This is a genomic window from Paraglaciecola sp., from assembly GCF_051252315.1.
GTDB lineage: Bacteria > Pseudomonadota > Gammaproteobacteria > Enterobacterales > Alteromonadaceae > Paraglaciecola.
Genome location: NZ_JBPOFP010000018.1, coordinates 1 through 53,888, shown reverse-complemented (window position 1 = coordinate 53,888; position 53,888 = coordinate 1). Strand labels below are relative to the sequence as shown.

The window sequence follows — 53,888 nt, the reverse complement described above, 5'->3', positions numbered from 1 at the left end:
ATTTTTTACCATTCGCTCTTTCTGGATTCTGGGTTCTGGGCTCTGGGCTCTTGGCTCTTGATAACTCAATTGACTAAGATGTAAAACAAAGCGTACCAAAACACTATTTATGTTCTATTTTATCATATCAATTTTTGTGTTTAGACCACGTAAAACTTATGTAAATATTGATTTTGTCGTAATGTGAAAAAGGCTAGAACAAGTTTAATTTAAAAACGGTTATCCGAAATTATTTAGACATACCAGCTACTTATGCCAACAATGCCTTAGCTTGGAGCGCTATTTGAGTCAGGGAGGGGACGCTATTTTATTCCTACAGATAGAATGAAAATTTTCCGAATTACCTGGAATCACTCATGTGTTCTTAGTAACGAGATCAACCTACTCCTTTAAGTGTTCTCAAACAATTTTTTAGCAATATGATTAAAAAAACGTTACATTCTTGCAATGAAAAAAAGTCAGGCCAGAAAATTGTAAATGGGTATCTTAGCTAACATCTCGTTCAGGCATTTGTTTAGAACCTTTCCATTCCTGATCCTAGTAATGCTAACCCTATGTCTTTCCCCCCCCGTTTTTGCCAATCTAAAAATAACCTCTCAAAAAAAACAAATTAAGTTATCTCAAGTTCGTAAAGTAGGTAAGAATGATTGTGCCTTTAAAACTTTAACCAAAGCTTATGAATCTATTGGTTATCAACTTAAATTCGCCATATTGCCTGCTAAACGCGCTTTGATTGAATCAAATAACGGCAGAACAGATGGAGAAACCGCGCGAGTTCAGTTTTTAGAGCAAAAATACCCTAACCTAATACGTATTCCCGTGGCCATCTGTCATATGCACCAAAACCTTTACGGGCTAAAAAGCAATAAAAAATTGGCTAACGCAAAGCTCAAAGATTTAAAACTAGGCATTATTAATGGCGGCGTATTTGTTGAAAAAGAATTTACTCAGTTTGGTCCAACCAAAGCAATCAATAACTCCCAATTATTTAACCTATTAATCAAAGGCAGAGTTGACCTTGTATCTATGTCTGAAAAAACCATAGTGCAACTCGCTACTGAGCCCCAAACAAAGTTAATCACTAAGTTTGATAATTACACTCCCACAGTGCCCCTTTTTCATTATTTGCACAAAAAAAATAAGTCGTTAATCCCTAAAATCACTGCCGCCTTACGACAACTAGAAGATTCCGGATTTATTGCACAAGCAATTCAAGAACATCACCCTTAACTTAACCCATTAATCCAACTTAAATTATGTGTAATTATATTTTTATGATACCTTAGCATACAAGTCGTATCACTAACTGGATTAAAGTATGCAAAGTAGAGATTTAGCGGACTACCATCAGCCCATTTCTGACATTTTTAGTAAAGTCACAAGTTCAAAAGACTATCAACCGTTTACGTTAAGCAACGAACAAATAGAACATTTTCATGAGTTTGGTTATCTAACGAACGTAAAGATTTTTGAAGATGAACAAGTGGATATTTTACGAGCTGAACTAGCTGAAATTGCCAACCCAGATCACCCTAAGCATGATTTGTTTTATGAATTTCACAATAATCAGTCTACTGATCCAGAGACGGTTTTATTTCACTCTTTAGGCCATTGGCGCATTACTCCGGGATTTCATGATGCACTTTGGAATCCAGCTTTTACTAAGCCAGCTAGCCAATTATTAGGTGATCAATCTATTCGCTTTTGGCACGACCAACTATTTTGTAAGCCGGCTGGACATGGTGGCGTTGTAGCCTGGCATCAAGATTATTCATATTGGATCCGCACTGTTCCCATGCAGCACCTTACCTGCTGGATTGGTTTAGATGATGCCACCACAGAAAACGGCTGCTTAAATTATATTCCTGGAAGTCATAAGTGGGGACTATTAGAAAGGCTAGAACTTGGTGGTGAAATGGAAGCCATTTTCGAGCAACTTAGCGAAGAACAAAAAGCACAAATTAAACCTGTTCCAATGGAGCTTAAAAAAGGTCACGCCTGTTTTCATCACCCACTTATGTTACATGGATCTTTTGCCAACAAGTCACAGCTTAGCCGCAGAGCATTGGTACTTAACGTTTTTGCTGATGGAACTAAAAGTGAAACTAATGAAGTCATGTTAAGAGGCACGGATATCAAAGTACCCAAAGGTAATAAAATGGATGGCAAATACTTTCCATTACTTTACAAAACCAATGAAACATAATCAATTTATATGACAATTAGATATAGGTACAAATAAATTACAATTTAAAAACATATGCGAAACATTGATTTTACATGTGAATTTTGTTTTGCTATGTAGGTTAAAAATGACTCAGGTGCAGTGTTGGCTTATATGAACTTTTCGCGCATTATCTTATTAAGTATTTTTACGTTCTTAGGTTGCGCTCCCGTACCTGAGCCTTTAGACGGCGCCCCCTCATATCCAATTCAAGACACCGTTTTACATACAACCGTAGAAAAATATTGTGTTGATTGTCATAACCCAGATAAAAGAGAAGGCAACCTAGATTTAGCCAGTGTGGTGGACGGCACATTAAATGACGCCCCATATTTATGGCAAGACGTAGCTTGGGTTATACAAAATCAAGAAATGCCCCCCAAAGATGCAAAAGATGCTCCTCGCCCTAACCAAGAAACCTACCTTGCCACCAGTGATTGGCTTAACCAAAGATTAGCTAGCGAAGACCAAAGTCATAAAATATTTGACGCATTTTCACCTGAACAAGCCATGTTAGATGTGTACTGTATGAACTGCCACAATGATCAAACCCAGAAAGGTGACGTCAATCTGGCCAAATTGCAGGGCAGCAATTTTGCAGACCATCCAGAAATGTGGGAAGAAGTTTTACGTAAGGTCAATGCTAGGCAGATGCCCCCTAAAGACCGTAAACGGCCAAATGAAAAGGCCTATGAGTATTTAATCACAGAAATGAGCGAGCAATTAGATTCCCACCATTTTGAAGACGCGGATTTGGGCAAAATTGAAACATTCAGACGTTTAACCCGAGCAGAATACAAAAATTCAATACGCGATTTATTGGCTCTAAATATAGATGTGAGCAAGCTATTACCTTCAGATCAGGAAAGTTTTGGTTTTGACAACACCACCATGAGTAATTTAAGTGCAACGTTATTAGAGCGTTATATAACAGCAGCACAAAAAATATCTCAACAAGTCATAGGCTTAGACACTATGCAACCGGACGGCAGTAACTACCGAAATCGTCCTGACCAATCCCAAGAAAGTCATGTTCAGGGTTTACCCATTGGCACTGTAGGCGGCATGCTGGTTGAACATCATTTTCCGGTGACGGGCAATTATAGAGTAGATGTGCGCTTATCTCGTGATCGAGATGAAAAAGTGGAAGGGCTTCATCAAAAGCATCAAATGGAAATTTTAGTCAACGACGCCTTAAAAAAATCCATCGAAATTGCACCAGCTAAAAACTATAAAAATTACCATTTTGACGAAAGTAATCTATTCGCTGAGTTAAATATACCAGCCGGTACCCATAAAGTAGGTGTGACTTTCCCTAGTTTGTCTAACTCACTACCTATCACTAAACGTAAACCTTTTAACGTGGCTTTTAACTTACATCGTCACCCAAGACAAACACCAGGGATTTACGAGGTTTCGATTACTGGCCCGTATCATTCTGATGATATAAGTGCCGAAATCCCCAAGCCTCAAAACAAACAAGAAAATGAACAGTACCAATGTTCAGGAAATGATACGCAGGGTCATTATTCCTGTGCTGAAGAAACCTTGTCAAAAATTGCTAGACGGGCTTATAGACGGCCCCTTAACGAGCAAGATATTTCAAATTTTATGAACTTTTATCAACAAGGCTATCAGACCTCATCGCAACAAGATAAATACCAAACCGGATTACAGAAAGGTTTAGCCGCTATTTTAGTTAACCCTAACTTTTTGTTTAAAATTGAAACGCCACCAGCCAATTTAAATAAAGACGTCTACGCATTAAATGATCACGAACTAGCTGCTCGTTTATCCTTTTTCTTGTGGAATAGCATTCCAGATACCGAACTGATTGAGCTAGCCGAACAACAAACTCTGCATAAGCCAGAAGTTTTAAAACAACAAGTTGTGCGCATGTTGCAAGATAAAAAAAGCCAAACCATGTTACATAACTTTGTAGAACAGTGGTTACACTTGCGAAACATAGACAGCTTCACACCAGACACACGAGCTTACCCAGATTTTGATCACAATCTACGTGAAGCAATGAAACAAGAAACGCTGCTGTTCGTAAACAGTATACTATTGTCAGAACAAAGCGTGATGGACTTGTTAAGTGCTGATTATTCGTACTTAAATGAACGCCTCGCTAAACACTACGATATCCCTCATGTGTATGGTAGTCGATTTAGAAAAGTCAATTTACCTCAAACCAGCAATCGTGGTGGGTTATTAAGACAAAGTAGTATTTTGGCCGTAACCTCATATGCAAACCGCACTTCACCGGTACTTAGAGGTAACTGGATACTTGAAAATATTATCGGCACCCCGACACCACCTCCACCTGCCGATGTGCCATCTTTAGAAAACAGTCCCATATCAGAAAGTCTTCCGGTTCGTATACGTTTAGCTAAACATCGTGAAGACCCAGCTTGTGCTGGTTGTCATAACCTAATGGATCCACCTGGATTTGCCTTCGAAAACTATGATGCGGTAGGCCAGTGGCGAGATACAGAATTAGGACACCCAGTGGATGCCACCGCAGGTTTACCAGATGGCAAAGAGTTTGTTGGCGCTCAAGGCTTGATTGACGGTTTATTAACGCGTCCCGAATTATTTGTTCAAACTCTATCCGAAAAACTCATGACCTTTGCATTAGGAAGGGGTTTAACTCACAGTGATGCGCCACAAATTCGAGCTATAATTAAACAAGCAAAAGCGAATAACTATCAGTTTTCGAGTATTGTTTCAGAGTTAGTATTAAGTCCACAATTTAAATATAAGCAGATAAAGCCAGAATCAATTGCTTTGGCAAATACTGTACAAGAAAATAGGATCCATTAATGTTTATCACTAAAAAATCCGTTTCTCGGCGTACCCTTCTTAAAGGAATGGGTGCCAGTGTTGCCTTGCCATTATTAGATGCAATGATCCCAGCAGCTACTGCCTTAGAGCTGACACCTGCCGCCCCTGCCCTCAACACACGTCTAGGATATATTTTTGTCGCTATGGGGGCTGACATGAGTCGTTTTACCCCCAAAAGTAAAACCAATTTAGATTCCATGTCGCCTATTTTAGAGTCATTGGCGCCTTTTAAAGATCATTTAAATGTGATCACTAATACCTTTCTCGAAAACGCTTATCCAGGCTCTCACGCCACATCTAATTCGAGCTTTTTGAGTTGTGCACGAGCTAAACTCACAGAAAGTACTGATTTTTATTTAGGCACCACAGCAGATCAATTAGCTGCTCAACAAATTGGCCAACAAACCCAGTTACCCTCTATTGAAATGGGTATGGATTTACTAGAAACCGTTGGCCAATGTGACAACGGATATGCCTGTGTTTATCAAAACAATTTATCTTGGTCTTCGCCTACAACCCCTCTTCCCTCAGAAGCACATCCTCGTTTAGTCTTTGAAAGATTATTTGGTGCCGGTGGTGATGTGGCCACCAGACAAAAAGCATTAAATTCGAAAAGCAGTTTGCTTGATTCAGTCATGAGCAGTATTAACTCACTGAATAACCAAGTAGGTTCACAAGACAAGTTACGTATAGATGAATACTTAACCAGTGTGCGCGAAGTAGAAAGACGTATTCAACTGGCATATCAAGGAGTAGAAAAAAATAATCTACCGACTTTAAACCGCCCTATGGGTGTACCTAAATCTTATTCAGATCATGCAAAGTTAATGTTGGACTTGCAAGTATTGGCCATGCAAGCAGATATCACTCGCGTGTCGTCATTGCAGTTAGTTAGAGAAGCCAGTACTCGTACTTACCCTGAAATAGGCGTGGCTGATTCTCACCACCCGCTTTCTCATCATGGTAACGATCAGACCAAATTGAAAAGAATGGCCAAGGTCAACGCTTATCATGCTTCTTTGTTTGCTTATTTAGTAGATAAACTGGCTAACACGCCAGATGGCGAAGGCAATTTAATTGATAACACTATGTACCTTTACGGTAGTGGTATGGGCGATCCTAATCTACACGATCATCACGACTTACCCATCATAGTAGCCGGTGGTCAAAAACTGGGCTTCAAAGGCAATAATCATGTGGTATTTAATGAAGCAACGCCGCTGGCCAATGTGCACTTAACCATGTTAAGGAAAGCAGGAGTAGACATAGATAAATTTGCTGATAGTACAGGCTTAGTTAGCGAGATGCTGGTGTAAAAATGGGCTTAATTCAAGTTAGAAAATTGGCCTTTTTGGCCTATACAATACTGCTTTGCGCAACATGGCAATCCGTTGCTAATGAGCCCAACGACGTTAACTTTCAATATAGCGATGGTTCAACCAAGCTATTAAGAGCCTCAGTAGCCAACGACATTGAACTAGTAAAACAATTGCTTCTACAAGGTGCTAATACCAATATTAGTAACCGTTATGCAATTAGCCCACTCTATGGTGCCGCGTTAAATGGCAATGCTGAAATCGCTCAACTGCTCATTACAGCAGGCGCAAATGTCGACCATAAAATAACGGGTAACGAAACTATCTTAATGCGCGCTGCCCGCACCGGGTATGCCGATCTAGTAAAACTACTAATCGAAAATGAAGTTGATATTCATCTTGTCGATTCTCGAAGACAAAACGCCTTAATGTGGGCAGCAGCAGAAGGTCATATTGGGGTAGTCAACATACTGATTAAGGCCGGAGCGAATATCAATGCTAAAGCCCAAGGAGAGTTTAATGCCCTAGCATTTGCCGCTCGCCAAGGTCACCTAGCTGTTGTCAAAGCCATATTAAACGCAGGATTTGATGTCAATACAGCTATGTATCATGACAAAAGAGGCCGTCGATTTGCTAAAAATGGCTCAACGGCGCTAATTTTAGCCATAGAAAATGGACATTTTGACCTTGCAGAATATTTGTTATCTAAAGGCGCTGACGCCAGTGATTTACGTTCGGGATTTTCACCCTTACATACTATGGTACAAGTGAGAAAACCGGACATTGGGGATAGTAGTGACTTTCCACCCAAAGGCTCTGGCAAACTTACTAGCTTAGAGTTTATTGAAGTACTCATAAAATACGGTGCCAAGGTAAACTTACAACTTACCAAAAAATTCAAAGCAAACGGCGCCTTAGTGAATTTGCAAAGTGCAACTCCCCTATTTATGGCCTCCAAAACCGCAGATATTCCATTTATTAAGATTTTACTGAAGCATGGGGCTGATCCTTTACTCACAAATATTAATAATGTTACACCACTTATGATGGCCGCCGGCTTAGGGACAGCTGCTGCAGATGAAGAAGCAGGTACTGAACAAGAAGCCATTGAGTTAATCGATTTATTAGTTTCTTTGGGGGCAGATATAAACGCTGTAAGTAGCACAGGTGAAACCGCCATGCATGGCGCGGCTTACAAAAATTTCCCTTTAGTCATTAAACATTTAGATCAACTAGGTGCCAACATAGACCTTTGGAATCAAAAGAACAAAAAAGGTTGGACCGCTATGTTAATCGCCCAAGGCTTTCGACCGGGTAATTACAAACCTAGCGAAAAAACAGAACAAGCCTTTAAAGAGGTAATGTTAGCCAAAGGTTTAACCCCTCCCAAAGCACCATCCCGCACTAAAAAGAAAGTGTACTTGTAACCCGTTTTATTTGAGAAGTTTATGCAGTTAAATTCATTAAATTCAAAGTATCAAGATAACCAAACCAGTTATGGTTATATTTCTGTTATCAATCATTGGCTAATCGCTGCGTTAGTTATCCTAATGTTGATATTGGGTTTAAGCCTTGAGTTTGCTGATTTAGGCAGTTTAAAAAGAAACGTACTTTCTTTACATAAATCGTTAGGCGCACTGGTACTTATCTTTGGTGCTTGGCGTGTTTTATGGCGTTTATTTAATGGCTTCCCAAGCCACAATTTCGCCATTAAACCGTGGCAAAAAGGTGCAGCTAAATTTACCCATATATTACTGCTGTTAAGCATTATTATCATGCCATTTTCCGGCTATATTATGACTGAAGCCGCCGGTCGACCGGTCAATGTGTTTATGCTTTTTTCATTGCCACCTATCCCAGACTCAAGAAGTTTAAAAGAAGCTGCCCAGTTAGTTCATACCCTATGCGCTTATACTTTATGTGGTTTATTATTAGCCCATGTGATGGGAGCTCTTGTACATCAATTTAAAGACAAGTTACCTATGTTACAAAGAATGTTGGGGAAAACTAATTAATACCAATACTTGGCCTTATCGGTTACTCTTTTCGCTCTTAACTTAGGAGCCGAGTCATCCAATATTTTTCAACCACAGCTTTATCAAAACGTCTAAAAATAGAGACGAAATTACTTTTCTCCAAATTAGTTGAAGTGAATTTTATTGTTCGCGATGCTGATAAATGGACTTTAACTGCGAAAGGTAAGTTGGCTGGAGGTAGGATCAAAACCTCAGTTAAGTTGGGAGATTATATAGAATGGCCGGAAGACTTTAACTTAGACAAGCTTCCCGAGCATCAAACACCAGATACGCCCATTGAGATGGTCACGTCTACTCAATTATCGAAAGATTTTGGTATATCAGCAGTCAAATTAAATCATGTTTTTTCGGAGCTGGGCTGGGTAAATAAAAGTCTTAAAGGCTGGGTGGTAACTGAACAAGGCCTAAAGCAAGGTGCAGAGCAAAGTGAAGACACTCGCTCTGGCGCTCCTTACGTTAAATGGCCAATGACAATCACTCAGTCAAAGATTTTGTTGTCATCTACTAAAGCCCTTACTGGGGCTTTAAATACCACTGAGATCAATGGTAAAACCAAACATATAGCTATAGATGGACACTGCCTCGCTTCAAATGCAGAAATGATTATTGATAATTGGTTGTATATGGCTGAAATCGTCCATGCCTATCACCGCAAGCTGCCTATTGAAGAAGATATATATAGCGATTTTTACATTCCAGCTGGCAAGGTATACGTCGAATATTGGGGTTACAACAATGACCCCATGTATCTTGCCCGTAAAGAGAAGAAACTTGCCATATATCAAAAGTACGACTTTCACCTTATCGAACTCACAGACAAAGATGTACAAAACCTTGACGAAACTTTACCTAAGCGATTACTTAAATTTGGTATACAAGCCTATTAATTCAACCAAATCGTTCTTTTATATCAACTCTTTAGTCCAAATAAAAATCGTAGTGCACTAAAACGAGATACTAGTTCGTAACCTAACCAACACCCTAAACACGTTAATAACACAAGAATGGGGGCTTCTAACCAAGCTGGCCAATGCAATACCGCTAAGCTAGCTGCTATCATCAAGATCAGTGTTTGGTGCAGTATGTACCATGGCAATACGGCTTTATTAGCATATTGTAAAACACGATTAGAAAACTGCAGATAGCGGCCTGCATAAGCAATACATACCAAAATCCAAGCCCAATAATTTAGACTACGCAATAAGCCATGAACTAGCTGTACCCAGACTTGTTGATTTAACCCTTGGTCAAGCTCTAACAGCCCATTAAAATCAAGCAGTAACCAAACATACCCAGCTAAAGCGACTAATAACATAACTCTGCGGCAGCCAATTAACCTATCCCATAAATAGGGCAATTTAGGGATCATATAACCAACGATAAACACCCAGAAATACCTAGCGTGATTATACCAATCCCCCACTAAAGCATGAGTGGTAGGATATCTATGACTGAGACTCCACCATATGTAAGTACTCATTAACACTAAGCTTATAAATACCAGCCATGCCTTTATTTTTAGTCGCTCTAAACAATGGGAAATCCATTTTATCAACGGACTAATTGCCAAAAACACTAAGCTGTAACACAACAAATACGGTAAATACCAGAGGTGATTCCAGGTCAATAAACCAATAGGAGTATGCTGTACGGTCAATAAATCTGTATTTGGATTAACGTATTCCAGCCAAAAGTGCCAGTAATCGAGTTGTAATGCATGTTTACTCACCCCTTCTAAATACACCTGAGGCGCAACCACTACAAACATGCCAAATAATAGAGGAATGAGTATTCGTTTAACTCGAATTTTAGCAAGTTGCCCTCGACTAAATTTATCATCCACCATAGCCGTAGCCATACCTGAGATCACAAACAACAAAGACATACGCCAAGGATTGGTTAATAACATCAAATTTTGTAACCAAATGGATTGATTCTCACTTTTTAAATGCCAGCCCCAATCAGCCACGTAGTACATACCTACGTGATAAAGAATGAGTACCAAAAATGCCAAATTACGCAGCCAGTCGATATCATAACGTCGTTGATCTAATACTTGAGTCATAGTGTTCCTTGCGGTTAAATAGTCTTTACAGCATGTAAACAACTCTAACTAAACACCATACCTAAGTACCTATTAGGTGGGACTTAGTGACTAACGGTGGATACCAGGGATAAAAGAAGTGACTTTGTTCGAACGTTTTGAGCGACATAAAAATTTGTATCTATTTTTACTAGTTGTAGGCTATTTGTTGATTAACAATAGTATCAATGCAACATCAGAATGGATGGAAGCTCTGCGACACGGCACGCCTGAAATATTACTTATTGAGCCCTTTGTTTGGGAATATTCAAGTGCTATAGGTGTGTTGGTTTTATTACCCCTTTTATCAAAGTTATGGACACACTTTCCAGTAAAGCTTACCCGAATCAAACATCAAATTATTATTCACTTAGTGGCATCCTTGGTGTTTTCCATTTTGCATATCAGCATTATGGTTGCACTTAGGGAATTAGCTTACTGGACCTATAATAGTGACTATCACTTCGGGCCGATTTTTCGAGAATTTTTATATGAGTATCGCAAAGACTTATGGGGGTATTTATTTTTTCTAGGATTGTTTCAGCTATATCAATTCATCTATAGCCGGTTAAAAGGAGAAGCTAACTTAATTAGCCAAGAGTCAGAAAAAGTTGTTGAAACTGTACCTGAACATTTCTTAGTTAAAAAATTAGATCGGGAGTTTTTGATTAAGGTAAACGACATTGAATGGATGGAGTCAGCCGGAAACTACGTTAACCTTTATTCAAAAGGCAGAGTGTATCCGCTTCGTTCGACTTTATCGCAAATTAGCCAGCGACTTTTAACTAAAGGCTTTTGCAGAACACATAGATCTTATGCTGTAAACAGCCAGTTTATTGATCACATTAATTACCAAGCGAGTGGCGATGGTGATATCCACTTAACAGATGGCCAAATAGTCTCAATTTCACGCAGGTACAAAGAAGAATTTAAAAAAGTTCTGTCCTAACTCCCTGTGCACACACTGTATATACACACTTCAACAACAAAACAAAAATTAAAACACTATAAATTACAACGAGTTAAGAAAACCCCCTCTTTCAAAGCTTAAAAATCACACAAATAATTTGCCAACTGTGCATATCCGTATATACTGTGCATATAGTGTATATACAGCGATGTTTTTTTAATGACGATTAAATTGTTTCTTTCGCAAACTGACAGCCGGCCCATGTATCTGCAGATCATGGTCCAAATTAAACAAAAGATCTCAGTGGGAGATTGGCAAGCAGGGTTTCATTTGCCATCCATTCGAGAAATGGCTGCCGCTACTGGCGTTAGTGTCATCACCATAAAACGTTCTTACTCTGAACTAGAGCGAGAGGGGGTAATTTACACCCAACAGGGTAGAGGGTCTTTTGTTGCTGAAAGTTCGGACATGCGCAATGAGTTACTGCTGGCCGAGCTAGACGAAAAATTAAAACAGGCGGTTAAGCATGCTAAAGAACTTGGTTTAAGTGATGCTGAAATAACCGAAAGAATTCAACAAGTGTTATTGAACACATCTGTCTAAACACAGATAAATTAGGTGAATGTAATGCAAGATTTAGCAATTCAATTAAAAAATGTGAGTAAGCATTTTAGCTATTTCGATCTAAAAAATGTCGATTTAGCTCTACCTAAAGGCCAAATTATGGGTTTTGTGGGTGCCAACGGTGCTGGGAAATCTACTACTATTCGCCTGATTATGGGCCTAATGCGAGCTGATAGTGGTGACATATCGGTATTGGGCCATGCCATGCCCAATATGCAATCTCAGTTAAAACAAGATGTGGGCTATAGCTCAGAAGAGATGAAGTTATACGGAGCGCAGAACTTAGCTTGGCACATCAATTTTATTAAGTCTGTATATCCCAGTTGGGATGACAATTACGCAAAAGAGCTTTTACACAGATTTGACCTGAATTTAGAACAAAAAATCAAACAGTTTTCTAAAGGGCAACACATCAAAGCGCAATTGTTATTAGTTTTAGCGCGCCAACCTAAACTCTTAGTTTTAGATGAACCCACCACTGGCTTAGATCCTGTGGCTCGTCAGGAAGTAAACAACGAATTGGCTTTAATTCTTAAAGATGAAGAACGTACAGTATTGTTCTCATCTCACAATACTGCTGATGTAGAAAAAATTTCAGACCAGATTACCTTTATTGATCGTGGCAGCATTATTGATAGCCAAGACAAAGAAAGTTATTTAGACAATTGGCGCCGCATTCAATTAGAAGTTCCTTCTAACCTGCCGTTACAACCCACTGGCAGTATTATTCAGGTAGAGCAAGAAGGACGCATCGCGTCGGTTGTCAGTAACAATTTTGATCCGTTAATTTTAGAAGCTTATCAACAGCAAAATATCAAAATTCATGCCGTTGAAAACATGAGTTTGGAAGAAATATTTTTAGCTAATGTTAATCATTCTCGTAATACAAGCGCCAAAGGGGGGCAATTATGAACACCTTGATGATCGGAAAATTAATCAACAAAGATTGGCAGTTATTCAAAGTTTACGTACTGATTTATATTGTCTTAGGCATACTCGCTAGCATCTTAATGACAATGCCTTCATATACGGTATTTTACATTGGTATTGTATGGTTAATTACTGTACTGATTGGCGCCAGCGCCCATATTATCTTTAGCTCGACCATCAACGAAGTTAAAGACTCCCAGTTTTCATTTTTAATCGGTTTACCCATTAAACCCATTGATTACACCAGCTCCAAATTGTTCGGCTGTATTGGGATTTACCTAGTTTGTTGGTTGCCAATTGTGCTCACTTTACTTGGCCTCATCCTGGTCAGTGCCTTACCAAATGGCATGCTACCAATTGCGCTAATTTTATGCTTAGAAATACTAGTGGCTGCTACTGTACTTCTTGCGGTAAGTATTCTGTCAGGTTCATTACCAGTTAGTATTGTGGTGATGGTAATACTCAACGTTTTCTTTAATTTATTTATGTTCTATGTATCACAGTTAGAAGACATTGGCCCCTATATCAATCAAGAACAAATAACAATTAACCCCACCGTACTGAGTATCATAGCGATAGAAGTAGGCATGATCCTACTCATCCTAACGGTTACTTGGTACATAAAATCTAAAAAGACCTGTTTTTTAGAATAACTTCAACCTACCACTTGGCCTTTGTAGAGACAATTAACTAATACAAAGGCTTACACATTCATTATATTTTTAAAAAGGTGCTTATTATGAGTAGAGATAGTCGCGTCCATTATATGGACAATTTAAGAGCTTTTGCCATGTTACTGGGCATATTCTTTCACGCTGCATTGGCTTACAGTCCAATGATGAATCAACTTTGGCCTGCATCGGATCCGCAAAATTCAGCCGTTGTAGATGTGCTAGCGTTCTTTAGTCATAGCTTTAGAATGCCACTATTTTTTGTTATTGCCGGTTTTTTTGCAGCCTTGTTAGTTAAAAAGCGTGGGCTAGGTGCAATGCTAAAAAACAGATTACAAAGAGTCACTTTGCCACTGGTTATATTTTTACCGCTAGTAATGATAAGTATGGTAGTCATGTTTGGCTGGGCGGTTGAAGCAATTGAGAACAAATCTCCCATGTTAGGCATGGTTGCCATGATGTCGCAAATGCCCGACGCACCGACACCACCACCTAGTACCATGCATTTGTGGTTTTTATACAACCTAACTTTCTTCTATTTGTTAACGGTACTAGTGGTTAAATACTGTAAATTTGATTGGATGCGTAGGATTGTAAATATGCCCAAAACATTCTTATTAATCGCGCCTTTATTACTTGTTCCGGCAGTCGTGTCTCAACATGCGCCTTTACCTGCACCCGAGCAACTCACACCTCAATTATGGGCGTTCGGTTATCATGGGTTATTCTATTTATTTGGTTATGGCCTTTACAAAAACGAAGAATTTTTAGATGCACTTAAGCCGTACTTAGTTATCATGTTGGTGGCTTCCATAGCAGGCTACGGTATTTTTCACAGTACCTTGGGTGGAGAAGTGAGTATGCAACAAGTCATGGAGCAAGCAGGAAAAGGCCCTGAATTGTCATTACATCAAGTAGGCATTTCAGCCTTACAAGCCTATGTCGGCGTCTTTATGAGCCTATTTTTACTGATTGTTAGCAAAACTGTTTTTAATAAACAAAATGCATTTATGCGAGGCGTGGCTAATTCTTCTTATTGGATATACATAGTTCACTTGCCAGTATTATGGGTCATTCAATTCTTACTACTAGACTTGCATTTGCCACTGCTATTGGAGTTTTTGATAAGCTCTTTTGGAACCCTTGCCATAGGCTATATTAGTTACCTAATATTTGTTAAACACACGCCAATTGGTTGGTTATTAAATGGTAGGAGAAAAGCCTCAGATACCAATGTAAACAATGAGCTAATAAAAAGTTAGAATATTTGCAGCTGTAGAAAAATGGGCAACCTTCCAGTTGCCCATTTTCAGTGTCCTCAAACAAATAAATTAATTGCATCTGAGAGGTAAATTTTTTAAACAAACCAATTGTATCGCCTTTGACGAATCGGTATTGTTGGATTAGGTTTAAGCCTAATAGGTTTTAAAAACATGTCGATAATTAAGTATCACAATACACTAATGGGTGAGTCGTCTTATCTTTAAGTTCCATCACATGGCAAAACTCAGATTATTAGTAGCCAGTTTAATGCTTGCATATAATCCTACTGTCACATCTGCCACAAGCGATACACTTGAAATCATTGAAGTCACCTCGCAAAAACGAATTCAACCTGTTCAAGAAATCCCAATATCCATTACCGCCCTTTCTGCAGATACGTTAGAGACTGCCAATATAACTCAAGCAAGTGAAATCGCCAGTTTAATACCAAATGTTAATACAACTCGGTCAATCAGTGGGATAAGCAATTATTATATTAGAGGTGTGGGTATGGATGGTTTTAACTTAACCGCTATACCTGCCGTGGGCCTATACGTTGACGATGTGGCTATTATTAATCCAATGTTAGCTAATTTTGCCCTTTATGATATTAATCGGGTCGAAGTATTAAAAGGCCCGCAAAATACGCTATATGGCAAAAACACAACTGCAGGTGCAATTAATTTCATCTCAAATAATACCAATGATGATGAATTGAATGGTTATGGCCAGATAACATTAGGCAGCCACGAGCAGAAGTTTTTGAATGCAGCCGTTGCTTCAAAATTAACTGAAAAGTTAAACATCAGGCTTGCAGCCTTTTCACATAATCGAGATGGCCTAATAAGCTCTGAAATAAAAGGTAATGACACAAAGTTTAATAACATTAACCAAGATGGCATTCGCTTGAAACTGGCCTATTTATTCACTGAAAACATCGAAATTCAAGCAAGTTTATACGGGGGAAAACAAAATCAAATTGCAGAAGTAAAGTCTGCAATTAGCCCATTAAATAATATGGATATCATTAACTTAAATAATCATGACTTGTCTAAAAACTACTCTTCCATGGTCAATCCAATTAATGACATTGATGCACTAGGTGGCTATTTCAAAGTAAAGGTATCCCAAGAAAATTATTTAATAAACGTAATTAGCTCCTTTGAAAAGGTAAAAACTGCTCGTACCGACGATTGGGGAAGCCAACACCTGCCCTCATCGGTGTTCCAAACAACCACTTATAACTCAACAGACACCAAGTCGTTTTCGCAAGAAGTGCAATTACAATCCGTCGTTAGCAAACAAATCCAATGGATTGTGGGCCTGCTATACAGTCATGAAGATGGTGATTTATTGCAAACAGCGTTGATTGATCCTGCGGGACCGGGTCGTCCAGATGACGAGATAGAAGACGCAGGCATTGGTCCAATGTTTGACCGAGGTGCTTGGGTTGAACATAAAAACAAAACGACATCTCTGTATGCCCAACTTTCAACGCCATTATTGGAAAACCTTAACTTTTCAGCGGGATTGAGATGGACGAACCAAAACCTTACCCCCACAGTTAACTCAGCTGGAATGATGATGGATTTAGTAGGCCAAGAATTCCCTTTAGGCAGTCTAGGTTGGTACAGTTTAGGTAATAACAATTTTAATCGTTTGTCTGATCACATGGGGTTTGAGGGTGTAAACCGGTTTTTGAAGGTTAGCAGTGGATTTCCTGCATCAGCGAAAATTGACGATTCCTTTAATCAATGGGGAGGTAAACTTTCCTTAGATTACAAATTGACACCACAAACTATGGTTTACGCAAATTTATCCCGTGGCTTTAAAATGGGCTCAGTTAATTCAAACCCAACATCCACAGCATATCAAAGCCTGCTTAGTAAAATAGTAGAGCCAGAAACTTTGGTTACCAGTGAACTGGGTGTTAAAAGTACAGTTTTTAATAAAAAAGTGCGAATCAACGCTTCAGTCTTTAATAACCAATGGGAAAACTATCAATTTTTTTTGGTTCATAACCCTGGCAATCCTGCAGATTTATTTGCCTCGTTAGTTAATTTACCAGAGGCAAAGTCAACTGGTGCAGAATTCGACTTGGCTTGGCAACTTTCGTCATCTCTGCGCTTTAATGTTGGTGTAGCCTGGTTAGATAGTAAAGTGACAAATGCTAATTTGGACACTCAAGGCATTCCAGAACAAAATAAGGCAAGTTTCCTAGAACAAGTCCAAGTCGGTAATAAACTGACTAACGCACCTGAGTGGAGTTATCATTTGTCCGCCCACAAAACTTATGAACTAGATACTGGAGACCTTGATTTTAACCTTCATTATTCTTATTTAGGTGAACATATTCATCAGTTGGCTGGTAAACACTCTCAGACATGGATTAAAAACTTCTCTGAAAAGGCAATCGGATTATTATCTGTAAATCTCTTATATTCATTCGGTGATAATAAAGAATATCAAGCATCTCTGTGGGCCAAAAATGTGACAGATAAACAATATTGTTCAGAAAGAGCGATTGCGCCTGGCGCTTCTCCAGATAACATTCGTTTATGCTCTCAAGGGGATCCAAAATCGCTAGGAATTACAGTGAAAGTAATGTTTTAATTAAACTATGAAACAAGAACTAAAACACTTTTTATTCAAAAATTCAAAATACTACTCATTAATAGCGTTGGTATTCGGTTTTTTTTGTTCTGGTTATATATATTATCTAGCGCTAAACCAAGAAAAGACCAACCTTTTAACCCACTATCAACAACGAGCTGAAATCAATGCGAAAGATATAGAAGCTGAATTAAAGCGTTCGTTTTTTCAAGTTTCATCGATAGCCAATCTTTTTTCATCTTCAAGTTATGTGAGTTACGCCGAATTTGAAGAGTTTATAACCCGTGTATTTCCAAACTTCCCTGAGGGTCGGAAGATAAGTGCTATTCGAAGGTTTTCAGCTGACGACAAACATTCGGTATTAGAACAAGTTCGCCAAAATCGAGAGCCTAAGTTTTCTAATTTTGATATTTTTGACTTTGCCCCGCCTAACAATATTTCAGCGGCAACCTTAGTTGATGGTCACTACTCAGTTTTAGCTTACACTTACCCTGATTTAAACGAACAATTTCTTATTGGCAGAAACGTGACACCCGATTCTCCAATTGGCCCGTTAATTTTTCCGGTTATAGAGAGCAAATCACCTTTAATCTCAAACTTCTCTAGTCCCATTAAAGGCATACGTGATGAAGCCTTTATTTTGTACATTATGCCTGTTTTAAGCAAAGTAACCGAAGAAAATCCAAAAGCTGAAGTGATAGGATTAGTTTTATCTAGCCAATTTATTTCCAGCTTTTTTGACAGCAATCTAGAACAGAATGAGTTTTCCTATGCATTAGTTGACCAAAATAATAATCAATACCATTACCCCGCGAAACAGCTTGTTAAACAAAATAAAATTAAGCGAGCTAACGTCAGTTTTAGTTTTCCTATTCAGTTAGTCAATAATCAATTTACACTCGTTATTACTCCAACTAATCAAAACTTAGAACAACCTAATAGCCTACTGTTTATTCTTTTTATTGCTGGAATAGTATTGTCAGCATGTGTTGCTATCGTCATCCATGCTTTGTTATCGATTCAAGGTAACCTAACAAAGGAAGTGACTCGCCAAACATCTGAATTAGTTAAACAAAAAAACGAGCTGAAAAAGAACAATGAACAGTTAGCAAAGGCAGTAAAAAAAGCCAAAGTATCAGAAAATGCAAAATCAGAATTTTTGGCGAATATGAGCCATGAAATCCGCACCCCGTTAAATGGTGTCATTGGGTTAACCGGTTTATTAAAACAGACTAAGTTAGACAAACTACAGCTAGGTTACGTGGATAAGTTAAGTTTCTCCGGCCAACATTTATTAACCGTAATTAACGATATTTTAGATTATTCAAAAATAGAATCAGGGAAAGTCGAGTTAGAAACTAAAGCTTTTTCTATTAACAGTGTCATTGATAATCTAAAGGTATCATTCGATGAAGCTTGTAAGGCAAAAGGTCTAAGCTTTAACGTCAACATTGAAGGAGAGTTTTTCCCAGATTTAATGGGTGATGTATTTAGAATCAATCAAGTGTTAATAAATATTTGCGGGAATGCAATTAAGTTTACCGACACTGGAAAAATCAACGTTGATATATCTATGCAGCCATTAGGTGCGGCTGACGGTCAATTTATAATCTATTTTAAAGTGACTGATACAGGGATAGGCATGTTAGATAGTGAACTTGCTGGATTATTTAATAAGTTCAACCAAGCAGACACCTCTACTACACGAAAATATGGCGGCACTGGCCTAGGATTATCCATTAGCAAAAAGTTGTGTGAAGCCATGAATGGAAACATTGAGGTGACCAGTAAACAAAATGGTGGAAGCTGTTTTACTGCTAGCATGATGATAGAGCTTAACAAAGACGTTATCATCGATGATGACTCTCAATATTTATTTGAGGACAAATTTGAAGTGCTTATTGTCGATGACAATCCTATTGCATTGAGCATAGTTGGAGAATTTTTGACAGGTGCAGGTTTACAGGTAATTAAAGCTCTGTCAGCCAAAGAAGGCTTATCCAAACTTCAAAATAGTGAGCATGATATCAAACTTATTATTTCGGACTGGACAATGCATGAAATGGACGGAGAAAATTTTATCAAACAAGTCAGGCAGTTAGACCTAACAAACATGCCTAAAATTATTATTCTTTCCGCCTATGAAACAGCGAGTATTGAATTAAATATAGCTCAGCTTCCCATACAACACGTATTAAGCAAACCTTGTTCAACAGAACTTTTATTTTCCACTATTAAAGAATGTATGAATGAATCACAAAACCTTTCCAACACTGAAACATTGGAAAACAGACTACTTGATGTCAGCATTTTAGTGGTAGAAGACAATGAAATTAACCAAGTTGTAATCAACCATTTGTTAAGTGATGAAGGGGCGAAGGTGACAACAGCGAACGACGGTAAAGAAGCTATTGATTTAATCAATCAAACCAATAATTTTCAACTCGTTTTAATGGACATTCAAATGCCAGTGATGGATGGAATTCAAGCTACGCTCGCGATTAGAGCCAGTACCGATCCTAAAGTGGCTAATATTCCTATTGTTGCCTTGTCAGCCAATGTACTCGAAGATGAAGTAGCGAGTTACCTTGCAGCAGGAATGAACGCCCATAGTGCAAAGCCAGTTGATATGGAAAAGTTAATAAATATAATCCTACCTCTCATAAAACATTAATTGCACATTCTGCTTGGATTGCGAAAACATATGCCCTTTTGATAAAAACCCAAAGGACATATGCCAAAATTACTTATTAACCTGAATTATGAATAAGAAGTCTCGTTTTAATTAAGTTTATATTTAAAACTCAACTAGTTACCATTCAGACTTGTTATTAAGAGCGATTAACTTACCTTATCTAAGGCTTGACTCACATCTGCAATGATATCGTCAATATTTTCTATGCCGACAGAAATTCGAACCAAGTCGGTACTCACTCCGGCTTTTGCCAACTCTTCTTCACTCAACTGCCTATGGGTGGTTGACGCAGGATGACAGGCCAAAGACTTTGCGTCGCCAATGTTGACTAATCGTAATATCATTTGTAGTGCATCAATAAATTGCGAGCCCCCTTCAAGTCCCCCTTTAACACCAAAACTCAAAATACCGGAAGCTTTACCTTGCGTTGTTTTTTGACACACCTCATTAAAAGGACTATCCGCTAACGCTGCATAGTTGACCCAATTTACTTTAGGGTGATTTTGTAAAAACGCAGCTAACTTTTCAGCATTTTCGCAATGGCGTTCCATTCTTAAGCCCAATGTTTCTAAGCCTTGTAGAATTAAAAATGCGCTATGGGGCGCTAAAGCTGCACCTGTATTTCGTAAAGGCACCACACGGCAACGGCCAATAAAGGCAGCTTCACCTAAAGCTTCGGTATAAACAACACCGTGGTATGAAGGATCCGGTTCGTTCATCATAGGAAAACGCGTTTTATTCCCAACCCAATCAAACTTACCAGAGTCAACTATCATGCCACCAATACTGGTACCATGACCGCCGATATACTTAGTTAATGAATGCACAACTATGTGCGCACCTAACTCAAATGGTCGGCATAAAAATGGTGTGGCAACGGTGTTATCAACAATCAATGGTACACCGTGTTTATTGGCTATTTTTGCCAGAGCCGCAATATCCACAATATTACCGGCGGGATTACCAATAGATTCGCAAAAAATAGCCCGGGTATTCTCATCAATCGCCGCTTCAAATCCAGCAAAATCATCCGCTGAGACCATTCTTGCTTCTATACCTTGCTTTGGTAAGGTATGAGCCAACAAGTTATAGGTTCCTCCGTAAAGTTGGCTAGTACTAACAACGTTAGAACCAACATCACAAATACATTGTAAAGCATAAGTAATTGCAGCCATTCCGGAAGCAACAGCTAGTGCCGCCAATCCACCTTCCATGGCAGCCACTCTTTGCTCAAGTACGTCAGTCGTTGGATTCATAATTCGGGTGTAAATGTTACCCGGAACTTTTAGATCAAATAAATCGGCACCGTGCTGCGTATCATCAAAGGTAAATGAAGTTGTTTGATAAATAGGCACAGCAGCTGCTTTTGTGGTGTCTTCAGAGGTATAACCATGGTGTAACGCAAGAGATTCTAATTTCATACTTCATCCTTAATATAATGTGATTATTTTACATACAATTAACCATTCACTTTACTAGGGAAAAAACAATTTGGCTATGCTAAATGTTCATCCGCAAATAGGGTTTCTTTCGCCCCTATAGCTTGAAAAGAAGCAGGTTTATCGATTTGTTGAGCAATTAAATTGTGAGGTAATTGTGGTGTCATTAAATCGTTAAATACAGTGACATCAGACAAAGTAGAGTCTAACCACATGTCCATAGTGTCATCATCTTGCCTTAACATGAGTGGAGAAGATTTCTGATGGTAATCGCGTAACTTTGCATGTGGCGCAAGGGTAATAATTGAACAAGACAATGCTGACTCTCCCGTGTCTTTATGTCGCCATTCTCGGCACAACCCACCCAAAGCTATGGCACCAAATTCAGCACTAAAATCGGTATACCTAGCTTGCGCTCCTTTTCCTTGAGTTTCACCAAACCCTTTAACGGGTATAATACAACGAGATTGCCTAAAAGCTTTATACCCTGCACTACCTGGGACATTCAACTTGTCATATCGTGTATTAAAACTGGTCCATTTTGATGCCTTAAAACTGGTTTCTGTGGGCTCTAACAACAACCACCAAATGGCCTTATCTAATCTTCGTTGACCGGATACTTCGCGAATAATCGACACTTGATTAGCCACTCGGGTGAATCGATTAAATAACATCTCTTGTTGAATGTCAGATGATGGATCTTGAGGGTATAGTTTTATTCCTAAAGCCTCGCAGAGTTCGCGAACAGCTGGATCATCTATTACATTTAGTCGTCCGCACATATTTGTTTACCCTATAACTTGTTGCTCTTTGCTGAATGTTTTTGCACACACTGCATGACCCAAGTTTTTAGCTGGGCCTCTGATAAACCACCTGACACCCTATCTAACTCTTTTCCCTTGTGGAAAAAGATTAACGTAGGAATACTGCGAATTCCAGCATCTGCCGATATTTGCTGCGCGTGTTCGGTATTTAATTTAGCGAACAATAAACCAGCTGATTGTTTAGCAACGTTTTCGAATACCGGCGCCATCGCTTGGCAAGGGCCACACCAACTCGCCCAAAAATCTACAATGATTGGCATGTCATTACGCTCTATAAAAGCATAAAAATTATTACTACCTAAAACCACTGGCTTTCCTGAATAAACTGTTTTTTGACATTTCCCGCATTTAGCTTCGGCTACCTGCTTATCTTCAGGTAATCGATTGGTAGCAAAACAATGAGAACACACTATATGCATATATATTTCCTAAAACATGACACTTTACATGATACTAATAGACTGTTATTTTGCCTCTAGATTACTCGTTTTAACACTTAAAAAGGAGATATTTGATGATTGTTGCCTCTACCCAACGGGTAGCTGTTTCTTAAAGTAATAGGATTATTTCCTCACTTTTCTCTACCCGTTGTCTTTTGGGTCTGCCCAAGTTGAATTGGTATTAAACCAAATTAATAATTTATGACAACAGGATTTATCATGTCTGAAAAACAGTATTCGCTTAGCCAACTAGGTTGGAAAGCATTTTTTAATCAACAACTTAGCTTAGAAGAGCTAGAACAGTCAAACCCCTACCGGATAACACAAGTATTTCGGAATCGCCTACAAATATGGGGTGAAAGCGGCGAGCTAGACGTATCATTAGCACAGTTTCCCAATTTACAAACCAGTACCATTGGTGACTGGTTATTAATGCCCAATGAGCCATCATTTGCACCACGTTTATTGGAACCTTTAAGTTGTTTTCAACGCAAGTCACCTGGCAGTAACACCAACCAATTGATTGCTTCAAATGTAGACACTGCGTTTATTGTGAGTTCATTTAATCATGACTTTAATCTATCTCGCATTGAAAGGTACTTGGCTTTAACCAAAGAAGCGCAAGTCGACGCTGTGTTAGTCCTGACTAAAGCCGATTTAGTTGACCAAGAAGTACAACAAACTTATCTAGATCAACTGCATGATTTACAATCTCAACTAGTAGTTCTGTGTATCAATGCTAATCAAAGCGAAGATTGTAAGCAGCTAGAAGGTTGGTGTGGAGTGGGTCAAACCTGCGTATTGTTGGGTTCGTCTGGCGTTGGTAAAACCACAATTACCAATTCACTTTGTACTACATCTGAGAAAACAGCGACCATACGCGAAGACGATAGTAAAGGTAGGCATACCACTACAGGTCGTTCACTATTTTTCACTCAAGCTGGAGGCTTATTGTTAGATTGTCCAGGGATGCGAGAGTTACAGCTAACAGATTGTGAAGAAGGTGTAAAAGCGGTATTTGATGATATTCAACAACTTGCAACTAAATGCAAATTTGCTGACTGCGAACATCAATCAGAGCCTCAATGTGCTGTTCAAAAAGCCATTCAATCAGGAGAGCTAGAACAAAGACGACTAATAAACTTTCAAAAAATGTTACGGGAACAGGCTAGAAACTCCATGACAATCGCCCAATCTCATCAAAAAGATCGTGAGTTTGGTCAATTAATCAAGTCCAGCCTCGATGCAAAACGTAATATGCGAAATAGCTGATCCAACATAGGGGCACCTATTCTTCCTTTTAGCTTGAATAGGTGCCATAACTTAGGTCTAAATCAATAAGCGTCATGCAAATTATCTAAAAGCATAACTTTAAAAATAAAATCAATGTTTTACCTTATTAGAAATTAACGATATGTTAACAAATACATGTCAAATAAATGCTCGGTTTTATATGCGAAGTTCCATCTTAATCCTATTTACCTTATTATTTTTATGCTCTGCCTGTGGTGGAGGTGGATCTGACACGGCACCGAATCCTGCACCTCCTCCAGCGCCTGAGCCCACACCGGACCCAGAACCCACTCCAGAGCCTGAACCTGAACCAGAGCCTGAACCAGAACCTGAGCCTGAGCCTGAGCCGACTCCCGATCCCGTCTCAAATAAAGTATTAGTATTTTCTAAAACAGCTGGGTTTAGACATGACTCAATTACAGCAGGTCAAAACATGTTACAAAACTTAGCCGACAAACATAGTTGGCAAGTTACGGTCACAGAAAATGCAGATCGATTTAATGATACCAACTTAGCTCAATATGCAGCGGTAGTCTGGTTAAATACCACGGGAGATGTATTAAACACAGAACAACAGACTGCTTTTGAAACTTACATTGAAGGCGGCGGTGGTTATGTCGGTATTCATGCCGCCAGTGATACTGAGTACAGTTGGCCATGGTACGGCGATTTAGTTGGAGCATATTTCCAATCACATCCGCATATTCAACAAGCTGAATTACAAGTAGAAGACAATGAGCACCTCGCTTCTTTCCATTTAGGCGACACTTGGGAACGTAACGACGAATGGTATAACTTTCAAGAAAACCCTCGCACCCAGGTCAATGTGTTATTAACCTTAGACGAAGACAGTTATAACGCTGGCAACGACGCTATGGGCGATCATCCAATCGCTTGGTATAACACAATCGGTAAAGGCAGATCATTTTACAGTGGTTTAGGCCACACCATTTCTTCATATTCTGAAGAAGCATTCATACAACATATTGAAGGGGCCATCGCCTGGGCCGGAAGGTTAAAATTAGCGGTTCCTCAATGGAGTGGGCCTGCTCCATCTGATGCTCAATTCTCGACAAAGGTATTAGGTAGTTCTATTAATCAGCCTCAAGAATTAGACATTTCGATTGATGGTGAAATCTATGTGATTGGTCGCTTAGGAGCGTTTTATGCAATGCAAGACAACACCTTAATAGAAACGTCTTCCATACAGGTAAATGCGATACATGAAGGTGGCTTAATTGGTTTTGCCCTAGATCCTAATTTCAAACAAAACCGATATGCCTACTTCCATTATACCCATCCTAGCTTGGCTCAGCATAATGTTAGTCGTATTCCGATTAACACTGATCAGTCATTAGATTTAGATCAAGAAGTAATTATTTTGAGCTATCCTGTGCAGTTATCTCAATGTTGTCACACTGCTGGTTCACTGGTTTTCGACACAGAACAAAATTTGTATATTGCGACCGGTGACAATACTAATCCATTTGCGTCTGAAGGTTATGCCCCCATTGACGAACAAACTGGAAGAAGTGCCTGGGATGCACAAAAATCCTCATCTAACACTAATGATTTACGCGGAAAAATACTCAGGATCCGTCCAACAGAGGATGGAAGTTACCAAATACCAGCAGGTAACTTATTTGCAGAAGATTCTGAACACAGGGCTGAAATTTACGTTATGGGCAATAGAAATCCCTACCGCATTACCATTGACTCTGCCGATAACGCCCTTATTTGGGCTGATATAGGACCAGACGCAGGTAGTTCAAACCCTAATAGAGGGCCATCTGGTGTTGATGAAATTAACAAAACATTATCGGCGGGTAATTTTGGCTGGCCTTATTTTACAGGTAACAATGCCCCATATAATGATTACAACTTTGCAACGAGAACATCAGCCAATAAATTTGATCCAAGCAATGTACAAAATGATTCCCCGAACAATACGGGTGCTACAGAGTTACCAGATACACAAGCTTCATGGGTAACACTCAGTCATAGAGCCCTAATGGTTGCTGACGTATACCGTTATAATTCCAATATCGTAGATGCACATAAGTTACCGAGTTATTTTGATGGCAAATTGTTGTATTGGAATTTTAACAATGACCGAATGTTTGAAGCCGACGTAGAACAAACCACTCCTACTTTACGTCAATGGTTAAATACATCGGTTTTAGCCGGTATTATTGACGGAAAAATTTCGCCACACAATAATCGTTTATACCTGATTTCATATGGCGGTAATTGCTGTGGAAAACCAAATGATGCAGGACTTCTAGTAGAGGTAAACTACACACATGATGGTGTAGGCGGCAACCTACCTAATAACCCGTCTATTACCAGTTATGCTATTAATGCTGGAGGTGATGCTTATACAGCGCTAGACGGTACTGAATATCAAGCGGATAACTATTTTTCTGGGGGCAGTCAAGCGGGAGGAACAAACTCTATTCAATCCACAGAAGATGATACGATTTATCAGTCCCATCATTGGCAAAATGGGAATATGGCTTACGCCTTACCGATCCGCAATGGCGAGTACAATGTCACCCTACAATTTGCTGAAACCTTTCACACACAAGTAGGTACACGCTCTTTTCATGTCGATGTAGAGAATCAAAGAAAAATTACTAACTTAGATCTCATTGCCAGTGCGGGAATTAATACAGCCTACGACCAGACATTTTCTGTGGAAGTCACCGATGGGTTACTTAACTTAGATTTTTTCCCTGTTGTTGAAAACCCTATGATTAGTGGCATTAAAGTGACGCCAAAACCCATGTTTACTGATAATGAACAGATACTAATCATTGCGTCTCAAAATGGCCAATACTTAGGTACGAACTCTGACACGTCTGGATTAAGCGCAATATTTGAAATTGCTTTAGAAGCACAGACTTTTATCATTGAAGAAGACGAAAATGGTTATGTTCGACTAAGGTCTCTGGCAGATAACCAATACATCATTGTAGAAGAGGATGGTAAATTAAACTTTACGCCATCAGCGACAACTGATAATTCACTATTTTTAATTATACAAAATGAAGATGGTTCTTTTGCTCTGCAGGCTAAATCCAGTGGTATGTATTTACAATTTAATTCAAACGATAATAGTTTACGTGCAACAGCAGAAGAACTTAGTCCCTTGACCCAGTTAACAATTTCAAGTGCGGAAATTTGTGAACCAGGTAACGGATATGCGATTGAATGCCGCCCCAATGCTAAACCATATTTAGACATGCCTGTTATCGCTAATGGCGACTTTAGTAATGTACCGACGTTATTGTCGCAAACCGGTGCATTTACTGACACTGCCAATATGACTCCCTCAAATAGCCTTATTCCCTATGAGCCAATCGCCACCTTGTGGTCTGATAGAGCCGAAAAATTACGTTGGGTATCAATTCCCTCAGGTAAAAAAGTAATCTGGGATGAAGAGGGTAAATGGCAATGGCCAGCAGGAACTGTGTTTGTAAAACACTTTGCCCTACCCACAGATGTCAATGAACCAGAACAACTAAAACGCCTTGAAACTAGGTTAGTTGTAGTGCGAGAAAACGGCTTATTGTATGGCGTTACATATAAATGGCGAGATGATAATTCAGACGCTGAGTTACTCACCACAGCTGTTGAGGAAGAGATAAGTGTTGTATTAGATGATGGAAACCAAATACAAACTTGGACCTACCCAAGCCCAGAAGATTGCTTAAATTGTCACAATGAAGAAGCCAAAGGTATTCTAGGCGTAAAAACAGCTTCGCTAAATAGTCCCTACCTTTTTCGTTCGAATATTCTCGACAATCAACTTAAAACTTGGAATCAATTACACATCTTTTCCAACCCTTTCAGTTCTGAACAAATCGCAGATTTTCCTGCACATGCCAATATAAGTGACACAACAAAAACATTGGAACATAGAATGCGTTCATACTGGGATATTAATTGTGCATCCTGCCATGGACCTCAGGGTATTGCTTCAAAGTGGGATGCAAGATATGAAACGCCTATGGATGAGCAAGGAGTGATCAATGGGGAGTTAGCCGATCAACGAGACTACTTAGTTGATTATGGCTTGGCCAATCCCTATGTAGTTTCACCTAAAAACCCAGAGAATTCTATTTTGTACATTCGGGACAAAAGTGCAGATCCTGAAGACAGAATGCCCCCATTGGGTAGAAACTTAGTAGACCAAGAATATATTGATTTACTTAAACAATGGATTGATAGTTTACCAGACTAGCAAGAAGTCCCAATTAATAGTAAAAATAGTGCTAAGGCTGCCGAACTTATAGTTCTGCGCTCTAGCACTAATTTTAAATAGCCTGAACTCGACGTTTGGACTCCACCACCTCGCTTTAGCTAAAGTGGTGTCGACCAAAACCAAAGGATTCCATACATCGAGCTAAGGTTAAATAAAGTAATTACGCCTGATTTGGAATTACCCTCAACTCTACGCGCCTATTTTGTTTTCTCCCCTCTACTGAAGAGTTATCCCCAATTGCTTGAGTTTCACCAAATCCAAGGGTTTGTAAACGACTTTGCTCGACTTGAGTTGAAATTAAATAATTTGCCACACTATTCGCTCGTTGAATTGACAGAGTCTGATTATATTGAGCGTCACCTTGTGAGTCTGTATGTCCCTCAATGCTTAACTTGGTTTTTTCATAGCGGTTTAATACCTTAGCCACGTCTTCTAAAACAGGGTAAAAGTCAGTGACAATATCTGCTTGTCCTATCGCAAAGGTAATATTACCTGGAATAGACAATCTAATACTGTCGCCCTCTCTATACACTTCAACACCGCTATCAGCTAATTCGTCACGAAAGGCTTGTTCTTGTTTATCCATATACGCGCCTATAGCACTCCCCGCCAATGCACCTAAAGCGGCTCCCCAAACATAACGTTTTTTGTCATGGTCACCAGTTCCTTTACCAGCAATAGCCCCTATCACAGCACCAATTGCTGCACCGGATTGTGTGTTGTTCATGGTCGATTGGCACCCAGAAAAAAGCACAGTGGCTACAACAGTAGTAATTAAAGGTTTATTGAATGGTCGAGTTAAAATCATGTATTTTCCTATTTCATTATTATTGTTGAGAGGATACAGCAGAAACAGCTCCACAACGAACATGCTTTAACATCAGGTATCGATAAATAATCCCCTTACGACTAATAGCACAATTAAGTAAACCTATGGGTAGGTCACGCCGAGTTTCCGATTGAGTTTTTTAAAAAATGAATTGATAGCTTAAATTAGGTATTAACACAGTGCCTGCTAAACAAAGTAGCGACGGTATGACTTTTAATTAACCAAGTCTTGCCTTAAACTAATCAACATTTACCTTAGGAATAATGTCTAATAAATCAGTCACACCAATATCAATCCCTATTTGATTAAACAAGGTAGATACCTGACCTCTATGGTGAGTTTGATGATTAAATAAATGCTGAACCAAAAATCCGAAATTTTTGGAAAAACTTTCTCCTTTAACGTTGTTAAACGCTAACGGAGAATTAATTAACTTCTCCGTAAGTTGGTGGGTAAAACCTTGAATATCTTGGTCAACCTTAAACCTAGATTTAGCCAGTAACACTAGGTCATCAAAAATAACGGCATCTAGAGAAGCAGGCCTTTCCATGGCTACAATATCATCTAATGATGTTAGCTCATGACTGGCTTTAGCAAACCGTTGTAACCAAATAATATCGCCCACTAAAATGTGATTAAGTGTGCCTAAAATAGATCCAAAAAAAGCTCCTCTATCTGCAGTCAACTCTGGTTGTTTGAGTTTAAAAGAAGCAGCATAAATCTGCTTATTCATGTGCAGATTATATTCAGCCATCAGTTTAAAGTTTGCTATCAAAGACATCTAGATTATCTAATTAGAAGTGACAAAATGTAAGGTCATCTAGATTAAGTAAAAATGCCTTAGGAGTAAATACGGCCACATAAAAATTAAGAGAATAAATTTAACCATATTAAATCAATCAGTATGTGTATAATTATTAATCAACACCAAGCTATTATATGGATTTAGTTATGCCGATTACCTTAACATTATTCAACTTGGACAGAATAAACCTCAAGTTTGATTGGATACGCCATATCCTTTCTATATATTCTGATTTAATTGCAGTCATATTATTAGTGACTGTTTACTTATCTTATAATCATTATCAACATCAAAGCAGAATGGAGCTCATTCACCAACCTAAGGTAAATGATTTTTATTTTATTGATTATCATGCTGTAAATAAGTCTTCCAATGTGAAATATCGGTATGTGCCTATAAAAATATTGTCGATAAACCAAGACACAATAGAATTTAAATTAGGCAATATTGCTCACACAACGCCCATTAGTGGAAACGACCACGTAAAATTCGACGCACCTATGCGACGTAATTATTACCGCAAAGATAACCTTATTGTTCCGCGTCAAACCATACTAGAATGGGTTGATACAGGTATTCTGTATGATATTGCCAGACCTAGGAATGTCTATATCAATGGTTCAATTGTGATGCCATTAAGAGATCTAATCCCAGAAGATTAAAATTTAAACACATAGTCCATAACTCATAACCCAAGGGTTAATGTTGCTGGTATAGACAACATAAATAAACCCAATTTAATACAGAACAAAACCCGTGACCATTCTATGGAAACGGGCTAATTTAAGTTTTAAATTAATAGGCTAATTAAAAACGAATTGACACTCCTAACCCAGGAAACATTTCATCAGGAAACTCATAGTCAGGTGTAAAGTCGGTGTAATCCGCATTCCACTCTTCTTCTTGTAAACGTTGGGTACCTAATAAGTTTAGAATGTCTAAATAAGCGTTAACTGGAACTCCAAACAAGCTAGTATAATAATCCACTCTCACATCAATTCTATGCCCAGCAGACCGCCTTAGTGCGTTAAATTCACCATAAGAGGGTTCATAAAACAAAGGCTCATCCGACACATTAGACGGATTATCAGCATTAGAATAAACTGGAGTAGCCCCAAGTAACTCAGTGTAACGTCGGCCGCTTCTATAGGTCCATTTAATACCAAAATGCCAATTGTCATTCCATTGATATTTAGCCACTAAATTGGCAATAACCGGAATATCAAACTCATAATTGATAGTTTTATCTGTTAATCCATTTTTTCTCTCGGTTTTGGTATAGGCCAACGAAAACCAACCATACCAATCATCCACTAAGGCTTTATTCACTAACAACTCAGCACCTACTGCAGTACCTTCACCTGCATCACTGTAGGCATGGGTATTTTCAGTAGAGGCGCCAGTGTTTGGAATGGGTAAATTCTTAAGTTGTTTATAATAGGTATCGAGTTTCCAATCCCAGCCATTTTTTAAGGATTGTTCATAGGTCAGTCCAACCATAGTCGCTTCACTTAAAGATAAACTAGGGTTGCCAAATACAGGGCTTAACAGATTTGTATCACGAAACCACTGGTGGTAACGGCCAGCAGAAATATGCATTTTCTGGTTTTGGCTAAGTTTGTAACTTGCGGAAGCTCTTGGCTCAATCTTAGTTTCATCGGTAAAATCGTCACGACTTGCTGCCAAGGTAAACTCAGCATCCCACTTAGGACTTAAAGGAACAAGCCAATCTGTATACAAGGACATAGAATTCACATCAATGTCGACGAGATCTTCAACAATAGGAAACAAAGAGCTCGATTGGCAGGTAGAGAACTCTGCAACACAGGTCTGCAAACGGCTTTTATTTGAATGTGTTAATGCTTGTTTACGATATTGTCCTCCCCAGTTAAGGGTACCAACAGAAATATTACTGATGGTTTTCCATTTGAATAAGGTTTCTTTGGTTTCTGAAACGCTTTGCTCCACTAACCCTTCACCGATATCAATTTTAGTGTCTAGTATATTTAATGCTAATCGCGTATCGCCCAAAGCAGACTGATTGTCCCATAATAGGCCAACATTATCGTATTTAGAGGTAAACCCTTCGCCAATGGCTAAATCTGGGTTTCGCAGTACTTCGTTAGCGTTAGGCTTAAAATCTGTACGTACAATATCCTCCGCGCCAGTAGCCACTAATCGAATGGTATTGTTAGCATTAACGTCCCAAACCAACTTACTTTGATAATCATGATTTCTAGGTGGTGTTGAGAACACAAAATCTTCATCTTCAACAATATCGTCAATAAAATTATGTATTAAGGATTCTCGGTAGGAGGCATAAAATGCCAAGTTATTAGCGATAGGTGTCTCAAATAAAATCCCAGAACGAATCTGACTTATATCGAGCACTAAATTAGTTTCTTCAAAAGAAGGATCACGCAAACCAGTTTCAATCACGCCTCCAATAGAATCGTTGTATTGCCCTGACCAACTTGACGTTTGTAAATCAAAGGTATCTACCAATTCAGGGTTGAATACACTCATTCCTTCTCGGTGAAATACATATCCAACCGGCAAAAAATCACTTTGATATTGATTGTCTCCTGGCGAACTTCCTCTAATCGCCGGTTGGGCGATGGGTCCACCACTAGCAGGTAAAGCCAACACCACGCCAGGCAAAGCATCTAAGGCTTTAAGCGGGTCGCCTAATCCTCCTGGCATGGTGGTAATTTGTTCTGAAGAAATATGGATACCTTGAGGCCTTGATGAAATAACTTCAATTTTTTCCACTTGGGTTTGTTCAGAAGTTTGACTGCTTTCTTGTGCAGCCACTTCTGTTAAACCTACACATAAGATAACGCTTACCCATTTACTGTTTTTCATATTCAAACCCTTAGTTAATTCCTAGGGCAAGAATGCCAGCGTGTGCGTCAAGTAAGTGGTAATAAGCTGTGAAGCAAATGTGAAATAATCAAAATAGTTGAATTAAAACTTAATGGTGACATTTACATTTTCGTCGAGAACACAAAATTCAAACTGCCAACCCACCCGTTTACAGATTTGTTTAACGATATCCAGCCCCAGCCCAAAGTGTTTGCTATTCATAGGTTGAATGGTTTTATCTTGGGTATTACTGATTGAAAGGTATGTCTGAGTTAACTTCAGAACTAAACTTTTTTCTTGGCCATGCTCCAACGCATTACGAATCAAATTATTTAATAAAATCCTAAACAAAATATCTGGGCAATGTAATTTAACGTCTAGCTGAATATCACTAACAATGGCATTGCCTTGTAAACTTGGGTGGGAAGAAAGCTCCTCTATTACTCTTTGGGTTTCTTCCCCTCCTTGAATTGCCGATTCTTTGGGCCAACTCTCTCGTCCTAACCATAAAATGGCATGAATGATAGATTCTAATTCACCACAGGCACGTTTTAATTTACTAATATGGTAGTCAAAGTTTTGTGCATCTTGAGTGTTTTCAACTTTTTTATTACGCAATAACATCATATCTAGAGTACTGCGTATGACGGTAATTGGTGTACGTAACTCATGACTAATATTACGAGTCACTTTTTGCTCTCGTTTAACGTATTTAGCTAAACGCAGACTCAACTCATCCAAGGACTCAGCCAAAACTTGTAAATCACTCTGCTCACAATGTTTTGCAAATTGACTTGGTCCTCGGTCAAAATCCCACAGGTCTACTTGATTAACTAGATCCTGAACCGGCTGAAGTAAATGTCGTCTTAACAACCAAAAAATCATTAATCCCAAAGCACTGCTAAGCAATAGATAGCTGAGCAGAAAAATTAAGGTTTTATCTAACAATAAAAAGAAATCATCGGGTTCGGACACACGTGATACAAAATAAATTCGACGCCCATCTAATGCCATTATCAAGACTTGAAATTCAAGTTCAAACTGAGAACCCTTGCCATCCTCGATAATATGTAAACCTAATGGTAAACCACTAATACTAGCTGACAATTTTTCAGGAATAAGTTGGGGGTCAATATACACACTAAAAGACTGGGTATTGTTATGTACAACAGTAGAATCTCTTTGATAGTCCACAATAAATTCGTTCGCTAGCTGAGTGAGCATCGCCGATTGCAATACCTCTTGGCCTGCTAAAAAACTCTTCACAACAAACCCTAATCCCACTAAAAATTGTAAACTTAAAAAAACAATTAACAACCGGGTAATTACGCGCTTAATGGAAGATTGAGGTTTTACTTTCATTATTCAACAACCAACCTAAACCCTAATCCATGCACCGTTTCAATCCATTCTCCGCTAACTACCTCTTTAATAGATTTTCGTAATGCAAACATATGACTACGTAGTGCATCACTGACAGGAGGTAACTCCCCCCATAAAGCCCGCTCAAGATCGTGCCGACTAACTAGATCAGGATAGTTTTGTGCCAACACCTTAAATACCTTAAATCCTGTTTGAGTAGTTTTTAAAGGACGGTCTTGATAAAAAATCTGCATTCTAGTGGACTCCACACGCCACTCTCCCACCAACAATTTATTAGTCACATTTCCATAAGCACGTCTTGCTAAGGCTGTGATACGAAGTTCCACCTCTTGTAAGTCAAAAGGTTTAGTTAAATAGTCGTCTCCACCAAAACCAAACCCCTCCACTTTATCTTCTAAGGTGTCCCTAGCGGTTAAAAATAAAATCGGTATTGATAAATTCAGTGTTTGCCTAACTTTTCGCGCTAATGTAAAGCCGTCCATGCCGGGTAACATTACATCCAAACATAACAAATCGTATTGATTATGAGTCAATAATTGATAAGCACGCTGACCCGAATGAATTGAATCCACCTCGTGACCACATTGCTCCAAATAACTTACGAGGTTTTCTGCGATATCCCGATTATCTTCTACAACCAAAATGCATAATGTTTGCACCTATATACTCCCTTATCTGCGAAGTAATTGATTAAATTGAAGTTCACTAGGTTCGTAAATATTTATCGAATAAGAGCAATAAGTAAACTAGCCCTGCATTCTGAAATATTCATCAAAGTGTTAAGCAAACCAATATACCTGAAAGTCTAAAGCACAGTGCGTGAATGAATTGTGAAATATGGAATGTGAGAATATTTAATAAAAAACCCGCTAAGACAGAGCCTTAGCGGGTTTTTAAATTTATTAAAAAGAATTACTCTGCGGCTGGCGCATCTTCTGGTTTTTCAACTTGAAGTCTTAAACCTTGAATTGGATTTTCGCTATCAGCAGTAAATTGAACAATACGGTTTAATTGACCAAGCGACATTAGGATTGCATAAATTGCGCCTAAGTAACCCGCTTTATGTAACTCAAGAATTGTTTCATCACTTAAAGCTTTTAAACGAGTTTCGTTAATGGTTTTCATGCCATTCACGTTACGCTGTTGACCATTTACATATTTAGCTTGAACCACGATTGGATCCAGTAGGTCTAGCTCAATAATTTTCTTAACGAAGTTTTGTGTGGCCATTTCACTGTTAGCTAAATCAGACAACAATTGTTGACGATTCTCAAGGAATGGGCTTGGCTCACCTTCTTCAGTGAAAAGTACTTCACCTTCTTCTCCGCCTACTAAGTCACTATTTTCGTCAATAAATACGCCAAGCTTTTCGCCGTCTGGACGTACGTCAAATGGATAACGTTGAACATTTAAAGGTACAACATGTCCCGCCCACTTATCGTTTTTCATGAACAAGTTAACACCTTGTTCAATACCCAACATAGCAACAGTGTGAGTACTATTACTAGCAGGGTCTGTAATAAATACAATTGGCATACAACTCGCAATTTGTGCATATTCTAAAATAGAAGCGGCAGCTATGTGAGCTTGTTTTGCATGAGCAAATTCATTCGTTAACTTAACTTTAGTAGCTTTATGTTTTTCTTTGTCTAGTGGAACGTAACTCATTGTCATTGAAATATTCTCTATTTTAATTTAACTCGTTATCGAGTCAGTAATTTGTCAATTTCGACTCACATATTTAGCCGAAATTATTGCGTAGTGAAAGTAATCTGGGGACTAAGCTTTAATATTCAATACATCTTATAAAAAATGTTAAAAAAAAGTTGTCGAAATGGCAAAACAGCGTGTTAAACGGTGAAAATAAGACCTATTTACTTTCAACCACCAATCTATAAACTAATTGTTTCGCCTTAAACTAAATTTAGTTCAAAGGCTTATCTACTAATATGCGCTAGCGGGGACACAATGGAATTAAAAAACAAAATAACTCAAACTCTTACCCTAACCGGTATTGCACTATTTACATCTTTATTAACCAGTTATTCCTATGCCATAGAGGTAAGTGATAAAGCGCACAAATTGGCCCAAGAAAATATCATTGTTGATACTCATATCGATGTGCCTTACCGACTAAATGATAAGTGGGAAGATGTCACTAAAGCCACACAAGGTGGTGACTTTGATTACACTAGAGCCAAAAAGGGCGGATTAAACGCCCCCTTTATGTCTATTTATATTCCAGCGACTTTAGACAACTCCCCCCAATCAACCGCCTTAGCAGATAAATTAATTGATTACATGGAAGCAATTGTTGGAAGAGCCCCTAACAAATTTGCCATTGCTAAAAGTGTTGATGATGTAAAACAACAATTTAAAAAAGGATTAATCTCTTTGCCGTTGGGCATGGAAAACGGCTCACCGATCCAAGGAGATTTAGCTAATTTAAAACATTTTTATGACAGAGGGATCCGCTACATCACCTTAGCCCATTCACAAAGTAATCATATTTCAGATTCATCTTACGACTTGCGTAGACAATGGAAAGGGTTGAGTCCATTTGGTAAAGACTTAATAAAGGAAATGAACAACTTAGGCATAATGGTGGATATTTCCCATGTATCTGATGCGGCCTTTTATCAAGCGATTAAATTAACCAAAACACCTGTGATCGCATCCCATTCCTCTTTACGTCAATTTACTCCAGGTTTTGAACGAAATATGGATAATAAAATGATTAAAGCACTGGGTAAAAATGGTGGGGTTATTCAGATTAACTTTGGTTCAACCTTTGTGACAAAACGTGCCAACGCTTGGAGTAAAAAACGCAGTGCCGAGCAGAAAGCTGTGGAGGAAAAGTTTGGCAAAGACAGCGAGCAATATAAAAACTTCAGAAAATCATTCGCTGAGAAAAACCCATTACCCTTCGCAAGTTTAGATAGTGTATTGGATCACATTGACCATGTAGTGAAGTTAATTGGTATAGATCATGTGGGTATTGGTTCAGATTATGACGGTGTAGGTGACTCATTGCCTACTGACTTAAAAGATGTGTCAACTTACCCGAACTTAATTCAAGGTTTATTAAACCGTGGTTACAGTGACCAAGATATCATCAAGATACTAAATGGTAACTTGTTAAGAGTTTGGCAAATCAATGAGGATTATGCCGCTAAACACTAAGTGATTCATAGCTCCCCGGATTTAGAGCTCCGCGGATTTTCGACTCCGCGGACTTATGGCTATCCCATTAAAATAATTCGCATAGCGAACAAAGCATTCGCTATGCTTTAAGCACAAATAAAAAGCCGCAAAATCAAGTGAAGTGACCTCGCGGCTTTTGTTAGATATTTTTATAGGTTAAAACTTATAACCTACAGACACTGTGTACACCATAGGGTCGATAGTGACGTCTACTTTACCTTGTGAACCATTTAGGTCGAAAGAGGCTTCGGTATCTATACTAATCCATCTAGCTGACGCATTGATCAACCAGTTTTTATCTAACTTATAGTCCATACCGATTTGTGCAGACAAACCAAACGAATCATCTAAACTTAAGTCGCTAAAACCAGCGGCTTTGTTAGCTGCGGTAAACGACTCATCAAAGAAAACGGTATAGTTCAGACCTACACCTACGTATGGCTGAAAAGCGCTAGCGTCATCGGCTAGGTAATAATTAGCAGACAGTGTTGGCGGTAAGTGTTTAGTATTTCCTAACGCACCAACAGTATTTAGCCCTATGTCATGGCTAAACGGTGTCGCAGCTAAAAGTTCAACTGCCAATTTATCCGTCACAAAATAGACAAAATTAAGTCCAAGCTGAGTGTTGTTACCTACATTTACCCCTACTCCCAAATCAGCACCGCCTACGAATACATTGCTACTAGAGTCATCTGGTGCAACGTTGGTTAGACCAGCACGAACCATTAAGTCGCCTACTTCAAACGCTTGAATTGGCATAATATTGGCAGATAGAAGGCCGGCTAAAGTCAAAGGTAATAATTGTTTTTTCATTGTGTTCTCCATTTAGTTAATAACTAAACGTTACTCCCCACCAAAAATAGATTCAACGCATGAAAAACACAAAATACAGATATTAAATTGGAAAACTAACTATATTCAGAATAATTAACCAATATTTAAATAAAAACCAAATAATATACCGAACAAATTTTAACCATATTTTTAAATTAAAAATATATAACTATAAATCAATAACTTAATGAAATTAAACCTTACAAAAAGTAAGTCTTTATATGATCGAAATTTAAGTAATTTTAACGCTTTTTCGGTTAGATTTTTTCGTTCAGTCTTTAGACCAAGTAGCTTTTAAAAACGGCTATTAGTTAGGCAATCGAAGGGAGTTGTTAAAATTAGTTTAATTGGACGATCATTTTACTAACAAATAGAAAATTACTCAGATTATTAAAACACCGACACCTTGCCAGTTCAGACTCTGAAATTGTTGACGCTTGGTTAGTTGGTGTCAGCTGTATAATATTTTAAGCGCAATGCTTCTAGAGTGTTTGTCACCTTAATAACATCTCCATCTAGGTTAAATTGACTTAAAGCAATGGTTGATGGTTTATCAATTTTTGCAGGGATGGCCCTGTCGTAAAAGGCTGAAACCCCTTTAGCCGATGTAAGCAATGCATGAGCTTTATTCGGCAATATATTTTTAGGTGCTTTACTGTTGTTATTGACGGGCAAGGTGAAAAGCCTATCGGCAATAAAAGATTGAATGTCAGGTCTGGCAATGAAAGCTAAAAACTTATTGGCCTTGGATTTATTTACACTCTTTTCGTTAAGATAAAAAATACTAGAGGGGGATGTTTCGTACCGCGGGATATCATTTATCTTGGGGAAGACCATGTAATTGATCTCGTTAAGTTTATCAATATCCTGTACACCATGTATAAAATTACTTGCCATAAAAGCAAATACAAAATGTCCTCGAATAAAAGCAGGTGTATATTCTTGCCAAGAGTATTCGACAAACTTTTCAGAGAATAAACCTAGCTGAATCACCTTTTTCCACTGGGTAAATACGTTTTGTACTCTTCGATCTCTGTATGAAATTCGACCTTTGACTAATTGTTTGTAAAAACTGAGGCCATTCATTCGTAAAACAAAGTATTCAAACCATCCCGCTGCTAACCAAGGTTGGTCGATTGAAACGGGAAATACCTCATAACCCGACTCTTTTAACCTTACACAGTAATCAACAAATTTATCCCATGTCTGTGGTACTGGGCCAAACTTATCCACTATACTGCTCTTATAAAAGAACCCCCAAGTACTTCTGGTATAGGGAACACCATAAACATCATTGCCCAATGATAACCAGCTAATCACCTCAGCTGGAAATTGATTATACAAATTTTTCTCTCGCCATAATTCATTAAGCGGGCTAGCCTCTCCGCGTAAAGCTAAATCTTGAAGACGTGTAGAGTCGTGTCCATAAATAATATCGATAAGCTGTTTTTTACTTGTTCCTATTTCAGAATCTTTTACATAAGACGTCAGCACAACCTTAATATTGGTTTCCTGCTCAAACTTAATTATTACGGGTAGAAAAGCATCTCGTGTATGTGCAGAGGCATGGACTTGAAGGGTGATGGTATCTTGAGGAGATCGTGCCATTGACGTTTTAACAAAAACTAAACACAAAACTAAAGTAATAAGGCGTATTAACCACTTCATTTAATGTAGCGACCTCTTTGATTGACCTAATGCTTATAACGCCCTAGGTATTGACGTTCAGAAGTATATAGCACAAATATATCATTAGTATTATTTATTACACACAATCAGACATAAGCTAAAGGATTCCTAAAACAAAAAAGCCGATGTAATGACTTACATCGGCTTTTTGTTATTTACAAATGTTTAGGTTACAAAGACTTACAGCGAGTTAGGGCTTCGAGATAATAATAATCACCATAATTAAGCGCTGAGTTTAGGTCCAAATTAGCTGGGTAATGACCCGTTGCTTGTTTTAACAAGAAATGTCCATTTTGACCTTTAGCTGCTAAATACTCTGGTGAGGACAAACTACGTATTATTTTCATAGCTGCCTTTTTGTACCTATCTGCTTCTGTTTGATCAACATAGGTCGCTAATTCTAATAAAGCGCTTGCTAACAAAGATGCTGCAGAGGAGTCGCGATAATTGGTCACCTCAGGATCATCTGGCGCATCGTAATCAAAATACGGCACTAAATCTTCAGGCATGTTCTTATGCGTTAATAAGTAATTAACAATATTTTTTGCATGCTGTAAGAACTTCTTATCTTGAGTAAAGCGATAGACCATAGTGTAACCGTAGGCTCCCCAAGATTGGCCGCGAGCCCAAGAAGAATCGTCAGCAATACCTTGGAAAGTTTGCTTGTTATTAGGCAGGCCAGTATCACGGTCGTAATTGACTAAATGATAAGAACTATGGTCAGGGCGATAATGATGTTTCATGGTAACAGTAGCATGACTGACTGCTGCATCATGAAAGGTCTTATCCCCTGTTCTTAGAGACGCATTAAACAACAACTCTAAATTCATCATATTGTCTATGATCACAGGGAATTCCCATGTTCCCCAACTCCAAGAAAAGGTCACGCCAATATTAGGATTATAACGCTCCATAAGGGTTTTAGCGGCATCGTCCAACAAGGGACCATAACTTTGCTCTTTGGTTAAACGTAGACCATGGCCATAACTGCTAGACATAATAAAGCCAATGTCATGGGTTTTACGATTAAAACGCATATCCTCTAAAGCATGTGTCCATTGATTAGCTGTATTTAACCAGGATTTATCTTGAGTATGTTCATAAATATACCAAAAATTTCCAGCCACAAAACCGCTGGTCCACCCCATGGGTTTAGTAAATTTAGTTTTACCGTCTGTAAAAGCGGTAGGAATGTTTTTAGGATTTGTATAGGCCTGTCTAAAGTCGTCCAATTGACCGGCAGCTTTATCTAAATTAACACTACAAAATTCAGCACTTTGAGTATTAAATGTATCTTGGTGTGTATTTTCTGCACATGCAGAAAAAGCAAATGTAGCCCCGAGGATCAGGGCGATAGCGTTATAACGTTTCACAATATTACCTTTAGCTCATATGTTCTTAGTTGTAATATAACATACAACCTATAATTACTCGAGGTAAATTGACATGTTATGACTTAAGTTGACTAAACAAACATTTCGCTGGCTAGCTCCCCCATTCCAATTTTACATACCGCCCCTTTCATCTTAGCCATCATATTTGCGTCGATGTTGATATCAATCACCCCGCCAGGCATGTTGACTTTAATATTAGACTCACATAACCCTAAACCAAATGCGACAGCTGCGGCGGCCGTACTACTGCTACCCGATGCGAGTGTATACCCTGCTCCTCTTTCCCAAATTTCAATTTGGATCGTATTTTTATCCAATACCTTTAAAAACTGTACATTGGTACGATTAGAGAATCTTTCTTCATGTTCTATCATTGGCCCGTAGGCATAAGCTAAATCTGTACTGAGGTGGTCCACAGGAATAACAAAATGCGGATTTCCTACGCTGGCTCGATAACCTTCAAAACTGACATCCGCAACTTGAATAACTTCTTTTTGAATGGCAACCTCATGATCATCACCATGGGTATACCTCACTTTCCCCATATCTACCGTGACACTTTTTCCTTGGTCGTGCACTTTTGCCTGCACTTCACCACCTTTGGTTTCGATGCTAAAACTGTCACTTCCTACTAATTTACAATCCCATAAATAGCGGGAAAAAATACGTAATCCGTTACCACTTTTTTCTGCTTCTCCACCATCAGGATTAAAAATACGTAATTTAAATTCACTGGTACTGCTTGATTCCGGCCCCAATAAAATGCCATCTGATCCAATTCCATAATGTCTATCACAGATCGTTTTTATTTCATGCTCAGTTAATTCCTGAACTAAATCTTTAGGATTAATCACTATGTAGTCGTTACCTAAAGCATGGTACTTAGTAAATTTCATGGGTTGTTTCTCTTTTAGCCAGCAATGTGTTTGTTAGGGACTATTGTAATCACAAGTTCATATTCTGCCTAGGCACGGTTTATCTGATACGGTTTACCTAACACTGTTTATGAGAGGGTGCAAACACCGACCCAATTAAACGTTTCTAACTTTACTCAATATTTACATAGCTTTATATAAACCTGACGGAAGTCTTTAAAAAACTAGCTAATATATGATTATTGATTTCCAATTTATTTATCCCAAGGTAGTCGCCATTGCCGCGACTTAAAACAGGGATGATTTAGTGAACTATTAGAGGGTATGTAAAATGTTGTATCTCTTAAAAACTTCCTTGTTTTTGCTTATTATCGCTCTCACTGGATGTGGAGGAGGAGGCGGTAATTCAGAATCACCTCCAACAACGACACCAACTACGCCACCAGTAAGTGATGGCGACAGTGGTTCAGGTGGAGATACTGGAACTGGCGGAGAGACAGGTGGTGATACTGGAACCGGCGGGGACACTGGTGGTGAACAAGACCCAGCACCATCCTCTCAACCAAACATATTGTTAATTATTTCTGACGACCAAGGGTTAGATGCCTCGGCTCAGTATGAGTTGTCACAAGACAAACCCAATACTCCAACGCTCAACCAACTCGCTTTAGAAGGCATTACCTTTAACAATATGTGGGCCACACCAGCTTGCTCTACAACCCGAGCTACAATTATTACGGGTAAATATGGTCACAATAACGGCATTGAATCGGTACCGGGCAACTTGTCCAGTGAACATGAAATTATTCAAGAAAACCTGAAAAATAATGCTGCTACAGAAAACTACCAGTCAGCCGTTTTCGGTAAGTGGCATATACATTCTCAAAGTGGCGAAAGTCATCCGAATGATGTGGGCGTTGAGCACTACGCTGGCAATTTAAACAATCTTTCAGACTATTACAATTGGTCATTAACCACCAATGGAGTCACAGAAACATCTGAGCAATACAACACCACAAAACTGACAGATTTAGCGATTGAATGGATAAATCAACAAACCACCCCATGGTTTACTTGGCTGGCTTATTCAGCACCTCATGGACCTTTTCATTTACCGCCAGACTCTCTACATAACCGTAATTTATCTGGCACCCAAGAAGATATTGATAGCAACCCAAGAGCTTATTACTTAGCTGCTATAGAGGCTATGGATGCCGAAATTGGCCGATTGTTAAATTCAATGTCAGAACAAACAAGAGAAAATACGATTGTCCTATTTATCGGTGATAATGGCACACCGAAATCCGTTTTAGATACTTCAGCCTATATTAAGTCGCACTCAAAAGGCACCCTATATCAAGGAGGCGTCGCTGTTCCCTTTGTGGTATCTGGCAAGGGCGTAACTCGTCAGAATGAACGAGAGAGCGCATTAATTACGGCAACAGACATATATGCGACTATTGGCGAGTTAGCGGGTATTACCACCACCAAAATAAACGATAGCCAAAGTTTTAAAGGTCTACTGACCAATAGTAGTTCTGCAACAAAAGACCACGTTTTCACAGCGTACAAGTCAGCAAACGTGACAGGTTGGACGGTAAGATCTTCTGAGCACAAATTAATTCAATTCGAAGACGGTAGCCAAGAGTTATATTCTGTGTCCGATAATTTCGCAGAAACCGAAAACCTGCTGCCCAGCAGTGACGATCAAGTACTATCAGCACAACAAGATTTATCCACTGTAGCGGCACTTATCACTGGTGATGATCAAATACCTGGTGGCCCACTCGATATCACTAACGCCATTTTGACCAACAAAAGTCAAAACTGTGCAGACTACGTAGAAAAATACACATCAACAGTTAATGACGTGAACAAGGACACAATATTCTATGGGGATTTACAAATATCGGTGGTCGCCGACAAGTGTGTATTTAGTACCAATGCTATCCCTAATCACGATTTTAATGATGGCGGAAATGCGTTTCCTAATGATGTGAGTGCACAAAACGACCAGTTTGAAGTGACTACCAACCCAGCCCATGCTAGCCAGCCAGAACAATTATCTTTGCAAGTTGACAACGCCATTATGTTGAACGGTGTAAAAGTAGACCTATTAGCAGCAGGGTGTTTTGGTATCGGAAATGGGAAAATCGGCTGTAATGATATGTCTACCCCATGGCGTTACGACCCTATGCACGCCGCTAATGGTTTTAGAGTTGATAGCCATAACGCTCATGCTCAGCCTGATGGCACTTATCATTACCATGGTTCACCTATGGCGCTGTTTGAAGGAGACGCAGATATCGAGTCCCCAGTGATTGGTTTTGCCGCAGACGGCTATCCAATTTTTGGTTCATACGTCGATGATCAAGGTACCATTCGCAAAGTCAGTTCTAGTTTTAGAATAAAGTCAGGTGAACGCCCTTCTGCAGATGGGGAGCCTGGTGGAAGTTACGATGGTGCTTATCGAGATGACTATGAATACATAGAGGGACTAGGTGATTTGGACGAATGTAATGGTATGTCTAGAGACGGCATATACGGATATTACATTACCGAAACCTACCCTTATGTATTAGCTTGTTTTAGAGGCACACCAGATAGCAGTTTTAATAAATAACCTAAATACTGGATAAGTCGAACCTCTGGATAAGTTATGTTTCAACCCAACTAAGCCCTGATTATTTTTTAGCTTCAGTGCTCAAAACTTCTGTTATCCCCCCCAATTCTTGGATGACCTTGCTGATGGCTTGGTTGTCCTTTTGGCCAAGAAGAATATGGTCCACCTCTAACAATATTTGTCTGGCATCTGCCATCAACTTTTCACCGTTGTCAGTAAACAAAATCGATTTTTGTTTGCCAACCCCGTCCTCTTGTTTCAAAAAACCAAGTTTACACAACTCCTTGACTGTTTTAGCCACCATCTGCCGACTTACACCTAGGTTTCTTGCTATTTCAGAGCCATAATTTGTTCCACACTCCAGTACACTCAAAAAAGATAACAAAGAAGGTGTAATGGTTTGATATCCCATTTCTAAGAGTTTTGCGGATAGGTATTTTGCAGCAACGTCAGCTAACAAGGAAGCACTTTGGATCAGTTGAAGTGTCTGAGAGTCCACTAGTGGGACACCTTTCTGTGTAAACCTAGTTGACATATCTCAACTTATTAAATAATCTTTATGTCAACCAAGTATACATAAAGAGAAGCAAGATGTTGAGTTTACATTCAGTGATGCGCGCCAATGCCATCAGTTGTATTTTGTTTGGATTACTATTTTCCATATTACCCAGTCAAGTAGCGACTTTTTTAAGCCCACAACAATCGGCGCCATACTTAGTTGTTTTAATCCTTGGGCTGGTTTTGATTGTGAACGGTTTACACTTGTTATGGGCCGCTTCAAAAGAAAAACCCAATAAGTACCTAGTTTGGTATTTTTCTGCTGGGGATTTTATTTGGGTAATGGGCTCACTAGGTTTAATTGTCGCTAACCTTTGGATCACCACAAGCCTTGGCATAGCGGCAACGATTGTGGTGGCGATTACAGTAGGTTTATTTGGTGTAATGCAATTGAAAACTCCAGACCAATTCTAGCTTCACCGGCTATATGGTTATTGGGGTGACTGAAGCGATTAATGTTTAATTTCGATAAACATTCTAGCTACTTTTCTCGCCTATTTAATTCTAAAAAATTGAGTTTATGTCTGGCGTTGCTTTAAGCAAAATATCATAGGAATCACTGCCAAAACACAAGTCAAAACACAAGTCAAAACACAAGTCAAAACGGTATAAAAACATACCCAAACTTTTATTTTCAAGGTATTTGTATTACAATTTAATTAGACTAAAAATTAATCAAGTCTATAATTTTTGCTAACCCATTTCGAAGGAGTGATATATGAAAGTTAAATTTATTTTTATACTAATTACCGGGCTACTTATAAGTTGCCAAACTAGCTATCGTGCTAAAAATATTGTTGATGGTTTAGGTTATCAAGATGAAAAAGTACAAGAGGGCGTTTTCCATATTAGTTATAACGTCAATGCGAATACTCAACCTCAACAAGCGCTAAGTTATTGGCATCAAAGAGCAACGGAACTATGCGGTGACAGCAATTATTTTGCAGATGCTAAATTAAACAACAAAAGAATTTACGATGTAAACAAGTACCAATCGGGAGGAGTCAATAGCTCAAACGAGAATAGCAGTTTAGTTTCTCACCCCACTACCCGAGTATCAATTATCACAGGTGCCTCAAAGTTTCCAGAAGCGACTGGTTATGCATACTGCCAAGGCAAACCGGCAGTTTTACTTGTCCATAAACAACCCGAACATTACTGTAACTTAAAACGCAAACTTAAACGCAATCAAGTTTATCTCAACTCCTCTGCTGCACAATGTAATCAAGTCAGAAATACAGCTCGCTCAGATGTAATCGACATCCCTAAAAAGGCCACAGTAATAGACCAAACTTAGTATTCAACTTGAGAGGATAACTATGAAGACAACTATTCATTTGGTTTTATTAGCCATGATAACTTTATTACTGGGTTGCCAAACTAGCTATCGAGCTAAAAGCATCATAGATGGTTTAGGTTATCAAGATGAAAAAGTTCAAGATGGTATTTTTCATATCAAATACAATGTGAACGCCCATACACCTGCTACTAAAGCATTAGAATTTTGGCACCAACGTGCCGAAGAGTTATGTGGCAACAAACAGTATTTTGCCGATACAAGGTTGGGTAAGAATAGCAAATTAACAATATCTAAAAGGACTTACTATAGAGAATATTTCAATAGTTCCGATACCCTGCATACCTTTAATTCGGATCCAAAAACCTATACTACTATTTCGCGAGGAGGTGGTAATTTCCCTAAAGCTTCTGGATTTGCTTATTGTGAAGGAAAACCAGATAAACTAATGGCTCATAACGAAGAAAAACGATCTTGTATTGCGATGCGTAAACTTGAACGTAAACTTAAACGCAATCTTAGAAATATTGATCTTAGTAGTCTGGAGTCACAGTGTAAAAAAGTAACAACACCTGAATCGATGGAAAGAATAATACAACCTAAACAAATTAACTTAGAAGGTAATGCATAGTCTCCACAACCCTTGCAGCTAGGTATACACCAGCTAGTTGCAGGGTTTACTTTCTACTTACGGCGAATACGCTAATCAAGCTCAACTTCGGTTTGCATGACGGTGTTACCTGTGACGTCTTTAATACTCAAGACTAGCGGTTGGTTTGCATCGCTTGGTACATCAATAACACCATAATTAGCATTGCTATAAGGTTCACCGATTCGATGTTTATTTGGACTAACTTGTTTCCATTCTTCGGTTAATCCTGAAGCCGTCATTTCCCATAATTCTTGATTTCCTTTGCGTTTCACCTTACTCAACTCACTCCAATGAGTATCACCACTGACAATGACTAAGTTATCTATTTGATATTTATCAAGTAAATCTAAAAATCGTTGCCGCTCCTTTGGGAAATTAGCCCACGACTCCCAACCGGTAAATTCAGGTAACAACTGCAAACTTGAGGCTAAAATTCGTACATCAGCTGGTTGCTGCAATTGCTTTTCAAGCCATATCCATTGAGCTTCTCCTAACATAGAGGCAGATTCATCTTGATGAGGTTCGTATGGACCCATGTTAAGTGGCGCTTTAGTAGTTAGATAAGTCTGTTTACCTACACCTTTTAACTTTGTTCTATTCCAACGTAAATCAGGCAAGATCACCTGAATTCGCCTTGGTGCTTGGCCCAAAATATAACTGGTATAAATACCGTCTGGCCGAGTTCGTCTTTCGCTATCTTTGGGCTCAGCAAAAAAATCCAATAGAATTTGTCGAGAGGCCTCTTTTTGAGGATATTCTCTTCCTGCATCGTTTTCACCAAAGTCATGATCATCCCAAATACCTACCACAGGAGTAGCGGCTAACATGTCTTGCATGCCCGGCTTCTGCCACTGCTTTTGGTACTTAGCTTTAAGCTTAGCCATGTCTTCAGTATCGCCGTAGACGTTATCGCCTAGTAACACTAACAAATCGGCTTGTTCAGTATTCATTGCTTGCCAAATAGGCTGTTGTTTATCTTGATGTAAACAGGAACCAAACAAAATCTTAAACTGTTTAGGAGCCTCAGCAATAGATTTATAAGACGTGAGCAAAAACAAACTACAAAACAATAAAATAACTATTTTTAACATGGGTGACTCACCTTTTAACCACAGGTAATGGTAGACCAATATCTTTAGCATATGATTGATATTTCATACCCACCAATTGCAACGCTGTGGCGGCAATTTGATTGAGTTGATAAGTTTCTCCGCCACTCACCTCCCCCATTTTTTTGACATCGGGCCCCATTGCTGCAAACCAAACTTGATCGGCTCCCACAATACCGTCTGGGTGTTTGTTTAACCCTTTTAAGTAACCTTTGATTGCTTTTGGGCTGGCATGATGTTGCCAAGTTTGTGCGTTTTCACCACGACCATGATCAACGGTAATGATTAGATTCGTATTATTTTTATACTGTGAAATTTGCTGCAACTTGAGCCATAAGCTTTCGATTATTTGATCGCTTCTTCTGGCGCCTTTTAAATACTCTGGATAGTTTCCTTGGTGGGCATAATCATCGGTTTCACCTAAGGCTAAATAAATGACTTTGGGTAAATGTGCATCAATGTATTCAAAGGCAAATCCAGAGGTAAAAGCATCTAACCTGACATTATGCCAAGGACTAGGAATTTGTTTTTGTAATTGATTGAGCCATTTAGATTTTTCAGACAAATTGGCCCAGTTAGCCGATTCAAACCCAGCGTTGATGGGTAATTGACTTCTCTGTCGATTGATAATGGCTGGAAATACATCCCAACTGCCAAAAGCCGCGACTTTTCCACTGAATGTAGCTTGTTGGTCAAGCCATTCTAAAATCGTCACATTTGGGTTTGGATTGGCTTGATTTGAATTGATTTTAGGATCGGCTTTTCCGGTTAACAATTCGTTATACCCTGGATAAGAAAACCACATATCATTGGTTAATGACATATTAGAATTGATATCTCTGTTTCCTAACAAGACACCCTTTGTAGCAATTTCCTGCCACAAAAACGGCATTAATTTTGCGCGTTTTAATTGTTTAGTTTCGCCACCAAATTGATTCACTAAAGGTTCTTTTTGTTTGTTAAATTGTTCAAGGTTTAAGACATCATCTTGGTATCCACGAAACACTTCTTGCCACCGCAGTCCGTCAATACTGACTATCACTATATTATCTGCCGCATATAGTTTCACTGTGAACAAGGTCAACAGTATCACCCACATATATCTCATGATTTTCCCCTTAATGCTTCACTCTGCATTTTTGATTCCTCATTCTTAACCTGACCGATGCTCTTTCCATTAGGTATTAAAAAGGCGAGCACAAAGCCCGCCTTAGTTAACTGTAAACAGATATTAAGAGTGACTAATTAAAATTTAGCCGACACGTTAATTGCAGCAGTACGAGGAGCACCAATCCAAGCGGATTGACCTGCAATACCACCTAGGTAACTTTCATCAAACATGTTATTCACGGTTAGGCGAATTTCTAAGCCTTCAATACCTTTTACCGGAGAATCAACAGCTACACCTGCATACAAATCTGTGACTAAATAAGCATCAGCAATTTGTGTATTAGCAGAATCAATAAAACGATCGTCAACCCATTTAGTAGACAAACCAGCAAAACGCGCGTCTTTAGCCCAGTCCAATGACACAACTGTCATGTTTTCTACTGAACCAAATACAGTGTTTCCAGCAGGGAAACCAATAGAACCTTCAGTGTACTCAGAATCGTTATGGGTGAATGCACCATAGATAGATAACGACTTAGTTAAATTCACCGACAATGAAGCTTCTACACCACTCGATTCAATACCACCTACGTTTACATAACTACCATTTGTACCAATTAGGTAGTTAATTCCATCCGGTGAATCAGGTGCAATAAATGTTAAGCGATCATCAAATTTAATGGTGTAGTAAGTCAAACTGGCGTTCACATTTTGCGATACATAACGTAAACCTAAATCAAGATTTTCTGCCGACTCTGGTGTGACTAAATCTAAAGTCGAAGCATCACGTTCTAACACTGTGTCTTTAATTGCTGCAAAGTTTTCAGCATATCCAGCGAACAATTCAAGTCCATCTACCGGCATTGGAACAACAACACCCGCGGTAATTAACACATCAGAATCTGAAGACACCATAGCTGAGTTATTCGCATCAAAACTATCTTCACGCTCTAAATCAACCAAGAATTTTTTAGCTCCTAGACGAACATTAGCAAAACCCATGTCTAATTCATTTTCTAAATACAACATAGTGGTTTCAACTGGAAAAGTACGCTCGTATTGAATCCAATATGGCGTTTGGTCAAACTCAGCACTAGTTTTAGAGTCTAAAATTTTATGCCAATCGCGAGATTCTTCACGGTTGTAGTCTTCATACCAAATGCCCCCTCTCAGGGTATTTTGCATGTCGTTGATTTGCGTGAACCAAGCAAAATCAGCATTAAATCCTACACGCTCTTTTTCATAATGAGTGTGGCGATATGAGCCAACCGGTACTGCACCCGCTGCGTAACAAGCTGGGTCATAATGGGCATCAGCACCGCCATATGGGAAAGTAATAGAACTTTCACAACCAGCAATTGGAGCGACTGCCATACCGGCTTTATCCACAAAGAAAAGCTGTCCAATGGCTGAACCACCATACACAGTGTTACCTGAATTTAACTCAGAATGAGGGGCATTAGTGCCGTCAGCTTTGACGTCAACAATATATTGAGGAACCCAATCACCACGACCTTCGTTGTTGTGATAATAAACGTTAGCGTTTAATTCAAGATTATCACCTTTATAATCAGCAGAGACATAACCAAACAGGTTCTCTCTTAAGGTAGACCAGCCTTGGCGATACACTTGGTCAACATACGGTATGCCTGTCCATTCACCTAATAAACCATCAGATTCTGGATTTTGTTCGAAACCAGCCAAACTAACACGCTGATAGTTATCTTCGTGAGTATCATCCCAAGACGCGTAAGCGGTTACTTCAACGTCACCCACTAAACTAACAACTTTAGCTGCTAAATGGTCTCTAGTATTTTCGGCAGAACCAGTGATCCAATCGCTATTTTGACTATTAGACACGCTGATCCAAGCATAAGTATCTTTAGCTATTTCACCTGTGTCATAACGAACGAAGAATTTTTGCGCATCAAAATTACCTTGAGACCAACTTAGCGTAGTTTGTTCCGTATCGTTAGGTGCGATAGTCGTGAAGTTAAGTGTGCCGCCTAAGGCTTCGTTTGAACGTGAAGCTATATCACCTGTGCCTTGAGATACTTCCACTGCACCTAAATTTTCAGTGTCGATATAACGATTAGCTTTAGCACCACCACCGTAGTTAGAGTTACCATTGGCTATGCCATCTATGGTGATACCAATTTGTTGTTGATCTAAGCTCAATTGAAAACCGCGAATAGACACAGTTGTAGACCAATCGTCTGAGCCAAAAGTGTCACCTTCGTTAATCAACACACCAGGAAGGTTATCAATCACAGCTAACACACTGGTTAAGTTACTTTGCTGTTTAGCCATTTCATCTGACGTCATATTGTTAGCGTAAGAGACACTCTTACCAACAACCATTATCGCTTCCATTTCTGGCTCAGCTTCTTCAGCTTGTACAAAGTTAAGTGAAGAGCTCATCGCAAAAGATATGGCCAAAGCAAGTTTAGTTTTACAGTTCATTTAGGGTTTCCCATTAGGTTTTATTAATGGGCGTTAATGTGCACTGATTTGATGAAACTGACGTGTAAGTTTGTTTACACTTGAATGATGATTTTAATGCAAATTTAAGTCTTTTTTATGACGAAACGAATATATTAAAAACAAAAAACCTTGAAAACACTAATGTATTCAAGGTTTTAGATAAGACCAATATATTTAGCGCAGTATCTAAGAAACTAGGCCGTAAAAAGATTTAGTTATTCTTGCTCAATAAAGTATGTACCCCAGCCGTCGTAATGTACTTTATGTTTTTCGGCTACAGCAAATAATTTATCGGTATCTTGATTGATGAGTTTTGGGTCTAACATACGCTCTACAACAGCATCAAAGCACCAGACCTCTCCACCGTCGTCTAATTCTAGCTCTTCTGCATCACCTACTTCAAAACCTGCTTTAAACGCATCAACCGCAGCTTTTTCAAGCGCTTCAAAATCTGTACTGGCAAAATGATATTCAATGATATGAGCTTGGCTAGCGTCACTGCCATCTTCTTTTAAGGCATCTACGGTTTCTTGATTAAATTCATACCATTCAATCAACTCTGGATTTATTTGTGCACTCATATATTTACCTTATTTTGAAGAGCTCGATAATTCTTGATTTAACTTATCGATTGATTGGCTCATTTTAGCATGGAAATGTTTCACGTTTTCCTGAATAGGTTTATCTGAATCCAGACTTTCTGGATCACTAACCTCAATAATTAACGTACCATTTGACCAACGGTTTAGTTTAACTTTGTCTTGTAAATCGCTAACGGCTACTACCACTATTTGAGCATTTGTTTTCTCTGCAATGCGAAAAGCACCTGTTTTAAAAGGTAGCAAACCCCTACCGTAACTTCTTGTTCCTTCGGGAAAAAACCATACTGACAAAGATCGATTCAACATTTTCTGTACTGTTTTTTTAAGTGTATCACTTGAGCTGCCTTTGTTGTTGCGGTCAATCAAGATGTTACCTGATAACCAATACAGCCAGCCAAATACCGGGATCCAAACCAAACTCTTTTTACCTACCGATACAGTGCCTTTTACAACGGCGGCACCCACAGTAATTAAATCAAAACTATTTTGATGATTGGCAATAAAAACGTAAGGGCCAGCAGACTTAACACTATCAGGCATACGCATTTCAATCTTAAGTCCTAATAAGAACGACATTGTAGAATACAATCTCGCCGCCATATAAACATTATTGCGGTGGAATGGGCGCAATATACAAACAGTTAAAAGCACAATATTTATCAATAAAAAGTAAACAAATATTGCCAATATTCTAATTAAGCCAAGCACAAAAAATCCAAACAATGACAAGAACCGCGAAGTATACGTGTTTTTAGCAACGGCAAACACTCCGATAAATGGTTAAGCAAAATATTTATCGTAAAATCGATGAATAAATAAAACTTTTAGCCGATACTAAATCAATAAGCGTTTCACTAAGGCAATCAATTTAATGCAAATATTCAAACATGAAGATCTAGATGAAGACATTCTAACCGACCTATTAGAAGAGATTAACGAACTTTATGAAGCCAGTGAACAAGTGTTAATCGAGTTAGAATTAAAACCAGAAGACAACGAACTACAACGTTCACTATTCCGCTCTATTCACACAATTAAAGGTGATTTAGGTTTAGTTAATTTCTCTCCTCTTATTCCGTTACTGCAGCACGGTGAAGATC

General features: G+C 38.8%; 43 protein-coding genes. 23 read left to right on the top strand and 20 right to left on the bottom strand.

Annotated features, from left to right (window positions below):
- Positions 1 to 477: 477 nt before the first annotated feature.
- The 7 genes from ACSHXM_RS05575 (at position 478) to ACSHXM_RS05545 (ending at position 9,310) form a co-directional block, all read left to right on the top strand.
- Positions 478 to 1,230 (top strand): hypothetical protein, encoded by a 753-nt coding sequence (locus tag ACSHXM_RS05575; protein ID WP_435687749.1) that lies wholly within the window; start codon positions 478 to 480, stop codon positions 1,228 to 1,230.
- Positions 1,231 to 1,318: 88 nt separating this feature from the next.
- Positions 1,319 to 2,206, top strand: coding sequence for a phytanoyl-CoA dioxygenase family protein (locus ACSHXM_RS05570; protein WP_435687748.1), 888 nt, complete (start codon positions 1,319 to 1,321; stop codon positions 2,204 to 2,206).
- 132 nt (positions 2,207 to 2,338) lie between these two features.
- On the top strand, positions 2,339 to 5,050 hold the full coding sequence (locus ACSHXM_RS05565) for a DUF1592 domain-containing protein (RefSeq protein WP_435687750.1): 2,712 nt from the start codon (positions 2,339 to 2,341) through the stop codon (positions 5,048 to 5,050).
- Positions 5,050 to 6,387 (top strand): DUF1552 domain-containing protein, encoded by a 1,338-nt coding sequence (locus tag ACSHXM_RS05560; RefSeq protein WP_435687747.1) that lies wholly within the window; start codon positions 5,050 to 5,052, stop codon positions 6,385 to 6,387. Before ACSHXM_RS05565 ends, ACSHXM_RS05560 begins: the two co-directional genes overlap by 1 nt.
- A 2-nt stretch (positions 6,388 to 6,389) precedes the next feature.
- Complete coding sequence (locus ACSHXM_RS05555; protein ID WP_435687746.1) at positions 6,390 to 7,814, top strand: ankyrin repeat domain-containing protein; 1,425 nt, start codon at positions 6,390 to 6,392, stop codon at positions 7,812 to 7,814.
- 21 nt (positions 7,815 to 7,835) lie between these two features.
- Entirely contained in the window at positions 7,836 to 8,402 is a 567-nt protein-coding gene (locus ACSHXM_RS05550) for a cytochrome b (protein WP_435687745.1), read from the top strand.
- A 134-nt stretch (positions 8,403 to 8,536) separates the two neighbouring features.
- Positions 8,537 to 9,310: a glycerol kinase gene (locus ACSHXM_RS05545; protein WP_435687744.1), complete on the top strand. Its 774-nt coding sequence runs from the start codon at positions 8,537 to 8,539 to the stop codon at positions 9,308 to 9,310.
- A 23-nt stretch (positions 9,311 to 9,333) separates the two neighbouring features.
- Here ACSHXM_RS05545 and ACSHXM_RS05540 read toward each other — a convergent pair whose 3' ends face one another.
- Entirely contained in the window at positions 9,334 to 10,488 is a 1,155-nt protein-coding gene (locus tag ACSHXM_RS05540; RefSeq protein WP_435687743.1) for an acyltransferase family protein, read from the bottom strand.
- Positions 10,489 to 10,606: 118 nt separating this feature from the next.
- Here ACSHXM_RS05540 and ACSHXM_RS05535 point away from each other — a divergent pair, with 118 nt between their 5' ends.
- The 7 genes from ACSHXM_RS05535 (at position 10,607) to ACSHXM_RS05505 (ending at position 20,191) form a co-directional block, all read left to right on the top strand.
- On the top strand, positions 10,607 to 11,455 hold the full coding sequence (locus ACSHXM_RS05535) for a LytR/AlgR family response regulator transcription factor (protein ID WP_435687742.1): 849 nt from the start codon (positions 10,607 to 10,609) through the stop codon (positions 11,453 to 11,455).
- A 180-nt stretch (positions 11,456 to 11,635) separates the two neighbouring features.
- Positions 11,636 to 12,019 carry a GntR family transcriptional regulator gene (locus ACSHXM_RS05530; RefSeq protein ID WP_435687741.1) on the top strand — a complete coding sequence of 128 codons (384 nt, stop codon included), beginning with the start codon at positions 11,636 to 11,638 and terminating at the stop codon, positions 12,017 to 12,019.
- 24 nt (positions 12,020 to 12,043) lie between these two features.
- Positions 12,044 to 12,952, top strand: a complete 909-nt coding sequence (locus ACSHXM_RS05525; RefSeq protein ID WP_435687740.1) for an ABC transporter ATP-binding protein — start codon at positions 12,044 to 12,046, stop codon at positions 12,950 to 12,952.
- Positions 12,949 to 13,623, top strand: coding sequence for a hypothetical protein (locus ACSHXM_RS05520; protein ID WP_435687739.1), 675 nt, complete (start codon positions 12,949 to 12,951; stop codon positions 13,621 to 13,623). The genes ACSHXM_RS05525 and ACSHXM_RS05520 overlap by 4 nt, the downstream gene beginning before the upstream one ends.
- An 86-nt stretch (positions 13,624 to 13,709) precedes the next feature.
- Positions 13,710 to 14,903 (top strand): acyltransferase family protein, encoded by a 1,194-nt coding sequence (locus tag ACSHXM_RS05515; RefSeq protein WP_435687738.1) that lies wholly within the window; start codon positions 13,710 to 13,712, stop codon positions 14,901 to 14,903.
- 235 nt (positions 14,904 to 15,138) lie between these two features.
- Complete coding sequence (locus ACSHXM_RS05510) at positions 15,139 to 17,517, top strand: TonB-dependent receptor (protein ID WP_435687737.1); 2,379 nt, start codon at positions 15,139 to 15,141, stop codon at positions 17,515 to 17,517.
- Between the two features lie 7 nt (positions 17,518 to 17,524).
- The gene (locus ACSHXM_RS05505) at positions 17,525 to 20,191 is read left to right on the top strand and encodes a response regulator (RefSeq protein WP_435687736.1); all 2,667 of its coding nucleotides are present in this window, start codon (positions 17,525 to 17,527) and stop codon (positions 20,189 to 20,191) included.
- Positions 20,192 to 20,358: 167 nt separating this feature from the next.
- On the opposite strand, the gene ACSHXM_RS05500 is transcribed toward ACSHXM_RS05505, so the two are convergent.
- The 3 genes from ACSHXM_RS05500 to trxC all read right to left on the bottom strand — a co-directional run bounded on the left by ACSHXM_RS05500 (position 20,359) and on the right by trxC (position 22,894).
- A complete protein-coding gene (locus ACSHXM_RS05500; protein WP_435687735.1) occupies positions 20,359 to 21,633 on the bottom strand; it encodes an O-acetylhomoserine aminocarboxypropyltransferase/cysteine synthase family protein in 1,275 nt (424 codons plus the stop codon).
- A gap of 74 nt (positions 21,634 to 21,707) precedes the next feature.
- Positions 21,708 to 22,433 carry an SOS response-associated peptidase family protein gene (locus ACSHXM_RS05495; protein ID WP_435687734.1) on the bottom strand — a complete coding sequence of 242 codons (726 nt, stop codon included), beginning with the start codon at positions 22,431 to 22,433 and terminating at the stop codon, positions 21,708 to 21,710.
- An 11-nt stretch (positions 22,434 to 22,444) separates the two neighbouring features.
- Complete coding sequence (trxC, locus tag ACSHXM_RS05490; RefSeq protein ID WP_435687733.1) at positions 22,445 to 22,894, bottom strand: thioredoxin TrxC; 450 nt, start codon at positions 22,892 to 22,894, stop codon at positions 22,445 to 22,447.
- 240 nt (positions 22,895 to 23,134) lie between these two features.
- Between trxC and rsgA the strand changes: the two genes are divergently transcribed.
- Complete coding sequence (rsgA, locus tag ACSHXM_RS05485) at positions 23,135 to 24,187, top strand: ribosome small subunit-dependent GTPase A (RefSeq protein WP_435687732.1); 1,053 nt, start codon at positions 23,135 to 23,137, stop codon at positions 24,185 to 24,187.
- Positions 24,188 to 24,368: 181 nt separating this feature from the next.
- Positions 24,369 to 28,454, top strand: coding sequence for a ThuA domain-containing protein (locus ACSHXM_RS05480; RefSeq protein ID WP_435687731.1), 4,086 nt, complete (start codon positions 24,369 to 24,371; stop codon positions 28,452 to 28,454).
- A gap of 181 nt (positions 28,455 to 28,635) precedes the next feature.
- Here ACSHXM_RS05480 and ACSHXM_RS05475 read toward each other — a convergent pair whose 3' ends face one another.
- Together ACSHXM_RS05475 and ACSHXM_RS05470 are read right to left on the bottom strand one after the other, a co-directional pair.
- On the bottom strand, positions 28,636 to 29,283 hold the full coding sequence (locus tag ACSHXM_RS05475) for an OmpA family protein (RefSeq protein ID WP_435687730.1): 648 nt from the start codon (positions 29,281 to 29,283) through the stop codon (positions 28,636 to 28,638).
- A gap of 259 nt (positions 29,284 to 29,542) precedes the next feature.
- Complete coding sequence (locus tag ACSHXM_RS05470) at positions 29,543 to 30,085, bottom strand: DinB family protein (RefSeq protein ID WP_435687729.1); 543 nt, start codon at positions 30,083 to 30,085, stop codon at positions 29,543 to 29,545.
- 170 nt (positions 30,086 to 30,255) lie between these two features.
- Here ACSHXM_RS05470 and ACSHXM_RS05465 point away from each other — a divergent pair, with 170 nt between their 5' ends.
- Complete coding sequence (locus ACSHXM_RS05465) at positions 30,256 to 30,771, top strand: hypothetical protein (RefSeq protein ID WP_435687728.1); 516 nt, start codon at positions 30,256 to 30,258, stop codon at positions 30,769 to 30,771.
- 145 nt (positions 30,772 to 30,916) lie between these two features.
- Here ACSHXM_RS05465 and ACSHXM_RS05460 read toward each other — a convergent pair whose 3' ends face one another.
- The 4 genes from ACSHXM_RS05460 to ACSHXM_RS05445 all read right to left on the bottom strand — a co-directional run bounded on the left by ACSHXM_RS05460 (position 30,917) and on the right by ACSHXM_RS05445 (position 36,031).
- Positions 30,917 to 32,974 carry a TonB-dependent receptor plug domain-containing protein gene (locus ACSHXM_RS05460; RefSeq protein WP_435687727.1) on the bottom strand — a complete coding sequence of 686 codons (2,058 nt, stop codon included), beginning with the start codon at positions 32,972 to 32,974 and terminating at the stop codon, positions 30,917 to 30,919.
- A 102-nt stretch (positions 32,975 to 33,076) separates the two neighbouring features.
- On the bottom strand, positions 33,077 to 34,240 hold the full coding sequence (locus tag ACSHXM_RS05455; RefSeq protein ID WP_435687726.1) for a sensor histidine kinase: 1,164 nt from the start codon (positions 34,238 to 34,240) through the stop codon (positions 33,077 to 33,079).
- Positions 34,241 to 34,335: 95 nt separating this feature from the next.
- Positions 34,336 to 35,016: a response regulator transcription factor gene (locus ACSHXM_RS05450; RefSeq protein WP_435687725.1), complete on the bottom strand. Its 681-nt coding sequence runs from the start codon at positions 35,014 to 35,016 to the stop codon at positions 34,336 to 34,338.
- A gap of 253 nt (positions 35,017 to 35,269) precedes the next feature.
- Positions 35,270 to 36,031 carry a SapC family protein gene (locus tag ACSHXM_RS05445; RefSeq protein WP_435687724.1) on the bottom strand — a complete coding sequence of 254 codons (762 nt, stop codon included), beginning with the start codon at positions 36,029 to 36,031 and terminating at the stop codon, positions 35,270 to 35,272.
- 294 nt (positions 36,032 to 36,325) lie between these two features.
- Between ACSHXM_RS05445 and ACSHXM_RS05440 the strand changes: the two genes are divergently transcribed.
- Entirely contained in the window at positions 36,326 to 37,540 is a 1,215-nt protein-coding gene (locus tag ACSHXM_RS05440; protein ID WP_435687723.1) for a dipeptidase, read from the top strand.
- Between the two features lie 177 nt (positions 37,541 to 37,717).
- On the opposite strand, the gene ACSHXM_RS05435 is transcribed toward ACSHXM_RS05440, so the two are convergent.
- The 4 genes from ACSHXM_RS05435 to dapF form a co-directional block, all read right to left on the bottom strand.
- On the bottom strand, positions 37,718 to 38,374 hold the full coding sequence (locus ACSHXM_RS05435; RefSeq protein WP_435687722.1) for an OmpW family outer membrane protein: 657 nt from the start codon (positions 38,372 to 38,374) through the stop codon (positions 37,718 to 37,720).
- 462 nt (positions 38,375 to 38,836) lie between these two features.
- Positions 38,837 to 40,063 carry an ABC transporter substrate-binding protein gene (locus ACSHXM_RS05430; protein WP_435687721.1) on the bottom strand — a complete coding sequence of 409 codons (1,227 nt, stop codon included), beginning with the start codon at positions 40,061 to 40,063 and terminating at the stop codon, positions 38,837 to 38,839.
- A 191-nt stretch (positions 40,064 to 40,254) separates the two neighbouring features.
- Positions 40,255 to 41,457 (bottom strand): glycoside hydrolase family 88 protein, encoded by a 1,203-nt coding sequence (locus ACSHXM_RS05425; protein ID WP_435687720.1) that lies wholly within the window; start codon positions 41,455 to 41,457, stop codon positions 40,255 to 40,257.
- Positions 41,458 to 41,549: 92 nt separating this feature from the next.
- Entirely contained in the window at positions 41,550 to 42,374 is an 825-nt protein-coding gene (dapF, locus tag ACSHXM_RS05420) for a diaminopimelate epimerase (RefSeq protein WP_435687719.1), read from the bottom strand.
- Positions 42,375 to 42,684: 310 nt separating this feature from the next.
- Between dapF and ACSHXM_RS05415 the strand changes: the two genes are divergently transcribed.
- Positions 42,685 to 44,976, top strand: a complete 2,292-nt coding sequence (locus ACSHXM_RS05415; RefSeq protein WP_435687718.1) for a YHYH protein — start codon at positions 42,685 to 42,687, stop codon at positions 44,974 to 44,976.
- A gap of 61 nt (positions 44,977 to 45,037) precedes the next feature.
- Here the strand turns inward: ACSHXM_RS05415 and ACSHXM_RS05410 are convergent, their stop codons facing one another.
- Positions 45,038 to 45,511: a MarR family transcriptional regulator gene (locus ACSHXM_RS05410; RefSeq protein ID WP_435687717.1), complete on the bottom strand. Its 474-nt coding sequence runs from the start codon at positions 45,509 to 45,511 to the stop codon at positions 45,038 to 45,040.
- Positions 45,512 to 45,567: 56 nt separating this feature from the next.
- Here ACSHXM_RS05410 and ACSHXM_RS05405 point away from each other — a divergent pair, with 56 nt between their 5' ends.
- From ACSHXM_RS05405 to ACSHXM_RS05395, 3 genes are all read left to right on the top strand, one after another.
- Positions 45,568 to 45,948 carry a hypothetical protein gene (locus tag ACSHXM_RS05405; RefSeq protein ID WP_435687716.1) on the top strand — a complete coding sequence of 127 codons (381 nt, stop codon included), beginning with the start codon at positions 45,568 to 45,570 and terminating at the stop codon, positions 45,946 to 45,948.
- Positions 45,949 to 46,252: 304 nt separating this feature from the next.
- Complete coding sequence (locus tag ACSHXM_RS05400; RefSeq protein ID WP_435687715.1) at positions 46,253 to 46,831, top strand: hypothetical protein; 579 nt, start codon at positions 46,253 to 46,255, stop codon at positions 46,829 to 46,831.
- Positions 46,832 to 46,853: 22 nt separating this feature from the next.
- Entirely contained in the window at positions 46,854 to 47,462 is a 609-nt protein-coding gene (locus ACSHXM_RS05395; protein WP_435687714.1) for a hypothetical protein, read from the top strand.
- 71 nt (positions 47,463 to 47,533) lie between these two features.
- On the opposite strand, the gene ACSHXM_RS05390 is transcribed toward ACSHXM_RS05395, so the two are convergent.
- From ACSHXM_RS05390 to ACSHXM_RS05370, 5 genes are all read right to left on the bottom strand, one after another.
- Positions 47,534 to 48,574, bottom strand: coding sequence for an alkaline phosphatase D family protein (locus ACSHXM_RS05390; protein ID WP_435687713.1), 1,041 nt, complete (start codon positions 48,572 to 48,574; stop codon positions 47,534 to 47,536).
- A gap of 7 nt (positions 48,575 to 48,581) precedes the next feature.
- On the bottom strand, positions 48,582 to 49,700 hold the full coding sequence (locus tag ACSHXM_RS05385) for an alkaline phosphatase family protein (protein WP_435687712.1): 1,119 nt from the start codon (positions 49,698 to 49,700) through the stop codon (positions 48,582 to 48,584).
- Positions 49,701 to 49,837: 137 nt separating this feature from the next.
- Positions 49,838 to 52,165: a TonB-dependent receptor gene (locus ACSHXM_RS05380; protein WP_435687711.1), complete on the bottom strand. Its 2,328-nt coding sequence runs from the start codon at positions 52,163 to 52,165 to the stop codon at positions 49,838 to 49,840.
- A gap of 236 nt (positions 52,166 to 52,401) precedes the next feature.
- Entirely contained in the window at positions 52,402 to 52,767 is a 366-nt protein-coding gene (rraB, locus tag ACSHXM_RS05375; RefSeq protein WP_435687710.1) for a ribonuclease E inhibitor RraB, read from the bottom strand.
- A gap of 9 nt (positions 52,768 to 52,776) precedes the next feature.
- Positions 52,777 to 53,496, bottom strand: coding sequence for a 1-acylglycerol-3-phosphate O-acyltransferase (locus ACSHXM_RS05370; RefSeq protein ID WP_435687709.1), 720 nt, complete (start codon positions 53,494 to 53,496; stop codon positions 52,777 to 52,779).
- Positions 53,497 to 53,659: 163 nt separating this feature from the next.
- On the opposite strand from ACSHXM_RS05370, the gene ACSHXM_RS05365 reads away from it, so the two are divergent.
- A partial coding sequence (locus ACSHXM_RS05365; RefSeq protein WP_435687708.1) for an Hpt domain-containing protein occupies positions 53,660 to 53,888 on the top strand: 229 nt, incomplete at its 3' end.

What these genes read in the sequence shown, in the direction of transcription:
- ACSHXM_RS05430 (WP_435687721.1), bottom strand. Translation starts at nt 40,063, where the DNA reads ATGAAGTGGTTAATACGCCTTATTACTTTAGTTTTGTGTTTAGTTTTT.
- ACSHXM_RS05415 (WP_435687718.1), top strand. Translation starts at nt 42,685, where the DNA reads ATGTTGTATCTCTTAAAAACTTCCTTGTTTTTGCTTATTATCGCTCTC.
- dapF (WP_435687719.1), bottom strand. Translation starts at nt 42,374, where the DNA reads ATGAAATTTACTAAGTACCATGCTTTAGGTAACGACTACATAGTGATT.
- ACSHXM_RS05460 (WP_435687727.1), bottom strand. Translation starts at nt 32,974, where the DNA reads ATGAAAAACAGTAAATGGGTAAGCGTTATCTTATGTGTAGGTTTAACA.
- ACSHXM_RS05400 (WP_435687715.1), top strand. Translation starts at nt 46,253, where the DNA reads ATGAAAGTTAAATTTATTTTTATACTAATTACCGGGCTACTTATAAGT.
- ACSHXM_RS05470 (WP_435687729.1), bottom strand. Translation starts at nt 30,085, where the DNA reads ATGTCTTTGATAGCAAACTTTAAACTGATGGCTGAATATAATCTGCAC.
- ACSHXM_RS05380 (WP_435687711.1), bottom strand. Translation starts at nt 52,165, where the DNA reads ATGAACTGTAAAACTAAACTTGCTTTGGCCATATCTTTTGCGATGAGC.
- ACSHXM_RS05540 (WP_435687743.1), bottom strand. Translation starts at nt 10,488, where the DNA reads ATGACTCAAGTATTAGATCAACGACGTTATGATATCGACTGGCTGCGT.
- trxC (WP_435687733.1), bottom strand. Translation starts at nt 22,894, where the DNA reads ATGCATATAGTGTGTTCTCATTGTTTTGCTACCAATCGATTACCTGAA.
- ACSHXM_RS05520 (WP_435687739.1), top strand. Translation starts at nt 12,949, where the DNA reads ATGAACACCTTGATGATCGGAAAATTAATCAACAAAGATTGGCAGTTA.
- rsgA (WP_435687732.1), top strand. Translation starts at nt 23,135, where the DNA reads ATGTCTGAAAAACAGTATTCGCTTAGCCAACTAGGTTGGAAAGCATTT.
- ACSHXM_RS05575 (WP_435687749.1), top strand. Translation starts at nt 478, where the DNA reads ATGGGTATCTTAGCTAACATCTCGTTCAGGCATTTGTTTAGAACCTTT.
- ACSHXM_RS05445 (WP_435687724.1), bottom strand. Translation starts at nt 36,031, where the DNA reads ATGACAATGAGTTACGTTCCACTAGACAAAGAAAAACATAAAGCTACT.
- ACSHXM_RS05395 (WP_435687714.1), top strand. Translation starts at nt 46,854, where the DNA reads ATGAAGACAACTATTCATTTGGTTTTATTAGCCATGATAACTTTATTA.
- ACSHXM_RS05510 (WP_435687737.1), top strand. Translation starts at nt 15,139, where the DNA reads ATGGCAAAACTCAGATTATTAGTAGCCAGTTTAATGCTTGCATATAAT.
- ACSHXM_RS05475 (WP_435687730.1), bottom strand. Translation starts at nt 29,283, where the DNA reads ATGATTTTAACTCGACCATTCAATAAACCTTTAATTACTACTGTTGTA.
- ACSHXM_RS05555 (WP_435687746.1), top strand. Translation starts at nt 6,390, where the DNA reads ATGGGCTTAATTCAAGTTAGAAAATTGGCCTTTTTGGCCTATACAATA.
- ACSHXM_RS05480 (WP_435687731.1), top strand. Translation starts at nt 24,369, where the DNA reads ATGCGAAGTTCCATCTTAATCCTATTTACCTTATTATTTTTATGCTCT.
- ACSHXM_RS05435 (WP_435687722.1), bottom strand. Translation starts at nt 38,374, where the DNA reads ATGAAAAAACAATTATTACCTTTGACTTTAGCCGGCCTTCTATCTGCC.
- ACSHXM_RS05550 (WP_435687745.1), top strand. Translation starts at nt 7,836, where the DNA reads ATGCAGTTAAATTCATTAAATTCAAAGTATCAAGATAACCAAACCAGT.
- ACSHXM_RS05385 (WP_435687712.1), bottom strand. Translation starts at nt 49,700, where the DNA reads ATGAGATATATGTGGGTGATACTGTTGACCTTGTTCACAGTGAAACTA.
- ACSHXM_RS05505 (WP_435687736.1), top strand. Translation starts at nt 17,525, where the DNA reads ATGAAACAAGAACTAAAACACTTTTTATTCAAAAATTCAAAATACTAC.
- ACSHXM_RS05515 (WP_435687738.1), top strand. Translation starts at nt 13,710, where the DNA reads ATGAGTAGAGATAGTCGCGTCCATTATATGGACAATTTAAGAGCTTTT.
- ACSHXM_RS05560 (WP_435687747.1), top strand. Translation starts at nt 5,050, where the DNA reads ATGTTTATCACTAAAAAATCCGTTTCTCGGCGTACCCTTCTTAAAGGA.
- ACSHXM_RS05570 (WP_435687748.1), top strand. Translation starts at nt 1,319, where the DNA reads ATGCAAAGTAGAGATTTAGCGGACTACCATCAGCCCATTTCTGACATT.
- ACSHXM_RS05565 (WP_435687750.1), top strand. Translation starts at nt 2,339, where the DNA reads ATGAACTTTTCGCGCATTATCTTATTAAGTATTTTTACGTTCTTAGGT.
- ACSHXM_RS05405 (WP_435687716.1), top strand. Translation starts at nt 45,568, where the DNA reads ATGTTGAGTTTACATTCAGTGATGCGCGCCAATGCCATCAGTTGTATT.
- ACSHXM_RS05465 (WP_435687728.1), top strand. Translation starts at nt 30,256, where the DNA reads ATGCCGATTACCTTAACATTATTCAACTTGGACAGAATAAACCTCAAG.
- ACSHXM_RS05525 (WP_435687740.1), top strand. Translation starts at nt 12,044, where the DNA reads ATGCAAGATTTAGCAATTCAATTAAAAAATGTGAGTAAGCATTTTAGC.
- ACSHXM_RS05410 (WP_435687717.1), bottom strand. Translation starts at nt 45,511, where the DNA reads ATGTCAACTAGGTTTACACAGAAAGGTGTCCCACTAGTGGACTCTCAG.
- ACSHXM_RS05500 (WP_435687735.1), bottom strand. Translation starts at nt 21,633, where the DNA reads ATGAAATTAGAATCTCTTGCGTTACACCATGGTTATACCTCTGAAGAC.
- ACSHXM_RS05390 (WP_435687713.1), bottom strand. Translation starts at nt 48,574, where the DNA reads ATGTTAAAAATAGTTATTTTATTGTTTTGTAGTTTGTTTTTGCTCACG.
- ACSHXM_RS05495 (WP_435687734.1), bottom strand. Translation starts at nt 22,433, where the DNA reads ATGTGCGGACGACTAAATGTAATAGATGATCCAGCTGTTCGCGAACTC.
- ACSHXM_RS05530 (WP_435687741.1), top strand. Translation starts at nt 11,636, where the DNA reads ATGACGATTAAATTGTTTCTTTCGCAAACTGACAGCCGGCCCATGTAT.
- rraB (WP_435687710.1), bottom strand. Translation starts at nt 52,767, where the DNA reads ATGAGTGCACAAATAAATCCAGAGTTGATTGAATGGTATGAATTTAAT.
- ACSHXM_RS05440 (WP_435687723.1), top strand. Translation starts at nt 36,326, where the DNA reads ATGGAATTAAAAAACAAAATAACTCAAACTCTTACCCTAACCGGTATT.